Raw genomic sequence first — 56,805 nt, 5'->3', positions numbered from 1 at the left:
CTCATCTCCTTGCCGTCCACCTCGACCGGCACCGGTTCCACCCGGTCGCCGACCAGCCGTACGCCGTGCTCACGGGCGAGCGGGTCGGCGCCCGCGAGGGCGTCGCCGACGAGGTCGTACAGCGACATCCGGCTCGGGCTCAGCGACAGCGCCCCGGCGTGGATGCGGGAGAGTTCGAAGAGGTCGCCGACCATGTCGTTGAGGCGTTCGACCTCGGTGCGGATCTGCTTGAGATAGCGGTCCGGGTCGGCGGCGACACCGTCCTCCAGTGCTTCGGACATGGCGCGCAGTCCGGCGAGCGGGGTGCGCAGGTCGTGCGAGATCCAGGCGACCAGCTCCCGGCGCGAGGTCTCCAACGCGCGTTCGCGCTCCCGGGACTCGGCGAGCTTCGCGCTGGTGGCCGCCAGTTCGCGGCTCACCGCGGCGAGTTCCGCGGTGGCCGGGACCTCGGGTTCGGCGAAGTCGCCGTGTTCGCCGAACGACCGGGCCGCGAGCGCGAGTTCACGGCTGCGTGCGACGACCCAGCGGCCCAGGACCAGCGCCGTCGCGAGCGACACGGCGGCCGCCATCGCGACGACCGTGGTCACCACCGACAGGTCGTGCGAGGAGAGGAACATCGCCCAGGCCACGGCCAGGGTCCCGGCGAGCATCGCGACCACGCCGACGGCGGCGACCACCGCGAGGGACGCGGTGAGCGAGCGGCGGCGCAGCAGGCGCAACGCCGCCGCGCCGAGCAGCCCGGTGGCGGCGGCGCCCGCGAAGGCGTACAGGGCGATGAGGAGGGTGTCGCGCATCTCAGGCCCCTTCCTGCGTTCCGCCCGGTTCGAAGCGGTAGCCGACGCCCCACACCGTCCGGATCAGGCGCGGCCGGGCCGGATCGTCCTCCACCTTGGCGCGCAGCCGCCGGACATGGACGGTGACCGTGGACAGGTCGCCGAAGTCCCAGCCCCACACCGCCTGCATCAGGTCCTCCCTGCCGTACGCCCGGCCCGGGTGCCGCAGGAAGAACGCGAGGAGGTCGAACTCGCGCAGGGTGAGGGCGAGTTCGGTGCCGTTCTTGGTGGCGCGGCGGGCGCCGGTGTCGAGGGTGAGCCCGGCGGCCGTCAGGGGGTGCGCGGTGGACGCGGGGTGGCTGCGGCGCAGCACCGACTCGACCCGCAGCACGAGTTCGCGGGGGCTGAAGGGCTTGGTGACGTAGTCGTCGGCGCCGACCTCCAGGCCCATGATGCGGTCGTCCTCGTCGCCGCGCGCGGTGAGCATGATGACCGGGACGGGGGCCCGGTCGCGCAGCCGCCGGCAGACCTCCAGGCCGTCCATGCCGGGCAGCATCAGGTCGAGCACCACCAGGTCGGGCCAGTGGGCCGCGGCCCGGGTCAGGGCGGTGGGGCCGTCGCCCGCGCGGTCCACGAGGTGGCCGGCGCGGTCGAGGTACCCGGCGACGACCTCGGCGACGGTGGGATCGTCGTCGACCACCAGGATCCGGGCGGCCCCGGTGGTGGTACCGGCCTCGGTGAGCTCGTACGGCTGTTGCATGCCTCCACCCTCGCACCGGGCCCGCGCGGGTGTCGCGCCCGACGACGGCGACGGGCACGACGTCCGCGTTTCGTAAGGGTCCTGGGTCCGGTATGTCCGGTTCGCGTTCGTAGGGTGACACCGTGACCACCTCACCCACCTCATCGTCGACGGACGTGGACGTCGTCCTCCCCTGTCTGAACGAAGCCCAGGCGCTGCCCTGGGTGCTCGGCCGGATCCCCGCGGGCTGGCGGGCCCTCGTGGTGGACAACGGTTCCACCGACGGCTCGGCGGACATCGCGCGGGCGCTCGGGGCGACCGTCGTGCGCGAGGCGCGGCGCGGCTTCGGCGCGGCCTGCCACGCGGGGCTGACCGCGGCGAGCGCCGACATCGTCTGCTTCTGCGACTGCGACGCGTCCCTCGACCCGGGCCTCCTCGTGCCGTTCGTGCGGGAAGTCGCCGACGGGCGGGCCGACCTGGTGCTCGGCCGACGGCGTCCGCAGGAGCGCGGCGCCTGGCCGGCGCACGCCCGCGCGGGCAACCTGGCGCTGGCGCGGATGCTGCGGCGCCGGACCGGGCTGCGCCTGCACGACCTGGGGCCGCTGCGGGCGGCGCGCCGGGAACCGCTGCTGTCCCTGTCCCTCGACGACCGGCGCAGCGGTTACCCGTTGCAGATGGTGGTGCGGGCTGCCGACGCGGGCTGGCGGGTCACCGAGCACGACGTGGCCTACCTGCCGCGCACCGGCCGGTCCAAGGTGACCGGGACCTGGCGCGGCACGTGGCAGGCGGTGCGGGACATGAGCCGGGTGCTGAACGAACCGCCCCGGCCCCGGGGCGCGGAGGGGGACTGATCGCGCCCACCAGGCGAGCCGCACACCGACGCGGTTCGGCGCCCTCGCCGGGCCGCCCCCCTTTCCAGCCCACCGCGCCGTATCCAGGGAACCCCCATGACCACCCTCCTCGTCATCGCCAAGGAACCCCGCCCCGGCAGGGTCAAGACGCGGCTCACCCCGCCCTTCTCGCCCGAGCAGGCCGCCGCGCTCGCCGAGGCCTCCCTCGCCGACACGCTGCACGCCGTCGCCGGGACCCCTGCCACCCGCAGGGTCCTCGCCCTCGACGGCAGCCCGGGACCCTGGCTGCCGCCCGGCTTCGACGTCGTGCCGCAGTGCGCGGGCGGTCTCGACGCGCGTCTCGCCGACGCCTTCGCCCACTGCGCCGGCCCCACCCTGCTCATCGGCATGGACACCCCGCAGGTCACCCCGGACCTGCTCGCGGTGGACTTCACGGGGTGCGACGCGTACTTCGGTCCCGCCGAGGACGGTGGGTTCTGGGCGCTGGGGCTGGCCGACCCGGACCCCGGGCTGCTGCTCGGGGTGCCGATGTCCACCCCGCGGACGGGTGAGGTCCAGCGGCGGCGGCTCGTCGCCGCCGGGCTGCGCGTGCGGGACCTGCCGCGGCTGCGGGACGTGGACACCGCCGCCGACGCCACGGCGGTCGCGGCCCTGGTCCCGCACGGCCGGTTCGCCGCCCGGCTGGCCCGGTGCACGGCGCACAGCGGTACGGGCCGCCGGTGACCACCTCGCCGCCCGTCGCCTGGACCGGCGCCGATCCCTACGCGGCCGCCCTGCGCGCCGGGCGCGGCCCGCTGTACCTGCGCCGTACCGACGGCTGGCTGCTGCCCCTGGAGGTCGAGCGCTGGTGCGCCCGGGCCGACCCGGTGGACCGTGCGGTACTGGACCGCTGCGAGGGTGCCGTCCTGGACGTCGGCTGCGGCCCCGGACGGCTCGTCGCCGAACTCGCCGCCCGGGGACGTACCGTCCTCGGTGTCGACGTCAGCACGGCCGCCGTCGACCACACCGTGCACCTCGGCGGCCAGGCCCTGCGCCGCTCGGTCTTCCAGCCGCTGCCCGGCGAGGGCCGCTGGGGCACCGTGCTGCTCATGGACGGCAACGTCGGGATCGGCGGCGACCCCGCCCTGCTCCTGGACCGTGTCGGTCAACTCCTGGCGCCCGGCGGCCTGTTGATCGCCGAGACCGTGCCCGTGGACGTCGACGAACGCGCCCTTGTCCACCTCACCGACGCCCGGGGAGCCGTCGGGGAGCCCTTCCTCTGGGCACGGCTCGGCACCCCGGCCCTGCTGCGGTACGCCCGGGGCTGGGCGCCGGCCGGTCAGTGGACGGCCGGCGGACGCCGCTTCGTCTGCCTGCGCAGCCGCACCACCAGGAGCAGCGCCGAGCCGCCGAAGAGCACGGCGGTGATCAGCAGCCAGCGGGCCGCGAAGCCGTCCGTGGACAGGCCGGTGGCCGACCGGTAGGAACCGGCCACCGTCCCGCTGATCAGCGGGAACCACACCAGCAGGAGCAGCCCGGAGAGCGCAGCGGGAACCCGGACGTACATCGTCCGCTCCCGCCGGCCCGCGGCGCCCAGACCCCGTACCACCGCCCGGTCGGCCAGCGCGTAGAGCGGCAGCAGCACCAGGTCGTGCAGCAGGGCGGCGCCCACGATCCACAGCGCCACCCCGAACCAGTCCCCGGCCAGCAGCCGTACGCCGGCATACGCGGCGAGCGCGAACGAGCAGACCAGCAGGAGGAGCTGGAACGGGCTGCCGACGACGAGACGGGGGCGCATCACAGCTCCCCGAAGGTCAGCCGGGCCACCCACTTGGTGTTGAGCACACCGGGAGCGGCCGGCACGATCACTCGGGCCGGGTAGCCGTGGTCCAAGGACAGGTCCTCGCCGTTGACCCGCAGCGCGAGCAGGGAGCGCGGGTCGGCGACCTGGTTGGCGCGCAGCGCCCCGCGGCGGAAGGCGCCGTGCGACTGGAGGGACTCGACGAGGACGTCCGGCGGGTCGCCGTCGTGGCCGACGAGGGCGGCGAGGTCGCGCAGCCGCACCCCGCGCCACCACTGGTCGGCGGTCGACCAGCCCTCCACGCAGGCGATGGGCAGCGCGGCGCTGTGCTGGGGAAGCCGCAGGAGTTCGGCGCGGCTGAGGCGGACCGTCCGTCCGCCCCGCCCCGTGACGACGAGCCGCCAGGTCCCCTCCGCGGTCTGTCTCGGGTCGATGCCGGCGTACCCGGCCGTCTTGTTGATCTGGAAGCCGTTCGGGCCGCCGCCGGGGTCGGCCCAGCCGTGCGGGGCGAGCAGGGCGGTGCGCCGCCACGCGCCCCCGATGCTCTGCCCGGCCGTCGTGACGAGCAGGAGCAGCGACCCGCCCCCGACGAACCACAACGCGCCCCGCCGGTCCACGGTCGGCGGGTCCGGCAGGGGGGACGCCAGTTCGCCCTCGTCCGCCGGCACCGCCGCCGGCTGGGGCAGGTGCTCCTCGGTGCCCCGCCCGCGGACCGCCCGCAGGGCCTTCGGGGTCTTCAGCGCCGCATGGGCCAGGAACGCGGCGAAGAACACCCAGGCGCCGTAGAAGTGCAGGGGGTAGAAGGAACCCGGGAAGACGTAGTCGAGCTGGACGTTGAGGACTCCGGTGACGAACTCGAACAGGCCGCCGCCGACGAGCAGCAGCAGCGAGAGGCGCTCCAGGGCGTGGGTGAGGGAGCGGGCCGGGGGCAGCGCGAACAGCTTCGGCACCACGGACCACAGCTTGGCGAGCAGGACCGGGATCAGCGTGATCCCGAGGGTGACGTGCAGGCCCTGGGTGAGCCGGTACAGCCAGTACGGGTTCGTCGGCCAGGAGAACAGGTAGAAGCCGAGGAGTCCCTTGTCCGGGGTCTGGTCGTTCACCGGGGCCAGGTCCGGGTTGTACGCGGCGTACGACACCAGTCCGGTCACGAACAGCACGGTGACACCGGCGAGCAGCACCAGACCGAGTACCGAGGTGAACCAGGTGCCCCGCAGCGGGCTGCGCCAGAAGCGGGGTGAGGTGGGGAGCCGGGGATCGTCGTCTCGCATGCTCCGACCGTAGGCCGGGACCACGCCCGCAACGGGGAACCGGCCCATGACGAAAGTCTGACGTCGGCCCACTGATCCACGGCGTCACCCGGTCGCTGCCCTAGCGTTCCGGTGTGACCCGCACCCCTCTTCGCGGCCGGTACGCCGATCCGGCCGCCGTCCTCGCCGCCGCCCTGCTCGTGCTCGCCGCCGTCCTGGTCGGCCGGCACCTCCAGGACACCTACCGCGTCCTGTTCGTGCACTGGCCGCCGCTGTTCGCCGACTGGGACCCGCACCTGGGACCGGGCACCCCGGCCGCCGTGCTCGTCGGGGCCGCCGTGGTGGCGTACGGGCCGGCCCTCGCGGTCCGGCTGCCGTGGCGCGGCCTGCTCGGCGCGGCCTGGGGCTGCTCGCTGGCCTGGACGTGGTCCCTGGCGCTGGTCGACGGCTGGCAGCGGGGCGTGGCGGGCCGGCTCACCAGGCCGAACGAGTACCTCACCGCCGTAGGGCGCTTCCACGACATACCGGCGGCCCTGCGGGACTTCAGCCGGCACATCGTCGACGGCACCGCGGCACCCTGGCCCGTGCACGTCGCCGGGCATCCCCCGGCGGCGACCCTCACGTTCGTCCTGCTGGACCGGGCGGGGCTGCACGGCGGCGGCTGGGCGGGCGCCTGGTGCGTCACCGTCGGGTCCACGGCCTGCGTCGCGGTTCTGGTGGCGGTGCGGGCGCTCACGGAGGAGCGGCTCGCCCGGCGGGCCGCACCCTTCCTGGTGGCGACCCCGGCCGCGGTGTGGGTGGGCGTCTCGGCCGACGGCTACTTCGCGGCGGTCGCCGCCTGGGCGGTCGCGCTCCTCGCGCTCGCGGTGACCGGGCGGTCCCCGGGGTGGGCGGTGGGCGCGGGACTGCTCTACGGCCTGACCTGCTACCTGTCGTACGGTCTGGCGCTCTTCGCGCTGCTCCTGGCGGTGGTGCTGCTGCTCGGCCGCAGGGGGGTGCGGGCGCGGCCGGTCCTCGTGGCACTGCTGGTGGCGGGGGCGGCCGTCGTGCCGTGCCTGTTCACGCTCGCCGGGTTCGACTGGTGGCAGGGCTACCGGCTGCTGGTGACCCGCTACTACCAGGGCATCGGCCGGATCCGGCCGTACGGCTACTGGGTGTGGGCGAACCTGGCCTGCACGGTGCTCGTCACCGGTCCGGCGGCGGTGGCGGGGCTGCGCCGGGCCGGTGCGGTCCTGGCCCGGCGGCGCCCCGCGCCCGGCCCCGAGCTGCGCCTCGCCCTTCTCGTGGGCGTGGCCCTGCTCGCGCTGCTGATCGCGGACCTGTCCGGGATGAGCAAGGCGGAGACGGAGCGGATCTGGCTGCCGTTCGCGGTGTGGCTGTCGGCCGCCGCCGCGTTCCTGCCGCGGATGCGGGGCTGGCTCCTGGCCCAGGCGGTGCTCGCGCTGCTGCTGAACCACCTGCTGCTCACCGGCTGGTGAACCCGCGCCGAGCGAGAGGGAGTTGCCGGGCGAAAGGCCCTCAAGGGCCGGTCTTTTAAAGCCGGTGCAACGCCCGGGAAACAGCGCCCCGCGACTCTTCCCTGCAAACGACCGGGGACGAGAGAGGGAAGAGTCGTGACGGAGATCGTCGGCAAGGAGACGCCGCCCGCCGCGGCGGAGGGCCGGACGGACGGCCAACGCACGGACGGCACACGGACCTACGGCGCCTGGGCGAAGAACGACACGCTGGAGGACTACTCGCTGCGCTACGCGCCGAAGTCCTTCCGCCGCTGGAGCCCCTACGTGGTGGCGACGACCGCGCTGGGCGGCATCGCCTATCTCGCGGACTTCGCGATCGGCGGCTCGATCGCCGTCTCCAACGGCTTCTCCAGCGCGATGGTCGCGATCCTGACGGCCGCGGTGGTCATCTTCCTGACCGGTGTGCCGATCTCCTACTACTCGGCCAAGTACTCCATCGACATGGACCTGTTGACCCGGGGCGCGGGCTTCGGCTACCTCGGGTCGACGCTGACCTCGGTCATCTACGCCAGCTTCACCTTCATCTTCTTCGCCCTCGAAGGCTCGATCATGGCGCAGGCCCTGGAACTGGGCCTGCACATCCCGCTCGCGGTGGGCTACCTGATCTGCTCGCTCGTCGTCCTGCCGCTGGTCGTCTACGGCATGACCGCGCTGTCGAGGATGCAGGTGTGGACCCAGCCGGTGTGGCTGGTGCTGATGGTCGCACCGTTCGTGTCCGTCGCGGTCCAGGATCCGGGGAAGTTCTCGCAGTTCACGCACTTCGCGGGCGACTCCCCCACCGGGTCGGGCATCAGCGCGCTCGGCGTGGGCGCGGGCGCCGGGGTGGCGCTGTCGCTGATCGCGCAGATCGGTGAGCAGGTCGACTACCTGCGGTTCATGCCGGACCGGACGCCGGAGAACGGGAAGAAGTGGTGGGCGGCGGTGCTCTCCGCCGGTCCCGGCTGGGTGGTGCTCGGCGCGGCGAAGCAGATCGGCGGGGCGTTCCTCGCCTTCTCCATTGCGGGCAGCGTGGGCCTGGCCAAGGCGAACGAGCCGATCCAGCAGTACGTGCACGGCTTCGGGACGTTCGCGGCGCCGATCGCGCTGGGCCTCGCCACCTTCTTCGTGATCCTCTCCCAGGTGAAGATCAACTCGACGAACGCGTACTCCGGTTCGCTGTCCTGGTCGAACTTCTTCTCCCGGCTGACCCACCGTCACCCGGGCCGCGTGGTCTACATCTTCCTCAACGTGGGCATCGCGCTGGCCCTGATGGAGGCGGGCGTCTTCGGCTTCCTGAACACCGTGCTCGGCTTCTACTCCAACGTGGCGATCGCCTGGATCGGCGCGGTCGTGGCCGACCTGGTCATCAACAAGCCGCTGGGGCTGAGCCCGTCGTACATCGAGTTCAAGCGGGCCCATCTGCACCGCTTCAACCCGGTCGGCTTCGGCTCGATGCTGATCGCGTCGGCGGTCTCGATCGCCGCGTACTTCGACGCCTTCGGCGCGTACGCCAAGGCGTACTCGCCGTTCGTCGCGCTGTTCCTGGCGATGGTGCTCTCGCCGCTGTTCGCGGTGCTGACCCAGGGCAGGTACTACATCGCCCGCGTCGACGACCTCGCCGAGCCGCTGCTCGGCGCCGACGGGCTGCCGTCGGCGGCCGTGCTGACCTGCACGGTGTGCGCCACCGGGTTCGAGCGGCCGGACGTGGCGGGCTGCCCGTTCCACTCGGGGCCGATCTGCTCGCTGTGCTGCAGCCTGGAGAAGGACTGCCACGACTCCTGCAAGACCGGCCCGGTCGCCCTCGGCATCCCCGTGGTGCGCCCCGGGGACTGACCCGCCCCCGCGCGCACCACGGGGACGGCGGTCACGGGCGGTCGGCGTCCCCCGCGGACCCCGGGAGGGACGGCTCCTGCGGTGCGGGGACGGCGTCCTGCCCGTCGGCGCACGCCGCGTCCGCCTGGGCGCGCTGCTCGGCGAGGAGCGGGAAGGAGAGGTGGGCGAGGTCGCCCGGCGGGGGCGCGGTCAGCGACCACAGGGGGGCCGGGGTGCCGTCGGCGACCGCGGCGGGCGCGTCGGTCAGGTTCATGCGCTCGCGCAGCCGGCCGTAGAAGTCCATGGGCGCCAGCCGCACCACCCGCAGCCGCTTCGGGGCGGCGTACACGCCGATCCAGTCACCCGGCTCCACCACGCCCCGCACCTGCCCGTCGACGCTGACCGCGGCCGGTCCCGAGCGTTCCAGGACGCGCAGGCCGACCGCCTCGTCGGGGGCGGTGACGACGGAGCGGTCGAACGCCATGTGCGGGGCGACCGGGGTGAACACGAGCGCCTCCGCGCGGGGCGAGACGACGGGTCCGCCGGCGGCGAAGCTGTACGCGGTCGAACCGGTGGAGGTGGCCACCAGCAGCGCGTCGGCGGAGTACGAGGCGAGCAGGCGCCCGGAGATGTACACGCCCACCGACACCTGGCGGTCCCGGGACAGTTTCTCCAGGACGACGTCGTTGACGGCGGTGATGTGCAGCGGGACGCCCCAGTCGGGGTCCTGTTCGCAGTCGGTGCGCACCTGGGGCGGCGGCAGCAGCGGTCCCCGGCCGTACTGCATCAGGTCCCCCATCCGGGCGGGCACTTCGAGCCTGCGGGAGGAGCGCATGGTGAGCAGCAGCCGGCTGTCGACGTCGAACCGGTCCTCGTGCACCGCGTCCAGCGCCTCGGTGACCGAGCGGACCGGCACGTCGGTCAGGAAGCCGACCCGGCCCAGGTCGACGCCGAGGACCAGCGCGTCGTTGCGGGCGGCGAGCCGGGCGCCGCGCAGGAAGGTGCCGTCGCCGCCGAGGGTGACGATCAGATCGGGGTCGCCGGCGGCCGCGACCTCCTCGCCGGAGCTGTGCCGTCCGCCGTCGTGCCACACGTCGATGTCGGTGCACCGCACGTCGCGCTCCTCGGCCCACGCCCGTACCGCACGGGCCGCGTCCACCGCCTCCGCACGGCCCCCGTGCACCACCAGTCCCAGCCCGTTCACCGTCATCTCCGCCTCCAGGAACGCCATGACCGCCGCTGCTCCCACGCTGTCACGCCGGAGGCGGATCTGTCGGGCGGAGCGGGATCACAGACCGAGGGAGACGGCCAGCCGGGTCAGCTCGGCGGTGGTGCTGATGTCGAGCTTGGCGCGGATCCGGCGGAGGTAGGCGTCGACCGTGTGCCGGGACAGGCCCATCTGGCGGGCCGCCTGGAGGTAGGTGCGGCCCGCGGCGATGTGCCGGAGCGTCTCGCGCTCACGCGGGGCCAGCGCGACGGCGGCGGTCTCGGTGTGCTCGGTGACGGCGACGCTCATGAGGAGTTCCTCCACAAAACCGATAAGTGAGTTTTGTCCGTTTAGAAAACCCTCACAAGGCGACGTCATGACGGTGTCCGCCGACCGTCACAGGCGTGTCACAGGCATCCGGTGTGCGGTGACCGGGACCGCAGCGGATTGGTGCTCCGTGCCGACCGGGATCATCCTGGGGAGGAGAAGCGGCCGTGCAGGTTCCGCGAAGGATGAGCGGCGATGGAACGACCTCCCACCTCTCCCAGCAGCCCGGCGGGGACCCACGCCGTACCCCAGGGGGGCCGCACCGCCGCGGTCACGGTCGACGAGCGGGGTGTCGTGACCGGATGGAGCGACGGTGCCGGGGCGCTGCTGGGCTATCCGGCCGCCGAGATCCTGGGGCACAAGGCGACCGAACTGCTCGCCGAACCGGACGGGGAGACCTGGCGGGAGGCCGCCGCGGGGCCGCGCTGGAGCGGCACCGCGGCCCTGCGCCACCACGACGGGCACCGGCTGGACCACGACGTACTGGTCCACCGCAGGCCCGTCGGCGAACCGCTGGGCGGCACGGAGTGGCTGGTGGTGTCCGCCGTCACCGGGCTGCCGCCGACCGCCGGTCAGGAACTGGGGGAATGGGCCTTCCACCAGTCCCCGTGCGTCGCCGCCGTCTTCGACGCGGGGCTGCGGCTGGTACGGGCCAGCGCGGGGATGCAGCGGGCGCTGTCCCTGGCCGAGGGGACGATGCGCGGGCTGCGGCTGACGGACATCGCACCGTACGAGGGCAGCGCCGAGGCCGAGGCGAGGATGCGGCGGATCCTGGACGGCGGCGCCCCGCAGGACGTCCACCTGCACCTGGACCCGGCCGATCCGGCGCGCGACTGGCACGCCCGGATCGTCCCGCTGACGGACCCGGGCGGACGGGTGCGGGCAGTGGCCCTGACGGCCCACTCCGACCCGTCCGAGCAGCTGGTACGGCAGCGGATGCTGCTGCTGAGCGACGCCGGAACACGCATCGGCACCACCCCCGACGTGCAGCGCACCGCGCGGGAGCTGGCCGACGTCGCCGTGCCCGCCTTCGCCGACGTGTGCGCCGTCGACCTGCTGGACACGCCGCCGCGCTCGACCGGGCTCGCGCACCGGCCCCCCGGCCGGGACGGGGGACCCCCGGCCGGCGGCCCGACGCTGCGCCGGGCGGCCGTCCGCTCGGTGCCCGACGCGCCACCGCCGCCGCACCCCTCGGGCGAGGTGCTGCGCTGCCCGCCCTGGTCACCCTCGGGCCGGTGCCTGGCCGACGGACGGGGCGCGGTGTACGCGGGGCACGACGAGGTGGTGGGCCGCTGGGCGCGGGAGGACCCGGGCGCCGCCGCGTGGATCCGGGAGAGCGGGGCGCACTCGCTGCTCGCGGTGCCGCTCACCGCGGTCGGTGTCACGTTCGGCGTGGCGCTGTTCGGCCGGAACCGGTGGACCGAGCCGTTCGACGCCGACGACCTGTGGATCGCCGAGCAGCTGGCGGCCCGGGCGGCCACCAGCATCCACGGCACCGCCCGCACCGAACGGCAGCACACCACCACGATGACCCTGCAACGCAGTCTGCTGCCGCACACGCTGCCCGCGCAGTCCGCCCTGGACATCGCCACCCGCTATCTGCCCTCGGTCAGCCAGGCCGGGGTGGGCGGCGACTGGTTCGACGTCATCCCGCTGTCCGGCACCAGGGTCGCGCTGGTCGTCGGCGACGTCGTCGGACACGGCATCCGGGCCGCCGCCACCATGGGCCGGGTGCGTACGGCGGTCCGGACGCTGGCCGACGTCGACCTGCCGCCCGACGAACTCCTCAGCCACCTCGACGACCTGGTCGTCCACCTGTCCGCCGAGGAGGCCGACAGCGACGGTGCGGAGGCGGCCGGCGGCGTGGGCACGACCTGCCTGTACGGCGTGTACGACCCGGTCACCCGGCGCCTCGACGTCGCCCGCGCCGGCCATCCGCCGCCCGCCGTGGTCACCGAGGGCGCCGTGACCTTCCTCGACGTCCCCGCCGGTCCCCCGCTGGGCCTCGGTGGGCTGCCCTTCGAGTCGTTCGGGACGGAGCTGCCCGAGGGCAGTGTGATCGCGCTCTACACCAACGGTCTGCTGGAACCCCGCGACCACGACATCGACGACGCCCTGGACAAGATGTTCGCCGCGCTCGCCCGCCCCGCGCAGAGCCTGGACACCGTCTGCGACCGGGTCCTGACGTCCATGCTCACGCACCGCCCCGACGACGACATCGCCCTGCTCGTCGCCCGCACCCGTGCCCTGCACGCGGACCGGGTGGCCACCTGGGAGCTGCCCTTCGAGCTCGCCGCGGTCGCCGAGGCCCGCAAGCGGGCCACCGACCAGCTGGTCACCTGGGGGCTGGAGGACGCCGCGTTCATCACCGAGCTCATCGTCAGCGAACTGGTCACCAACGCGTTCCGGTACGGCCGCCCGCCGGTCCGGCTCCGGCTCATCCACGACGACCACGCCCTCACCTGCGAGGTCTTCGACTCCAGCAGCACCGCACCGCACATGCGGCGCGCCCACACCTACGACGAGGGCGGCCGTGGCCTCCTGCTCGTCGGCCAGCTGTCCCAGCGCTGGGGCACCCGCCACGCCAGCACCGGCAAGACGGTCTGGGCCGAACAGTTCCTGCCGGAGGACTGAGGCGGATTCCCCGCAGGGGTCAGTCGGCGGGGTGGGGGGTGAGGACCGGGCGGGCCCAGGTCGGTGGGGCCGGGGGCGCGGTGGTGGGCCGGCCGATCGTGGGGGACGTGTCGGCGGAGCGGTCCGCCGGGTTCGGCGCGACCGGTCCGTCGCCGTACGCGGCGAGCCGCAGCGCGCCGATGAACTCCAGGCAGGAGCCGTAGCGGTCCTCGGGGGTCTTGGCCAGCGCCTTGGCGAACACGTCGTCGAACGCCGTCGGCAGCCCCGCCCGCACCTCGCTCAGCGCGGGTGGAAGGTCGTACTGGTGCGCCCACAGCAGCGCGATGTCCTCGTCCCGTACGAACGGCGGCCCGCCCGCCAGCATCTCGAAGACCACGCAGGCCAGGCTGTAGAGATCGCACCGCCCGTCCACGGGACGGCCCGAGATCTGTTCCGGCGCCACGTAGTCCAGCGTTCCGACGAACTCGCCGACCGTCGTGAACCCCGTCAGGGACAGCGACTTCTTGGTCAGCCCGAAGTCGGTGAGGTACACGTGCTCGGGGTGGTCGCTGTCGGTGCCCTGCGCCACCAGGACGTTGCCCGGCTTCACGTCCCGGTGCACCAGGTCGTGCTGATGGGCCGCGTCCAGCGCGGAGGCCACCTGTCCGGCGATGCGCAGGGTCGCGGCCACCGGCAGCACCCCCTCCCTGTCCAGCAGCGCGCGCAGATCCGGGCCGGACACGTACCGCATGGCGATGTACAGCACCCCGTCCGTCTCACCGGCCTCGAAGATCGGCACGATGTGCGGGTGGTCCAGGGCCGCCGCGACCCGGGACTCATGGGTGAAACGGCGGCGGAAGGTGTCGTTGCGGGCCATCTCCGGGGCGAGCAGCTTCAGGGCGACGGTGCGGTCCAGACGCAGGTCCCTGGCGCGGTAGACGACGGCCATGCCGCCGCGTCCGATCTCGCCCTGGACCTCGTAGCCCGCGATGTGCGTCGCCATCACACATCACCCCGTGACGTCCCGAACCTTCTCGAACCTGCCCTTACTTACCCGTACCTGCCCATATCGTATCCAGCGCTGTGCCACGGCGCCCGCGCTCAACCGCTCCCGTCAGGCCCCGCGCAAGGCGTCCAGCACGTCGGCGTCCGTCAGCTGCTCGAAGTCGTCGTACCACTGGCCCACCGAGCTGAACACGGCCGGCCGGAACGGGCAGACCACCAGGTCGGCGTCGGCGGCGAGCGCGTCGAGGGAGTCGGGCGCGCCGACGGGGACGGCCAGCACGGTCCGGGCGGGCCCCTGCCCCCGTACGTGGCGCAGGGCGGCGCGGGCGGTGGAACCGGTGGCCAGGCCGTCGTCCACGACGATCACGGTACGGCCGCGCAGTGCGGGCGGCGGGCGGCCCTCCCGGTACCGGCGCTCGCGCCGGCGCAGTTCCTGCCGCTCCCGCTCCACCACGGGGGCCAGCGCCTGCGCGCTCAGGCCCAGCCGGGCCAGCGTCGCCCGGTCGAGGAGCGGCGGCTCGTCCCCGGCGATCGCGCCGACGCCGAACTCCTCGTGGTGCGGGGCACCGATCTTGCGTACGACGAGCACGTCCAGCGGCGCCGACAGCTCCCGCGCGACCTGAACGGCGACGGCGACGCCGCCCCGGGGCAGGGCCAGCACGATCGGCTCCGGCAGGGCGCCCTCGTCCCGCACCTCCCGCAGCGCGGCGGCGAGTTCGCGTCCCGCCTGGGTGCGGTCCCGGTAGCGCATGGGGAGTCCTCCGGGGGGTGAGGTCGGTCCCCCCTCCGTCCATGGTCACACCCCGGAGCCGGGGACGAGTCCCCCGCCCGCCCGGCGGGACGATTCTGCAGCTCATGTGAACACTCGGTGGTCGGCCCCTTCACGGTCGCCCGTTCCCTACGATCGTGCCGTGGTCAATTTCCTCCTCCAGCGGACGGTTCCGCTGCCGATCGACGAGGCGTGGCGCCGGCTCACCGAGTGGCCTCGGCACGCCGGCGCGGTCCCGCTGACCCGGATCACCGTGCTCACCGATCCCCCGACCCACCAGGGCACCGTCTTCGTGGCCCGCTCGGGCCTCGGGCCGCTGTCGTTCGACGATCCGATGGAGGTGACCGTCTGGGAGCCGCCGCAGGAGGGCGGCTCCGGCCGGTGCCGCCTGGTCAAACACGGCCGGGTCGTGCTGGGGTGGGCCGAGTTGGAGGTGCGGCCGGGCCCCGGCGGGCGTACCCGGGTGCTCTGGCACGAGGAGTTGCGCGTCCGGGGCCTGCCGTCGGCCCTCGACCCGCTGGTGCGCCGCACGTCCCGCGCGGTGTTCGGCCGGACACTCAACACGTTGCTGCGCACCCCGTAGCCGAAGCCGACGCCAGGCGATCGCCGCCCCCTTGGCAGATCCCGGCCGCACGATGGACAGTGGCTCTCCGGTGGCGAACGGTCACCGTGGGTCGACGCGGCCGGGAGGCTCGGAGGTGGCGCTCTTCTCGCCCGGGGAGGTCAAGCTGATACGGGAGGCCGGGCACCCGCGCGGCTGGGTGCGCGGCGAGGTGCTGATGCGGGAGGGCGACCCGGCCGACTCCGTCGTCCTGCTCACCGGCGGGCTGGTCAAGGCGACGGTCGACTCGGCGAACGGCTACACCAGTCTGCTCGCCCTGCGCGGCCCCGGTGAACTCCTCGGCGAACTCGCCTGCATCGACGGCCGGCCCCGGGGCGCCACGGTCACCGCGATGCGCCGCTCGGCGGGTGTGGTGGTCGCGGGGGACGCCTTCCTGCGGCTGCTGGAGCGGGACCCGGCGCTGTGCCTCGCGGTGCTGCGCAGTGTGGTGGGCCGGTTGCGGGACTCCGACGGGCTGCGCGCCGAGCAGGGCGCCCGTACCACCCGGGCCCGGGTCGCCGGGCTGCTGGTGAAACTCGCGGTCCAGTACGGCTCGGCCGCCTCCGAGGCGCTGCCGGGTGCCGTCGCCGTCCAGGTCAACCAGCGGGAACTGGCCTCCGCCACGGGGGCGTCCCGGGAGTCCGTGGTGCGCTGTCTGCGGGCGATGCAGCGGGAGGGCCTGGTGGCGACCGGCCGGGGCCGGACGGTCGTACTCGACCTGGCGGGGTTACGACGCTGGGCCGAGGAGTGAACGCCCGCCCGATCCAGGACCCGCTTGCACCGCCGGCGCATCGGAACGGAACTCCCTCTGCCGAATGCGTCATTTGACGCTGTACGACGGCCGCGAAGGCGCTTCCATCGTCCCCTGGCGCCCGGACCGGTTCGGCTGATCGGGGGAAACGGACCGGGCGCCACCGGGGGAGCCCACCCGGTGGCCCAGCAGGGGGAGAGCTAGGCCACCGAACCGATCCGCCGCGCGGGGGGCGGCGTCGAGGTCGTGTCGTGGTGGATCGGGGTGTGGGCGCCGGTCAGGGGGACGCCGGTGCCGCCCCGGCGGGCGGCGACGATCTCGGCGGCGATGGACAGGGCGGTCTCCTCGGGGGTGCGGGCGCCGAGGTCGAGGCCGATGGGGGACCTGAGGCGGGCCAGCTCCAGTTCGGTGACGCCGACCTCGCGCAGCCGGGCCGTGCGGTCCAGGTGGGTGCGGCGGGAGCCCATCGCGCCGACGTAGGCCACCGGGAGGCGGAGCGCGAGCCGGAGCAGCGGGACGTCGAACTTGGCGTCGTGGGTGAGGACGCACAGGACGGTACGGCCGTCGGTCCGGGTCCGCTCCAGGTACCTGTGGGGCCAGTCGACGACGATCTCGTCCGCGTCCGGGAACCGGGCCTTCGTGGCGAACACGGGGCGCGCGTCGCACACCGTCACGTGGTGGCCGAGGAACTTGCCGACGCGCACCAGCGCCGAGGCGAAGTCGATCGCCCCGAAGACGATCATCCGGGGCGGCGGGACGGACGACTCCACCAGTACCGTGAGCGGCGCTCCGCAGCGTGAGCCCTGCTCTCCGATCTCCAGGGTGCCGGTGCGGCCGGCGTCCAGGAAGGCACCGGCCTCGGCGGCCACCGTGCGGTCCAGTTCCGGGTGGGCGCCGAAGCCGCCGTCCCAGGAGCCGTCGGCGGCCACCAGCAGGGCCCGGCCCGCCAGCTCCTGCGGCCCGGTGACGATCCGCGCGACCGCCGCCGCCTCCCCGCGGGCGGCGGCGGCCAGCGCGGCGGCCACCAACGGCCGGACGGGATCGTCCGCCCGGACCGGGGTCACCAGGATGTCGATGACTCCCCCGCAGGTCAGGCCGACGGCGAAGGCGTCCGCGTCGCTGTACCCGAAGCGTTCGAGGACGGTTTCCCCGTCCTCCAGCGCCTGCCGGCACAGCTCGTACACGGCGCCCTCCACGCACCCCCCGGAGACCGAGCCCACGGCGGTGCCGTCGGCGTCCACCGCGAGCGCGGCCCCGGGCCGGCGCGGCGCGCTGCCCCCGACCGCCACCACCGTGGCCACGGCGAAGTCACGGCCGTCGGCCACCCACCGGTTCAGCTCCTCGGCGATGTCCAGCATGTCTCGGTCTCCTTGAACGGCGGTTGCGCGGCGGGCGGGAGCAACGGCTCAGTGGACGCCCAGCCAGCTCTCGATCGGATGGAGGGCGAAGTAGACGAGGAAGACGACGGTCAGGCCCCACATGAACGCCCCGACCTCACGGGCCCTGCCCTGCGCCGCCTTGATGGCGGTGTACGAGATCACGCCCGCGGCCACGCCGGTGGTGATGGTGTAGGTGAAGGGCATCAGGACGACCGTCAGGAACACCGGGACGGCGGTGGCCCGGTCGGCCCAGTCCACGTGCCGGGCGTTCATCAGCATCATGGCGCCGATGACCACCAGGGCGGCGGAGGCGACCTCCTGCGGGACGATCGCGGTGAGCGGCGTGAAGAAGAGACAGGCCGCGAAGAACAGGCCCGTGACGACGGAGGCGAGACCGGTCCTGGCGCCCTCGCCGACGCCGGTGGCCGACTCGATGAAGACGGTCTGGCCGGAGCCCCCGGCCAGCCCGCCGATCGCGCCGCCCGCGCCGTCGATGAACAGCGCCTTGGACAGACCCGGCATCCGGCCCCTGTCGTCGGCCAGTTCCGCCTCCGTGCCGACGCCGATGATGGTGGCCATCGCGTCGAAGAACCCGGCCAGCACCAGTGTGAAGACGATCAGCGCGACCGTCATCGCGCCGACCTTGCCCCAGCCGCCGAACTCGACGTGCCCGAAGAGCGAGAAGTCCGGCAGGGAGACGGCCGAACCGTGCAACGCGGGGGCGGCGCCGCCGGCCCACTGCTGGGGATCGATGACCCCGAGGCCGTTCAGCACGGCGGCCACGACGGTGCCGGTGACGATGCCGATCAGGATGGCTCCGGGCGTGTTCCGGGCCTGGAGGACGAAGATCAGCAGCAGGGTGCCGGCGAAGAGCAGCACCGGCCAGCCGGCGAGTTCGCCCGCCGGGCCCAGGGTGACCGGGGTGGCCCTGCCCTGGTGCACGAAGCCGGACTTGTAGAAGCCGATCAGGGCGATGAACAGGCCGATGCCCATGGTGATGCCGTGCTTGAGCGCGAGCGGGATCGCGTTCATGATCATCTCACGGAGGCCGGTGACGACCAGAAGCATGATGACCACGCCGTACATCACGCACATGCCCATCGCCTGCGGCCAGGTCAGCTGCGGGGCGACCTGCGAGGACAGCACGCCGGACACGGACAGGCCGGCGGCCAGCGCGAGCGGCACCTTGCCGGCGAAGCCCATCAGGAGCGTGGTGAAGGCCGCCGCGAACGCCGTCGCGGTGATCAGCGCCTTCTGTCCGAGGGTGTCCCCGGCGGCGTCCTTGCCGGACAGGATCAGCGGGTTGAGCAGCAGGATGTACGCCATCGCCATGAAGGTGGTGACGCCGCCGCGCACTTCACGCGCGACGGAGGAGCCTCTTGCGGATATGTGAAAGTAACGGTCGAGCCAGGAGCGTCCGGCGGGGACGCGGGTGCCTTCTCCCGCGTCGTCCGCCGTGGTCCTGGGCTCCACTGACTGCTGGGTCACGGTGCCGTCTCCCAAGGTTCACAGGGGGTTGGGATGTGCACGACCCGGGGGACGGCCCGAGACGAACGGTGGTGCTGACGTGCCTAGGCGTTGCCCGTCAGGTGCTCCGGGCGTACCGGCGTGCGGTTGAGCTCCAGGCCGGTCGCGTCGCGAATCGCCGCGAGGACCGCCGGAGTCGACGACAGCGTCGGTGCTTCGCCGATGCCGCGCAGCCCGTACGGGGCGTGGTCGTCGGCGAGTTCGAGGACGTCGACCGGGATGGTCGGCGTGTCGAGGATGGTCGGGATCAGGTAGTCCGTGAAGGACGGGTTCCTGACCTTCGCGGTCTTCGGGTCGACGATGATCTCCTCCATCACCGCGATGCCCAGGCCCTGGGTCGTACCGCCCTGGATCTGGCCGACGACGGAGAGCGGGTTGAGCGCCTTGCCGACGTCCTGGGCGCAGGCCAGCTCGACCACCTTGACCAGGCCCAGCTCGGTGTCGACCTCGACGACCGCGCGGTGCGCGGCGAAGGAGTACTGGACGTGGCCGTTGCCCTGGCCGCTGCGCAGGTCGAAGGGTTCGGTCGGCCGGTGCCGCCACTCGGCCTCGACCTCCACGCTCTCCTCGCCGAGCACGTCCGCCAGGTCGGCGAGCACCTCGCCGCCGTCGGTGACCACCTTGCCGCCCTCCAGGAGCAGTTCGGCGGTGGCCCAGGCCGGGTGGTACGGGCCGAACTTGCGGCGGCCCAGCTCCAGGACCTTCTCCCGGACCAGTTCGCAGGAGTTCTTCACGGCGCCGCCGGTGACGTAGGTCTGCCGGGAGGCCGAGGTCGAACCCGCCGACCCCACCTGGGTGTCGGCCGGGTGGATGGTCACCTGTGCCACGCCCAGCTCGGTGCGCGCGATCTGCGCGTGGACGGTCACGCCGCCCTGCCCGACCTCCGCCATCGCGGTGTGGACGACGGCGACGGGCTCGCCGCCGACGACCTCCAGGCGCACCCGCGCGGTGGAGTAGTCGTCGAAGCCCTCGGAGAAACCGACGTTCTTGATGCCGACGGCGTAGCCGATGCCGCGTACGACGCCTTCGCCGTGGGTGGTGTTGGACAGCCCGCCGGGCAGCTGCCGTACGTCCGCCTCCTCGCCGGCCGAGAGCCACTGCTGCTCGGGCGGCAGCGGCATCGCGACGACCCGGCGCAGGAGTTCGGCGACGGGGGCGGGCGAGTCCACCGGCTGGCCGGTCGGCATGATCGTGCCCTGTTCCATGGCGTTCAGCTTCCTGAACTCCACCGGGTCCATGCCGAGTTGCTTGGCGACCTTGTCCATCTGGGCCTCGTAGGCGAAGCACGCCTGGACCGCACCGAAGCCGCGCATCGCGCCGCACGGCGGGTTGTTGGTGTAGAGGGCGATGGCCTCGATGTCGACGTCGTCGACGACGTACGGTCCGATGCCCAGCGAGGAGGCGTTGCCGACGACGGCCGGGGAGGCGGAGGCGTAGGCGCCGCCGTCGAGCACGATCCGGCACTTGACGTGCGTCAACTTGCCCTCGCGCGTGGCTCCGTGCTCGTAGTAGAGCCGGGCCGGGTGGCGGTGGACGTGACCGAAGAAGGACTCGAAGCGGTTGTAGACGATCTTCACCGGCTTGCCGGTGCGCAGGGCCAGCAGGCAGGCGTGGATCTGCATCGACAGGTCCTCGCGGCCGCCGAACGCGCCGCCGACACCGGCCAGCGTCATCCGTACCTTGTCCTCGGGCAGGCCGAGCACGGGGGCGATCTGGCGCAGGTCGGAGTGGAGCCACTGGGTGGCGATGTAGAGGTGGACGCCGCCGTCCTCCTCGGGCACCGCGAGACCGGACTCGGGGCCGAGGAAGGCCTGGTCCTGCATGCCGAAGTAGTACTCGCCCTTGACGACGACGTCGGCCTTCTTCGCGGCCTCGTCGGCGTCGCCGCGGACGATCGGCTGACGGTGCACGATGTTGGGGTGCGGGACGTGGCCGACGATGGGGGTCCCCCCGGTCGAAGGCTGGGGGAGGTCGGCGCGGTTCTCGTGGACGAGGACCGCGCCGGGCGCGGTGGCCGAGGCCTCGTCGGTGATGACGGGCAGTTCGCGGTACTCGACCTTGATCTTGGCGGCGGCGCGGCGGGCGGTCTCCGGGTGGTCGGCGGCGACGATCGCGACCGGCTCGCCGTGGTGGCGCACCTTGCCGTGGGCGAGGACCGGGGTGTCCTGGATCTCCAGGCCGTAGTTCCGCACGTCGGTGGGCAGGTCGTCGTAGGTCATGACGGCGTACACGCCGGGCTGGGCGAGGGCCTCGGCGGTGTCGATCGAGACGATCTCGGCGTGCGCGACCGTGGAGCGCAGGATCTGGCCCCAGAGCATGTCCTCGTGCCACAGGTCGGAGGAGTACGCGAACTCGCCGGTGACCTTGAGGGTGCCGTCGGGCCGGAGCGTGGACTCGCCGATGCCGCCCTTGGTGTGGGAACCCTGGGTGATCTTCGTGGGGACGCCGTTGGTGGGCATCGGCTCAGACCGCCTCTGACTGCCGGGCGGCCGCGAGGCGGACCGCGTCCATGATCTTCTCGTAGCCGGTGCAGCGGCACAGGTTGCCCGAGAGCGCCTCGCGGATGTCGGCGTCGGTCGGGTTGGGGTTGTGCTCCAGCATCTCGTCGGCGGCGACCAGCAGGCCGGGCGTGCAGAAACCGCACTGGACGGCGCCCGCGTCGATGAACGCCTGCTGGACGGGCGAGAGTTCGGTGCCCTCACCGGTCTGGGAGTCCTGCCCCGTGGCGGCCCAGCGCCGGGCCTGGTCGAGCGAGGTGCCCGAGGTGCCGCACGCGGCGCCGCCGTCCCGCTGCCTGGCGTAGTCCGCGAGGCCCTCGACGGTGACGACGTCGCGGCCCTCGGCCTGTCCGGCGGCGACCAGGCACGAGCACACCGGCACGCCGTCCAGGCGGACCGTGCAGGAACCGCACTCGCCCTGTTCGCAGGCGTTCTTGGAGCCGGGCAGGCCGAGCCGTTCGCGCAGCACGTAGAGCAGGCTCTCGCCCTCCCAGACGTCGTCGGCTTCCTGCGGGCGTCCGTTGACGGTGAAGTGGACGCGCATCAGGCGGCCCTCCCCTTCTGCTGAGTGGTGCCGCGGTACGACTCCCAGGTCCAGGTGAGGGTCCTGCGGGCCATCACGCCGACCGCGTGGCGGCGGTAGCTCGCGGTGCCCCGGACGTCGTCGATGGGGTTGCAGGAGGCGGCGCACAGGTCCGCGAACTGCTTGGCGACCGACGGGGTGATGATCTTTCCGTTGTCCCAGAAGCCGCCCTCGTCGAGCGCGGCGTTCAGGAAGTCCTCGGCTGCCTTCGCCCGTACGGGGGTGGGGGCGGCCGAGCCGATGCCGGTACGGACCGTCCGTGTCACGGGGTGCAGGGCGAGCCCGAACGCGCACACGGCGATGACCATGGCGTTGCGGGTGCCGACCTTGGAGTACTGCTGCGGCCCTTCGGCCTTCTTCACGTGCACCGCGCGGATCAGTTCGTCGGGGGCGAGCGCGTTGCGCTTGACGCCGGTGTAGAAGTCGTCGATCGGGATGAGCCGGGTGCCGCGCACCGACTCCGCCTCGACCTCGGCGCCCGCCGCGAGCAGCGCGGGGTGGGCGTCGCCGGCCGGGGAGGCGGTGCCGAGGTTGCCGCCGACGCCGCCGCGGTTGCGGATCTGCGGGGAGGCGACGGTGTGCGAGGCGAGGGCGAGGCCCGGCAGTTCGGCGCGCAGGTGCTCCATGATCCGGGTGTACGGCACGGAGGCGCCGAGCCGGACGCTCTCCTCACCGACCTCCCATTCGTAGAGATCACCGATGCGGGTGAGGTCGAGGAGGTACTCGGGCCGGCGGTGGTCGAAGTTGATCTCGACCATCACATCGGTGCCACCCGCGATCGGCACTGCGGAGGGGTGCTCGGCCTTGGCGGCGAGCGCCTCCTCCCAGCTGGCGGGGCGAAGGAAGTCCATGACCGGCTCTTTTCTCCGTCTCGTTGAGTCTCGTGAGTCGTGCGGATTGAGCCAATCCGTGTGCGGCGGGCCCGGCTCGTTCATGTCCTGTTCACGCGGGACGAGGCCAGTACACCGCCCCGTACTCCAGCGGGGTCAGTCACCGAAACCATGAAGGAGTTGGCTGGCCAGCAAGGGCATCTTGTAGATTCGTATGAACGGAGGCCATCGGTAACCTCTTGGTTTTACTGCGGAAACGCGGGAAACGCTCAGGTCCCACGCGGTGACGGCCCGTGACCGCGTACGCCCGGCACCCCGACCCGGACCCTCACAGATTCATCGTAGATTTCGAGACACAGAACGGCGGCGACGAGATGCGGCTGCGCGCACTGCTGGACACCGACGCGCTGGGCCTGCGGCTGCTCGGCGGCGAGGACGAGCTGGACCGCACCGTGCGCGGGGTCATGACCACCGACCTGCGCGATCCCAGCCGCTACCTCTCGGGCGGTGAGCTGGTGCTGACGGGCCTGGCCTGGCGCCGGGACGCGGCGGACTCCGAGGCGTTCGTACGACTGCTCGTGCAGGCCGGGGTGGTGGCGCTGGCGGCCGGCGAGGCGGAACTCGGCGACGTCCCCGACGATCTGGTGGTGGCCTGCGCCCGGCACCGGCTGCCGCTCTTCGCGGTCCACGAGTCGGTGGCCTTCGCGACGATCACCGAGCATGTCGTGCGGCAGGTCAGCGGCGAGCGGGCCGGGGACCTCGCGGCGGTCGTCGACCGGCACCGCAGGATGATGACCTCGGGCCCGGCGGGCGGCGGCCCGGACGTGGTCCTGGACCTGCTCGGTTCCGACCTCGACCTGCGCGCCTGGGTGCTCTCCCCGGCCGGCCGGCTGATCGCGGGCTCCAAGGTGGCGGGGCCCGCGCTGCCCGCCGAGGCCCGCGCCGAGCTGGCCGCCGAGCACCTGGCGGCCACCCGCACCGGCCGCCGCGGCCCCCATCGCGTGCTGCTGGGCACCACGACGTACTCGCTCTTCCCGATCGGCTGGGGGCACCTCCCGGCGACGACCGGGGCGGGCGGCTCCCCGCGGGGCGGCCGGGACGTGCGCGAGTCGGTGCTGTCGGACTGGCTGCTCGCGGTCGAGGCGGACGCCGGCGACTGGCCGGCGGAGCGGCTCGACCTGCTCCAGGGCGTCACCCAGCTGATCTCCGTCGAGCGCGACCGCCGGGACGCGGCTCGTACGGTACGGCGCCGGCTCGCCCAGGAGGTCCTCGAACTGGTACAGACGGGCGCGGCACCGGCGGAGATCGCCGCGCGGCTGCGGGTGGCGGCTCCGGTCCTGCTGCCCGGCCTCGGCGCGGCCCCGCACTGGCAGGTGGTGGTCGCCCGCGTCGAGTGGGACGGCGCGGAGGTCGAGGGCGGTCCGGTCGCGCAGTCCCTGCTGGAGGAGATCCTCGTCGACCCGCTGGCGACCGGGCCCGAGCCGTCCGACCGCATAGCGGTGGCCCACACCGGCGACGAGGCGATAGCCCTGGTCCCGCTGCCCGCCGTCACCACGGAGCACGACGGCTCCGAGTCCGGGATCCACGCCGACGTGCTGCTCGCGGCCGTACGGGCGCCGCTGACGGCGGGCCTCGACGGCGACGGCCGGGTCACCCTCGGCGTCAGCGCGGCCGTGCACTCGGCCGAGGGGCTGCGCGGCGCCCTGGAGGAGGCCCGGCACGCCCGCCGGGTGGCCGCGGCCCGTCCGGGCCGGGTCTGCGCGGCCGGCCACCAGGAACTGGCCTCGCACGTCCTGCTGCTGCCCTTCGTCCCCGACGACGTCCGGCGCGCCTTCACCGCCCGCCTGCTGGACCCGCTGCGGGACTACGACCGCAGGCACCGCGCCGAACTGATCCCGACCCTGGAGGCGTTCCTCGACTGCGACGGCTCCTGGACCCGTTGCGCCACCCGTCTCCACCTGCACGTCAACACGTTGCGCTATCGCGTGGGGAGGATCGAGCAGTTGACGGGCCGGGACCTCGCGCGGCTGGAGGACAAGCTCGATTTCTTCCTGGCGTTGCGGATGAGCTGAGGTCACGCGGGCGCGCGACGGGCTCCTGCCAAGTGCCGTCGCCGTCCCACGACTTTGTGAAATTATTCACCCATCCTCTTGGCCCCGCGCGGCGATCGATGCTGGAATGCGGCCACCACTTCACTGCTCGACGGCGCGCTAGGGGAGGGCAACGTGGCGTACTCCGCCATGTCTGGGAACGGAACGACCGCCGGTGACGATCCGCTCCAGACCGCGGTATGGCGGCTGCGCTCGCGGGCCTGCTGGGCCGACGCGGCGGCCCTGCTGCCGTCGGACACCCCGGCGTACTCCCTGCAGCGGGCCGGGCTGATGGTCGAGCGGTGCCTCTATACCGAGCGGGGCTGGGAAGAGGCGGAGGACGCGCTGCGTACGGCGGAGGCGCAGGCCCGTACCGACGAGGAGCGGGGGGCCGCGGCCTGCGAACGCGGTCAACTCGCCTACGCGGCCACCCTGCACGGGGTCCGCGACCGGGCCGACGAGGCGCGGGCCGCGCTCGGCAGGGCGGCGGCGCTGATCCCGCCGGGGGCGCCGGGACGCGCCCTGCTGGACTTCCGCCGGGGGCTGCTGGCGGAGAACCTGACCCTGTCCCCGCAGGCGGCCCGCGCCGCCTACCGCAGGGCGCACGCGGCCGCCACCGCGCACGCCGACCCGCTGCTGCTCTCCTTCACCTGGCGGCACCTGGCCGGCCTGGCCCTGCGCGACGGCGAGTTGACCGAGGCCCGGCACGGCTTCGCGGAGTCCCTGCGCCTCAGGGAGGAGCTGGGCTACCTGGTCGGCACGGCCCCCGCGCTGGCGTCCCTGGCCGAAACGGAGTCCGAACCGGAGGCGTCGCGGCTCCGCGAGGAGGCAAGCCGACTCTTCCGTCTCCTGGGCGGCGTCCCGACCTGGCTGGCACGGCAGTTGACCCCACCGACCCCCGGCGCGGCAACGGCGTGACAGCTGAGGCAAACACCGCTCACCGGCGCCGACAGGGTGCCGCTGCGCCCACCCGTGCCGCCCCAGGCGGCACGCATGCCCGCAGCCGAGACGTGCCCCGCCAGGGACGCGGGGAACTGCGCGGCCAACCACGCCCCACCCGCACCCGACACACCGACTGAACCGCCCCGCCAGGGACGCGGGGAACTGCGCGACCAACCACGCCCCACCCGCACCCGACACACCGACTGAACCGCCCCCTCAGGGGCGCGGGGAACTGCGCGACCAGCCACGACGCACCCGCACCCGACACCCCACACGCACCCCTACGGCGAGACTCCGCGCAACCGCCCCCGCCAGCTCACCACGCGTCGGCGAAATGCCCCGCCACCAACGCCCGCACCGCTTCCAGATCCCTCGCCACCAACACATCGAGCAACGCCGAGTGCTCCGCCGCGTCCGACATCATCTCGGCCCGCGCCCCGCGCAGCGGCACCGCCCGTCGCCGCAGGTCCTCCGCGATCTGCACGAGCTGCTCGTTGCCCGCGAGCCCCAGCACCGCCCGGTGGAACGCCCGGTCGGCCTCCGCGTACGTCGCCCTGCACCCTGTCGCCGCCGCCCGCACCGACTCCTCGGCCAGCGGCCGCAACGCGACCCACCGTTCGGCCGGCACACTGCGCGCCAGCCGCATCATCACCGGCACCTCGATCAGCGCCCGCACCTCGGCCAGTTCGGCCAGTTCCCGCGCGCCCCGCTCCACGACCCGGAAGCCGCGGTTGGGCACGACCTCGACCGCACCCTCCAGAGCGAGCTGCTGCATCGCCTCGCGCACGGGCGTCGCGGACACCCCGAACCGCTCCCCCAGCACCGGCGCCGAGTACACCTCGCCGGGCAGCAGCTCCCCGCCCATCAGCGCGGTGCGCAGCGCGTCGAGGATCTGCCCGCGCACGGACGCCCGCTGCACGGCGGGCCGGGACTGCGGAACGGGCCGTTCGCCGTGCGTGTGCTCACCGCGCGCGGCCGGCGTACCGGCGGGGTGTCCACCCGCCTCCCGCACCACCGCCTCCAGCCGCGTCTCCCCGGACCGCGACTGCGCGGGCACCCGGGCCGTCTCGGCGGGAGCCGCGTGCGTGCGCTGGTCCACGGGCCCTCCTCGGGTCGTCGGCACTCGGGTCATTAACGGCGGGTTGTTACTTGTCCGTCAAGCACCTTAGGCGCACAAGGCGCTGGTTCAAACTCCCGAACGAGAGGTAAGGTAAGCCTTACTTATCCGGACAGTCGGCCCGTACCCGCATCCGATCGGTGGTCACCCATGCCCTCGCCCGTCTCCGCCGCCTACGCCCGCCTCGCCGAGGTCTTTCCCGGCCTGGCGGTGACGGAGCTGGCGCCGGGCGAAGCGGCACCCGAGGGCGGCGGCTGGGTCGGCGCGGCCGAACTCGCGGCGGGCGGCCCCGCCCTGGACGCCTTCCTCGCCTGGGACGCGGACCAGATCCTGCGCGATCACGGGCAGCCCGGCCGCCCCGACGTGGTCGCGAGTTTCGGCCTGCACCGCTACGGCTGGGCCGCCTGCCTGCTGATCACCCTCCCCTGGTTCCTGGACCGCCGGGTCCCCCGCCTCCCCGTCACCGAGGTGTCGTACGACCGCACGGCGGGCCGGATGGCCGTACGGGTCACCTCCTTCGCCTGCCTCCCGGAGGACCCGGCGGCGGCGCTGCCCGGCGCGGTCGTCGTCGGCGGCGAGGAGGCGCTGCGGGCGGAGGTCAGGGCAGCGGTGGCCGAGCACCTGGAACCGGTGCTCGGCGGCTTCGGCCCCCGGACGCGGCGGCGCGGTCGCGCCCTGTGGGGCATGGCGACCGACGGGATCGTGGAGGGGCTCTGGTACGTCGCCGGTCTGCTCGGCGAGGAGGAGCGGGCCGTCCGGGAGCTGGCGGCGCTGCTTCCCGGGACCACCGGGCCGTACGCCGGCTCCGCGGCCTTCCGGGTGCTGACCGGGCCGGCCGGCGAGCCACTGCCGACCCGGGACCGGGTGAGCTGCTGCATGTACTACACCCTGCGCCCCGAGGACACCTGCGCCACCTGCCCGCGGACCCGCGACGACGAGCGGATCGCCAAACTCGCGGCGGCCGCGGCGGCCTGATGCGCCCTCAGGACGCCCTGGGGGGCGAAGCACCGCCCCGGATCCACTAAGATCGCGGAGGACGGGAGCGCCGCTGCGCCGGACAGGGAATTCACAACTTCCTCACTCGCCGCAGGAACTTTCCGAGGAACCACCCGTACGGGTAGTCTTACTCGAACTCAACTCCCGCCCCTCACGCGGCAGTTCGAGCAGAATGCTGCCCTGGAGCATCCCCTTGCACTTCCTTGGCGGCCTCTTGCCCCGAAACCCCCTGAGGGCCGACGGGATTGGGCCACTATGGCGGGCGTTACGCCCTATCCCAATGCAAGGGACCCCTAGATGAGACTGACCGACATATCGCTGAACTGGCTGCTTCCCGGCGCCGTACTGCTCCTGGGCATGCTGGTCGCGGTGGCGGTGCTGACGCGCTCCAAGCGGTCCGGCGGGGAGCACGCGAAGGACGACTCGTGGGAGCGCAGCGAGGAGCGGCGCCGGCGCAAGGAGGCCATCTACGCCACCGCCGCCTACGTCCTGCTGTTCTGCTGCGCGGCGGTGTCCGCCGCCCTCTCCTTCCACGGACTGGTCGGCTTCGGCCAGCAGAACCTCAACCTCTCCGGCGGCTGGGAGTACCTGGTGCCGTTCGGCCTGGACGGCGCCGCGATGTTCTGCTCCGTCCTCGCGGTGCGCGAGGCGAGCCACGGTGACGCCGCGCTCGGCTCCCGGATCCTCGTGTGGACGTTCGCGGGCGCATCCGCCTGGTTCAACTGGGTGCACGCGCCTAGGGGCGGGGGCCACGACGGCGCTCCGCAGTTCTTCGCCGGCATGTCGCTGTCCGCGGCCGTCCTCTTCGACCGCGCCCTGAAGCAGACCCGCAAGGCCGCCCTGCGCGAGCAGGGCCTGGTGCCGCGTCCGCTGCCGCAGATCCGTATCGTGCGCTGGCTGCGTGCCCCCCGTGAGACCTACAGGGCGTGGTCGCTGATGCTCCTGGAGGGCGTGCGCAGCCTGGACGAGGCGGTCGAGGAGGTGCGCGACGACAAGCGGCAGAAGGAGGAGAACCGCATGCGCCGCCGCGAGCAGGACCGTCTGGAGCGGGCCCAGCTCAAGGCCATAAGCCGCGGCCACCGGGGCTTCGTCGGGCGCGCCGGCCGGCAGGACGAGGTGCACCAGGTCGAGCGTGCGCCCGCCCAGGCCTCCGCGGAGCCTGCCATAGCGGCGCCGGAACAGCTGCCCGTGCGCTCTCGGCCGTCCCTTCAGCCCGTCCGCAAAGGGTCTGAGATCACCGTCGACCTGACCGCGGAGGACGACACAATGGCCCTGCCGCGCCTCGACTCCCTGGAGCGCAAGCTCAAGGACCTGGAGCAGCAGTTCGGCTGATCGCCCACTGCCGCGAAGACACCTCGGGACGGGGGCGTGACCACGAAGGTCACGCCCCCGTCCCGTCTGTCGTGGGGCTGCTAAGCGGCTTCGGCGTCCAGTTCGAACCAGACCGACTTGCCGACCTCGTGCGCCTGCACTCCCCACGCGTCCGCGAGGGAGTCCACCAGCACCATGCCGCGGCCGTGGGTGCCGTCCCCGGTGTCCGGGGCGCACACCCGGGGCCTGCGGGCCACGAAGTCCCGGACCTCCACCCGCAGTTGGCCCGGCTCCACGACGGCCGTCAGGACCGCCTCGCGGTCGGTGTGGACGAGCGCGTTGGTGACCAGTTCGCTGGTGAGCAGTTCCGCGATCTCGGAACGGCCGGGCCGCCCCCAGTGCCGCAGCAGCTCCCTCAGCTCCCTGCGCGCCTCGGGCACCGCCCGCAGGTCCGACCGTCCCAACCGCCGTCTGAGCTGCGGCGGGTGCCCCCGTTCCGTCGTGTCGGTCTCTTCCCCCGCCGTCTGCGCCGAGGAGGCCCCGACGGCCACGGGACCGCCCCCTCGTGCCTGACTGTTCATGGCCCCCGCCCGCACGCTGTGTCCGGTTCCCCTCCTGATCGAACAGGTTCACGGGGATCCATGCCCGCTCGGGCACGCGCCAGTCATGTCACGTCGATGACGACCGGGTGTTCGGCCATGTCCCGGATCGGCCCCGGCACGTACGCCGCCGTCAGGACCGTCCCGTACGCGCCACCGGTGCCGTGGACCCGGCGTGAATCAGCCTCTCGGACAACCCCCCGAGCTGATTCACGCGGTCCACGGCACCGGCGAACCTGGCCGAAACCTGACCTTCCGCCTACTTGTTCCCGAGGCCCTTGGTGCCGATGTTGACGATCTTGTGGGTGTCGCGGGTCATGTCGACGACCAGCTTCGTGGTGGTGTCGCGGCTCCAGGTGAGCGTGATGACGGCCTCCGTGTACTTCCTGGTGCCGTTGTCCGTGACCTTCCACTTGAGCGGGGTGTTCTGGGCGCGCAGCACCCCGTCCGCGTGCTCGCGGTCCTCCCAGGCCCGCAGCTTCTTCAGGTAGGTCGGCGCGATGTAGTAGGCACGCAGCGCGGTGGGCAGCTTGCCGCTGCCGTCCAGGTCGCTCTCGGCGTCGATGTAGGCGCCGTAGAAGTCGGAGATGCGGGTGATGTTGTCGGACGGGTTGCCGCTCACGCTGCGCGGAGCGCCGGCCGAGGCCTGGGCGGTGGCGCCGAGGCCGAGGGCCACGGCGAGGACGCCGGCGGTGAGGACGGCGCGGGTCTTGCTGCTCATGTCTGTTCCCCGTTTTCTTCTCTGGGTCCGGGGCCGCCCTCTCCTCCCCCGAGCGAGAGGACGGCCCCGGTTGGTGTGGTGGTCGTGCGTGGTGGTCGTACGTGGTGACCGTGGGTCAGTGGAGCTTGTTCACAGCCGTGGTGGTGGTCTTCTTGAACGCCTTCACCGGCGCGTCCACGAAGCCGCCGAGCTGTCCCCAGTCCACGACGGTGACGGTGCGACCCTCCCGGCCGAGGGAGATCAGCCGGATGTCGCTGGTGCCCCAGGCGGTGATGGTGCGCAGGGCGTAGACATGGGCGCCGTCCCCGACCGGCAGGGTGCCGTGGTCCTGGAACGTGGCCCGCATCTGCGGGTCCGCCATCTCGATCCGGTCCGCGCAGGACACGATGTCCTCGTCGAGCTTCGCGAACCGGCCCTTCGCCAGGCGGACGCTGGGCAGCACCGCGGTGACCTGACGGGCACTCGTGTCGAGGTCGGTCCGGAACTTCCGGTACCAGGAGTCCTGGCCGCCGCCGAGCCCGACGCCGATGCAGATGTCCTCCTTGACCTCCTCCGGAATGCCGGCGGTGACCTTGCCGGCCGTCCAGGAGGTGCCGGCCCGCGGCGGCAGGTCGGCCGCCCTGAGGAAGCCGGGCGCCTTGGGTGCGGCCGCCGCCGGAGAGGCGAGCGCGGTGCCGGCGACGAGTGCGGCGCCGGCGAGTGCGGTGAGCGCGCCAGCTCGGGTGCGCTTGGGCATGGGTGATCCCCCGTGGGTCGGTGCATGGGTATGGGCTGTCGCCGACGCGGCCGACTGGTCGGTCCGGCCCGCTCGGTGCGACACCAAGAGCATCGGCCGCCACCGGCGGCGACCGCAACGGCGGACGCCCGTTTCCCCGCCCTGGAACCATCCCAGCCCCGTTGACGTGCAGGTATATGAGTGCCTGGGATGGCGACGACCGGGAGAAGGTGCGCGTGCGCGACGATGTGGACGACGTCGGGGAGTTCGCTGCGCTGCTGCGGCAGCTGAAGGACCGCACGGACCGCAGCTACGGCTCGCTGGCCCGCCGGCTGAACATGAACACCTCCACCCTGCACCGCTACTGCGCGGGCGAGGCGGTGCCGCTGGACTTCGCCCCGGTCGAGCGGTTGGCGGCATTCTGCGGAGCGACCCCCCGGGAACGCCTCGACCTCCACGAACGCTGGCTGCGAGCGGTGTCGGCCCGCCGACGCCCGCGCGGCACGGACGACGAACAGCCACCCACGGCACCCACGCGGGAAGCACACCCGGAAACCGACCTCGCGACGGAGGCCGTAGCGACGCGCTCGGCAGCGGACGCCGCCCCGAACTCCGACGCGGTCGCCGGGGTGGTGGCGCCGGTGGCGGCCGGCGGCTCGCGGCGCTGGTACCGGCGGCGGCGCACCGTGGTCGCCGCCGCCGTGGCCACCGTCCTGTTGTCGACGTGGGGCACCCTGGCCGCGCTCCCGGAGGACCGGCCGCCCGCCGACGCCGGCGCCCGGCACCCCGGCTCCGCCACCCCCACGACCTCCGCCGGCGACACCGGGCGCCCCGACCCCACCGCGTCCACCGGTCCGTCCCCCGACCGCACCTCCGCCGCCCCGTCGCCGTCCCGGGCGCCGCGCGGCGCGCGGCCCTCCGCCTCCCCCTCGGGCGGGACCACCCCCTCGGCGCCGAGCGGCGCGACCGGCGTCCCGCTCACCTGGACCGCGAACTCCCAGCTGTGGGAGCTGGGCTGCGACCACCACTACGTCATCGACAAACAACCGGCGCAGGTCCCGCCACCGCCCGCCCCGCAGGACGCGGGCACCTGGGCGGCCACCCAGAACGCGGTGCACGGCGGCGACACCATCGTGGAGGTCTCGGTGCAGGGCCGCTCGTCGACGGCCGTGGTCCTGGAGGACCTGCGGGTACGGGTCGTCGGCCGAACGGCGCCCGCCCCGGGCATCGCCTACTCCATGGCCGACGGCTGCGGCGGCGGACTCACCCCGCGCTACTTCGACGTGGACCTGGACAAGGACCGGCCGATCGCCCGCCCCGTGGCCGGGGAGGGCCCGGACGGGAAGACCGTCTCCACCATGCACCTGCCCTACCGGGTCTCCGCCACCGACCCGGAGGTGCTGCGGGTGCAGGCGAGCACCGTCGGCTGCGACTGCCGCTGGTACCTCGAACTCGACTGGTCCTCACAGGGCCGCTCGGGCACGGTCCGGATCGACGACCACGGGCAGCCGTTCCGCACCAGCTCCGTCAAGGGCCTGCCGCACTACTGGTACGGCTTCGTGGACGGGGTCCGCCAGTGGGTGCCGACCGACGACTGAGTCCCGGTCCTACGGCCGCGGCACGTTACGGAGGTTGGAGCGGGCCATCTGGACCATCCGGCCCACGCCCCCGTCCAGGACCATCTTGGACGCGGAGAGCGCGAAGCCGGTGACCATGTCCGCCTTGATCTTCGGCGGGATGGAGAGCGCGTTGGGGTCGGTGACGACGTCGACCAGGGCCGGGCCCTTGTGCCGGAAGGCGTCCTTGAGCGCACCCGCAAGCTGCTTGGGCTTCTCCACCCGCACCCCGTAGGCGCCGCAGGCCTGGGCGACGGCGGCGAAGTCGGGGTTGGTGTTGTGGGTGCCGTGCGCGGGCAGGCCCGCGACCAGCATCTCCAACTCGACCATGCTGAGTGCGGAGTTGTTGAAGAGGACGACCTTGACCGGCAGGTCGTACTGGACCAGGGTCAGGAAGTCGCCCATCAGCATGCTGAACCCGCCGTCCCCGGACATCGACACCACCTGCCGCCGCCGGTCGGTGAACTGGGCGCCGATCGCCATCGGCAGCGCGTTGGCCATCGAGCCGTGCGAGAACGAACCGATCACGCGGCGGCGGCCGTTGGGCGAGATGTAACGGGCGGCCCAGACGTTGCACATCCCGGTGTCCACGGTGAACACCGCGTCGTCGTCGGCGAGTTCGTCGAGGACCGAGGCCACGTACTCGGGGTGGATCGGGACGTGCTTCTCGACCTTCCTGGTGTACGCCTTCACCACGCCCTCCAGCGCGTCGGCGTGCTTCTTGAGCATCCGGTCGAGGAACCGCCGGTTCTCCTTGGTCCGCACGCGCGGCACGAGACACCGCAGTGTCTCCCGTACGTCGCCCCACACCGCCAGGTCGAGGCGGGAGCGCCGGCCCAGCACCTCGGGGCGCACGTCGACCTGGACGATCCGCACGTCGTCGGGGAGGAAGGCGTTGTAGGGGAAGTCGGTGCCGAGCAGGATCAGCAGGTCGCACTCGTGGGTGGCCTCGTAGGCGGCACCGTAGCCGAGCAGTCCGCTCATGCCGACGTCGTACGGGTTGTCGTACTGGATGTGCTCCTTGCCGCGCAGGGCGTGGCCCACCGGGGACTTGAGCTTCTCCGCGAGTTCCATGACCTCCGCGTGCGCGCCCGCCGTGCCGCTGCCGCAGAACAGGGTGACCTTGTCCGCCGCGTCGATCATCCGGACCAGTTCGTCCAGTTCGTCGTCGCCGGGGCGGACGGTCGGACGGGAGGTGACGAGGGCGGCCGAGGCGGACCGCTCCGGGGCGGGCTCGTCGGCGATGTCCCCGGGCAGGCTCACCACGCTCACCCCGCTGCGGCCGACCGCGTGCTGGATGGCGGTCTGGAGCAGCCGGGGCATCTGCTTCGGGCTGGAGATGAGCTCGCTGTAGTGGCTGCACTCCTGGAAGAGCCGGTCGGGGTGGGTCTCCTGGAAGTAGCCGAGGCCGATCTCGCTGGACGGGATGTGGGAGGCGAGGGCGAGCACCGGGGCCATCGAACGGTGCGCGTCGTACAGCCCGTTGATGAGGTGCAGGTTGCCGGGGCCGCAGGAGCCGGCGCAGGCCGCGAGGGTGCCGGTGATCTGGGCCTCGGCGCCGGCCGCGAAGGCGGCGGTCTCCTCGTGGCGGACGTGGATCCAGTCGATGGCGGAGTTGCGCCGCACGGCGTCGACGACCGGGTTGAGGCTGTCGCCGACGACGCCGTAGAGGCGGCGCACCCCGGCGCGGACGAGGATGTCGACGAACTGCTCGGCGACGTTCTGCTTGGCCATGGCGGTCGGGCACCCTTCGGCTCCGCGGATCTCCGGTACTCCCCGGCGATGCCCTTCCATGTATCCACACCGGCCGCGGTCACGCCTCCCAGACGGCCGCCGCCGTACGGTCGTCGGCGTAGCCCTTGACCCGCACCTGGGCGTCCGCGAGGAACGCGGCGAGACCCGGCGGGGTGCGACCGGACCAGCGTCGGGCCAAGTAGGCGCAGAGAGCCGGCTCCCCGCGCAGCGGCTCCGCGAGGCCGCCGGTGCACATCACGAGGGTGTCACCCGGGCGGGCTACCGAGGCCCGGAAGAGAAACGGGTCGCGGGGCGGCTCGGGGGCCGGTTCGTAGGGGCTCGGCGGGGTGGGGATGCCGAGGTCCATGGTGAGCCGGTCGCCCGAGGGGGTCTCGGAGGGCTGCGAGCCGAAGCCGAGGACGGGCTCGCCGGGGGCGTCGGTGTCGGTCCGCGGTTCGATGTCCTGCCACTCGCCGTCCCGGAGCCGGAACAGCCCGCCCTCGCCGACGCCGAAGAAGACACGGGTACGGCACTGGGGGTGGCCGGGGAGGAGCAGGCACCGCAGGCTGGCCGTGTACTCCTCGGGGGCGACGCCCTGTTCGGCCGCGCTGGCGCGGAGTTTGCCGAGGCTGCGGTCGGTGAGCCGGTGCAGCCCGGACTTGAGGTCGCCGCGGCGGGCGGCCTGGATGTCCTCGGTGAGCCGCTGGTGGCTGCGGCCCACCGCCCGGGCGATCAGCTCGCACACCTCGGCGGCGGCCCGGTGCGCGCCGGGGGTGGCCCGGGCGCCGGTGGCCATCGCGACGAGGATCAGGGCCTGGTCGCCGGACCCGAACCGGGCGGTGAGCAGCGCGTCGCGGCGCGGCTCGCCCCGGTACCGGGCGGAGTCGCCGCGCTGGGAGACGGCCCGCAGGGTGCAGGCGCCGTACCGGGCACCGTCCAGCACGGTGTCGGCCACCAGATCGCCGAGCCCGTCCGGGTCGGCGACGGGCATCGCGGTGGGCTCCGCGTCGTAGGTGGGCGGCCCGGACCCGACGTACTCGACGGAGGAGGCGGGGGCGGCGACAGCGGCGGGCGGCGACGGGGCGGGGACAGCGGTGGGCACTGCGGGAGAGGGCGGGGCGGGAGACGGCGCCGCGGGAGTCGGTGTCGCGGGAGACGGCGCCGCGGGAGAGGGCGGGGCAGAGGGCGCTGCGGGGGCGGCGGGCGGCGGAGCGGCTGCGCCGTGAGGCGGCGAGACCGGAGCCGAGTGTGGCGGCTCCCCCGGAAGAGGCGACGGTGGAGCCGAGCAGGGCGGCTCCGCCGGGAGGGCGGGCGGCTGAAGTCGTGTCGTGGGTGGCGGATCGGGCGGGGCGGTCCGTGGCGGGTAGGGGATGGAGGGCGGGGTGTCGTCGTCCGCGTCCAGCGGATCCTGGTCCTCCTCGTCCCACGGCCACGGTGCCGGGGCGGCCGGGACGCCCTCGTCGGCGCCGCGCCGTCCGGTGTCGGCCACGCGTCGCTCGGGCACGTCGGTAACCGGCGGACGTCGCTCGGGCACGTCGGGAACCTGCGGACGTCGCTCGGGCACGTCGGTAACCGGCGGACGTCGCCTCGGCGTCTCGGGTGCGGCCCTCCGCTGGGGCGGCACGGCCGGCGGAGACGGGTCGGGCAAGTCCGGATCCGCGCCGCCGCCCCGCCGTCCCCCCACCGTCTTCTTCGCCGAGGCGAAGCGGTCGTCCAGGGAATCGGGTGCGGCCGTGGGTCCGGTGTCCTCCGTGGAGTCGTCGTACAACTGCCCCCACCAGTCGTCCTCGTGACGGGTGGGCCTACCCCCTGGCTGGCTCATGCCCCCAATTGTCCACCGCACGGGCCGGATGAAAACGGGGCATCCGGAAAATCCCGCGCCCGGCCCGGTCTCGAACGGCGTGTCGAGGGACATCCTGAACACGCGTACGGGAAAGAGCAGTCGCGGACACGCGGAGACTCAGAGCAGGTCGACGAGCGGAACGGCGGCCGCCAGGGCGCGCATCCCGGCGTCGTTGAAGTGCAGGTGGTCGCCGGGGTCGTAGGCGGGCCGGATGCGTGCGGGGCGCTGCGGATCGCGTACGACGGCGTCGAAGTCGACGTACGCGTCGAAGACCTGCCCGGTGCGGATCAGCGCGTTGACCCGCTGCCGTACCGACTCCCCCGCCCCGGTGTACTCGCCGTATCCGGCGTACGGCGTGAGGGTCGCACCCACCACCCGGATCCCCCGCGCGTGGGCGCGGGCGACGATGGTCCGGTAGGCCCGTACGAAGTCGGCGGGATCGGTGGCCGCCGGGGTGCCCTTGATGTCGTTGATGCCTTCGAGGACGACCAGGGTCCTGACCCCGGCGCGGGCCAGCGCGTCGGCGTCCAGGCGGCGCAGGGCCGCTGGGCCGCCGGTGCTGTCGGTGAGCAGGCGGTTGCCGGAGATCCCGGCGTTGAGGACGCCGATCCGGTAGGGCCGCAGCCGCTCGGCCAGCCGGTCGGGCCAGCGGTGGTTGGCGCCGAAGCCGGACCCGTTGCCGTCGGTGAGGGAGTCGCCGAGGGCGACCACACTGCCGAGGGTCACACCGCGGACGTCGACCCCGGTGACGTAGTACCAGTTCCCGGTGGTCCGGGTGTACCCGTCGCCGTCCTCGTCGGCCGCCCGCCCGGCCCCCTGCCCGGCGATGTAGCCGGTCTGGAGGGCGACCCGGTGGTACGTGGCGGGTCCCGAGTTCCCCGGGGTCTCGACGCTGACCAGCAGATCCGCGCCGGCCCGCACCGCGAGCGGCACCGGATCACTGACCAGGTCCTGCCCGGCGGGTACGACCGCGGTACCGGCACCGTCGAAGGTGGCGGCGCGCATCGACCCGGGTACGGCGTCCGGCCCCGTGCCCTGCCGCCGGGCGACGGTGACCGCGCCGAGCCGCAGGGGTGCGCTGCCGAACCGGTTGCTGATCCGGACGCGCACGGCCGCGCCCCCGACGCTCAGGTGCACGACGTTGCGGAACGCGGCGCCCGGCACGGCCGGGACCGTACCGGAGGGCGCCGCCTCCCAGCTCCCGGTCCAGAGCGAGGGTGCGGGGTCGGCACCGGCCCGCGCCGCCGTGCCCAGCACCGCCAGCAGCGCCGCCGCGAGGACATGACCGACCTTGCCCATCCGCACGTCCGCCCTTCCGAAGGTCCACTGGAGGGGAAGGTGGCACACGGAGCGTGGAAGCGGCGGCAACTCGTCCGCGGGGGCACCCGGTTGGCGGAGTGTGAGGCAGCGCCGGCCGTCGGCGGTCGTACCGCCCACGGATCCTTCGACGCCGGTCACCCGCGCGCGGCGGAGCCGCGGGCCGGTACCGCCCCCCGCCCGCCTGCTACCCGGCCGCCACCGCCCCCTCCAGCGTCAGCAGCCGTACCTTGCGGTCAAGTCCCCCCGCGTACCCGGTCATCGAGCCGTTGGCCCCGATCACCCGGTGGCAGGGCCGCACGATCAGCAGCGGGTTGGCCCCGATCGCGCCGCCGACCGCCCGGACCGCCATCCTGGCCGCGCCGAGCCGCGCCGCGATCTCCCCGTACGTCGTCGTCGCCCCGTACGGGACGTCGTCGAGCGCCGCCCACACCCGTTCCCGGAACTCGGTGCCACGCGCCCGCAACTCCAACCGGAATTCCTTGAGTTCACCGGCGAAGTAGGCGGCGAGCTGTTCCCCGGCCGCCGTGAAGGGGCCGGGATCCGCCAGCCATCCCGTCTCGACGCTCCGGCCGCCCTTCTGTCCGGGCACGGACAGGGACGTCAACGCCCCGTCCGCGTCGGCGGTCAGCAGCAGCTCGCCGACGGGCGAAGCGATCCGGGTCCAGTAGGTGGGCCCATCAGTTCCTCGACTGTCCTCGTCCATCACGTCTCCCAGTGTGAGGGACGCGGCCCCGTACGGCTGGCGGAAAACGGACACGGCCCTACTCCCACCGCCCCCGCTTCGCCTCCATCGCCGCCTTCCCTTCCGCCCCCTTCCGCTTCCAGTCCTTCCTCAGCTCGGACCGGAGCCGCGCGTCCGTCTTGGCGACGATCCACTGGTTCTCCCGCACGAGCTTGCGGTAGCTCTCCAACCGGCGCACGGGCAGTTCCCCGGCCTCCACCGCGGAGCGCACCGCGCAGCCCGGCTCGCTCTCGTGCGCGCAGTCGCCGAACCGGCACCGCCGGGCCAGCTCCTCGATCTCGGAGAACACCTGCCCGACCCCGGTCTCGGCGTCGAAGAGGCCGACGCCACGCAGTCCCGGGGTGTCGATCAGCACTCCCCCGGCCGGGAGCGGCAGCAGATTGCGGGTGGTCGTGGTGTGGCGGCCCTTCCCGTCCACGTCACGGGCCGCCTGCACCTCCATCACGTCCGCCCCGAGCAGCGCGTTGGCCAGGGTGGACTTGCCGGCGCCGGACTGGCCCAGCAGCACCGACGTACCGGAGCCGACCAGGGCGACGAGGACGTCGAGGCCGTCCCCGGCGAGTGCGCTGACCGTCAGGACGGGCACCCCGGGTGCCGTCGTCTCGACGTCCTGCACGAGGTGGGCGAGCGTCACCGGGTCCGGGACCAGGTCCGCCTTGGTGAGGACGACGACCGGCTGCGCCCCGGACTCCCAGGCCAGCGCCAGGAACCGTTCGATGCGGCCGAGGTCGAGTTCGACGGCGAGGGACACGGCGACGACGGCGTGGTCGACGTTGGCCGCGAGGATCTGCCCCTCGGACCGCTTGGAGGAGGTGGAGCGCACGAAGGCGGTACGGCGCGGAAGCAGGGTCCGCACATACCGCGGATCGCCGCCCTCGGGGTCGACCGCGACCCAGTCCCCCGTGCACACGACCTTCATCGGGTCACGGGGAACGACGAACTCGGTGTCGGCGCGGACGGTGCCGGCCTGGGTGACGACATCGCACTGGCCGCGGTCGACCCGTACGACACGGCCGGGCAGCAGACCCTGCTCGGCATGAGGGGCGAACTCGGCTTCCCAGTCCGCGTCCCAGCCGTACGGGGCCAGGGAAGGAGCCGAGGACGAACCCGGGAGAGAGGAGAGAGACAAGGGGAGACCCTTCACAAGGGTGGCCCCGGCACCGCGCTCATGGGCGCGGGAGAAGAGAGGTCAGCCGGAGGCCACGGAGGTGGACTGAATGAACTTCCGGATGCGGGCAGCGCCCATCTCAATGACAGCCATCGGTCACACCTCCGAACCAATCCAAGTCATCTGCGGCAAACCCCGGTCGCCGCTCGAACAGCACTGACACTAGGGACAGTCAGGCCGCTCCGCCACCGAATTACGGCAACCTGTGTGTCCGGGTCAGTCTGCGCGGCCGTGTACGCCTTGTCGCTGAAGCCTCTACCGGCGCTCCTTCAGCTACAGGAGCAGATCGATCGGGCAAGGGGGTTCTGAGAGTACCTGTATCACCCGGGTCTCCCAGACGCCCAAAACGCCTGTCAACCTGGTCGAGCCGACAGTGTCGACGACATTCTTTTGACACCACCGCGGCTTTACCCAATGAGGAGATCAATGGCGGACGCCCAATTCACCACTCGCACAGGACTTTTCGATCTGAGTGGGAAGTACGCCCTTGTCACTGGCGGCACCAGAGGCATCGGGATGATGATGGCGCGCGGCCTTCTCCAGGCGGGTGCCCGCGTCGTCATCAGCTCACGCACGGCGGACGCGTGCGCGGAGGCACAGCGTCTGCTGTCCGAATTCGGCGACGTTCAGGCAATTCCCGCCGACCTGTCCAGGCACGACGAGTGTCAGCGCCTCGCTGATCTTGTCACGGTCGACTCGGAACGCCTGGACATCCTTGTCAACAACGCGGGAGCGATGTGGCGCGAGCCGCTGGCGACGTTCCCGGACGAGGCCTGGGACGCAGTGATCGACCTGAACCTCAAGTCGCCGTTCTGGCTGGTGCAGGCGCTGCTTCCGGCACTTCGCAGGGCAGGCACCGCAGATGATCCCGCGCGGATCATCAACATCGGCAGCATCGCCGCCATCCACGTCGCCCAGTCGCCCAACTACTCGTACGCCAGCAGCAAAGCAGCACTCCATCAACTCACCCGAGTGCTTGCCAGAGAGCTGGGCCCACAGCACGTCACGGTGAACGCGGTGGCACCGGGGGTGTTCCCGTCACAGATGACGGCGTCCACGCTCGATGCCATCGGCGACACGATCGCGGCGGCGGCCCCTCTGCGCCGGCTCGGCCGCGACGACGACATGGCGGGGATCGCCGTGTTCCTCGCGGGCCGGGCCGGGGCCTACCTCACGGGCACCGTCATCCCGGTGGACGGCGGCATCGCGACGACCGCAACAGGTACCCCTTGAACTGCGGAGCGGGCATACGGTGAGGAGATGGCCACCATGGAACCACGCGCCGAGATCCGGGAGTTTCTCAGCTCGCGTCGCGCCCGCATCGCACCCGAACAGGCAGGACTGCCCGCTTACGGCGGCAACCGCCGGGTCAAGGGGCTGCGCCGCGAGGAGGTTGCGCTTCTGGCGGGGGTGTCGGTCGACTACTACGTGCGCATGGAGCGCGGGAGCCTCGCCGGCGCCTCCGACGGCGTGCTCGACGCGTTGGCCTCTGCCCTGCAACTCGACGAGGCCGAGCGCGATCACCTGTTCCACCTCGCGCGGCGCTCCCGGACACCCGGCGGCCCACGTCGGCGCGGGTCTGCCCTGACGGTGCGCTCGACACTGCACCAGGTGCTCGACGCGATCTCTGGTGCGCCGGCCTGGATCTGTAACGGCCGTTATGACGTGCTCGCCACGAATCAACTCGCCCGCGCGCTGTTTTCACCGGTGCTGGCCGACCCGCGACGGCCGGCGAACACAGCACGGTTCGTCTATCTGGAATCCGCGGCGGCCAGAGAATTCTTTGTCGACTACGACCAGATTGCCACTGACGCGGCCGCGAAGCTCCGCATGGAAGCCGGCCGGGATCCGCACGACGAGGAGCTGATCGCCCTGGTCGGCGAACTGTCGACGCGCAGTGAGCTGTTCCGGCAGCGGTGGGCGTCTCAGGACGTGCGGCTGCACCGGTCCGGACGCAAGCGGGTGCACCATCCGATCGTGGGCCGGCTCGACTTGGACGTCGAGTCCCTGGAACTGCCCGCCGAACCCGGCCTGCACCTCACCGTCTACACCGCACCGGCGGGCACGCCGACCGCTGACAACGTGGCGCTCCTGGCGTCGTGGGCGGCCACCCGACAGACACCGGCGACCGAGCTCGAAGCGGACCACGGATAGTCCGACGCGATCAGGTCCGGAGGGTGTCGTGCCGGGCACGGAATGGTTGCGGCACGGGCGTCCGGGCGCGGTGGCGCGCGGACTGCGGCAGCATGACGGCCCATGAGCAGAGACCGGTACGTGGACTTCCTGCGCGCGTGGGCGATCGTTCTGGTGGTCCTCGGCCACTGGCTGATCACGGCCCTGGTCCGGGAGCCCGGCGGCCGGATCCTCGCACCCGAACTGCTGGCGACCGTTCCGTGGACCCAGTGGCTGACCCTCGCGTTCCAGATCATGCCGCTGTTCTTCCTGGCCGGCGGCCATGCCGCGGGCGGCTCCTGGGCACGGGCCCGGGAGTGCGGGGCCACCGCCGCCGGGTGGCTGGGCCGGCGGGCGCTGCGGCTGCTCCTTCCGGTGGGCGTCTACAGCGGCCTGGTGCTGGTCGCCGTCGGAGTCTGCGCGGCCGCCGGTGTGGACGCGGACACGCTTGCGCTCGTGGGCTGGGCGATGGCGATGCAGTTCTGGTTCCTGCCGGTGTATCTGCTGCTCAGTGCCCTGACTCCGGCGATGTACGCGGCCCACCGGCGCTGGGGGACGCGCGTCCCGCCGGCGATGGGTGCGGTGGCGCTGGCGGTCGACGTGCTCGTGGTGCGGGAGCACACGCCGTACGTCGGGCTGCTCGACTACCTGCTCGTCTGGGGCGTGGCCTACCAGCTGGGCTTCTGCTGGCGCGACGGGCTGCTGACCGGGCGGCGGTACGTGCCGCTCGCGATGGCGGCGGGCGGCCTGGCCGCCTTCGCCGCGCTCGTGGCCCTCGGGCCGTTCCCGGTCAGCCTGATCCTGGTGACCGGACAGCACCCCGGCAACACGGACCCGCCGTCCGCCGCGATGCTGGCGTGGGTGGTGGCCCAGGCCGGGCTGTGCCTCCTCGCCGCACCGGCGGTACGGCGACTGCTGGCGCGCGAGCGGCTGTGGCGGGTGGTCCGGCCCCTGAGCGCGGGCAGCATGACGCTGTACCTGTGGCACATGCTGCCGGTGCTGGTCGCCGCCGCCGCGTTCTACCTGACCGGCCTCGCACCCGAGCCGGGCCTGGGCTCGGGCGCCTGGTGGGCGCTGCGGGTGCCGTGGCTGCTGGTGCTCGGCCTGGTCCTGGCAGGCGTCGTGGCCGCGCTCGGCCCGCTGGAACGCGCGCTGGCCGTGCTGTACGAGCGGACCAGTCCGGACGCCGGGCTGCGCCGGGCCTGGCCGCTGTGGCCCGGTCTGGCCCTGGACGTCGTCGCGCTGAGCCGGCTGGCCGTGCGGGGCTTCGCACCGGACGGCAGGGTGCCCGTGCTGCCCGCGCTGGGGCTGGCCCTGGGCACGGCCCTGGTGCTGGTCACCCGGTGGGCTTCGACACGTCGAGCCGCCACGGTCCCGGGAGCTGTGCTACGGTGAGTGAGTTGCAGTTGTGGTACCCATGAACTTGGTGCGCCTGACGGGAATGTTCATCCATCAGGCGCATTGTTTGTTTTCCGGCATCTCCGGATGGGGCCTCTGCCTACAGAAGGAGAATGTCATGGCACAGGGAACCGTGAAGTGGTTCAACTCTGAAAAGGGCTTCGGCTTCATCGAGCAGGACGGCGGCGGCCCCGACGTCTTCGCCCACTACTCGAACATCGCGACCCAGGGCTTCCGTGAGCTCCTCGAGGGCCAGCGGGTCACCTTCGACGTCACGCAGGGCCAGAAGGGCCCGCAGGCGGAGAACATCGTCCCCGCCTGATCACCGGACGCGTATCCGCTCACCGGGGTCCGCACCGTCATGGTGCGGACCCCGGTTTGTGCTGTTTCCAGGAAGGCAGACCACCGCATGTCCCGCAGGCCCCAGAAGTCGAACCGGCGCGCCCCGTCACCCCGACCGTCCGTGTCGTCGTCGACGGAGTTCCGGCTGCCGCAGAACACCACACCCCCGCTTCCCGCCGTGGAGGACTTCGCGGCTCTGGACATGCCCGCAGGGCTGCTGAAGACCCTCACCGCGCAGGGCGTCACCGCTCCCTTCCCCATCCAGGCCGCCACCCTGCCCAACTCGCTGGCGGGCCGCGACCTGCTCGGGCGGGGGCGCACCGGCTCCGGCAAGACCCTCGCGTTCGGCCTGGCGGTCCTGGCCCGTACGGCCGGTCTGCGCGCGGAGCCCAGGGCGCCCCTCGCGCTGGTGCTGGTGCCCACCCGGGAACTCGCCCAGCAGGTGACGGACGCGCTGACCCCCTACGCGACAGCGGTGAACCTGCGACTGGCCACGGTGGTCGGCGGCCTCTCCCTCACCAAGCAGGCCGGTACGCTCCGCCGCGGCGCGGAGGTGCTCGTCGCGACCCCCGGCCGGCTCAACGACCTCGTGGAGCGCGGTGACTGCGTACTCGACCAGGTGCGCGTCACGGTGCTGGACGAGGCCGACCAGATGACCGACATGGGCTTCCTGCCGCAGATCACCAAGCTGATCGAGCTGGTACGGCCCGACGGCCAGCGCATGCTCTTCTCCGCCACCCTGGACCGCAACATCGACCGTCTGGTGCAGCGGTTCCTGACCGACCCCGTGGTGCACTCCGTGGATCCGTCGGCGGGAGCCGTGACCACCATGGAGCATCATGTGCTCCACCTCCAGGACGAGACCGACAAGAAGGCGGTCACCACGCGGATCGCGGCCCGTGACGGCCGGGTCATCCTCTTCCTCGACACCAAGCGGTCCGCCGACCGGCTCGCCAAGCGGCTGCTGGCCGTCGGCGTCCGGGCGGCGGCGCTGCACGGGGGGCGCTCCCAGCCGCAGCGCACCCGCACCCTGGAGCAGTTCAAGAACGGCCAGGTCACCGCGCTGGTGGCGACGAACGTCGCGGCTCGGGGCATACACGTCGACGACCTCGACCTCGTGGTGAACGTGGATCCGCCCACCGACCACAAGGACTACCTCCACCGGGGCGGCCGCACGGCCCGCGCCGGTGACTCCGGCAGCGTGGTCACCCTGGTCCTGCCCGAGCAGCGACGGGACGTCACCCGGCTGATGTCGGACGCGGGCATCCGCCCCCGGACGGCCCACGTCACGTCGAGCGACGCGGAGCTGGCCGGTATCACCGGCGCCCGCGAGCCCTCCGGCGTGCCCGTCACCATCGAGGTGCCCCAGGCGACGGAACCGGCACCGTCCCGCCCGGCCGGGAAGGCCGCCGACGGCCGCGGCAGACGCGCCGGCCGCCGCCGAGGCGGCCGCGGATCCGCGGCGCCGGACGCCGCCACCCGCGCCACGGGCACGAGCACCCGGCGGGTGAGCACTGGCGACCAGGGGAGGGGCGCCTCCGAACAGACGGCGGGCGGCACCGGCAGGAAAAGGTCCACCGCCACGCGGACAACCGGCTCCAGCGGTCAGTCCCGAGGCACGTCCACCCGGGCGACCGGCTCCGCCTCCCAGCCGCGAGGAGGCACGAAGGGGACCGCCACCCGTACGACGGGCACCACCGCCCAGGCGAGGACCGCAGCCACCGGCAGCACGACGGGCTCCACGGCCGGCGGCACGACGCGCTCCCCCTCCCGCGGCACGACGGGCTCCGCCTCCCGCACGGCAGACGCCGCGGCCCGCACGAGGGGCGCCGCCTCCCGCACCCGAGGCACCTCCACCCGCGGCGACTGACCGGGGCCCGGTTCCACCGGGCCTCCGGGTCCGGCCGCCGAACCACCAGCCCCCACAGCCACCGGGCCCCGGTCCGACCGCCGAACCACCAGCTCTCCCCCACGCCAGGCTCGTGAGATCTCCACCCCGCCGAACAATCGGACCTCACAGCCACCGGGCTTCCGGGTCCCGGCGCCGGGCTCCGGGCTCCGGGCTCCGGGCTCCGGCCGACCCCCTACCCCGCGAACGGGCCCGGGATCTCCCCCGAGCCCCGGCGGATCAGCCGGGTCGGCATCACCACCGTGCGTGAGGGGGAGACGTCGCCGTGGATGCGGGCGAACAGGAGGTGTGCCGCGCTGGTGGCGAGGGCGACGGGGTCCTGGGCGATCACCGTGACCGGAGGGGTCAGCCGGGCGGCGAGCGCGAAGTCGTCGAAGGAGACGAAGGCCAGTCCGGGCGGGAGCACGGTGAGGGCGCCGAAGGCGAGGAGTTCGTTGCCGGCCAGCAGAGCCGTCGGCGGGTCGGGCAGCGCCAGCATCCCGGTGACCGCCCGCGCCGCCTCGGGACCCGACCGCACCCCCTCCCTGACCAGCGCCGGGTCCGCCGCGATCCCCGCCGCCGCCAACGCCGCGACGTAGCCCCGCCGGCGTTCGCCGAACGTCCAGATCTCCGGTGTGTCGCCGACGTACCCGATCCTGCGGTGGCCGTGTGCCACCAGGGACCCCACGGCCTCCCGGACCGCACCGAAGTTGTCGACCACCACGGCGTCCACGTCCAGGCCGGGTGCCGCCCGGTCCACGCAGACGATCTTCGTGCCCTGGATCTGGGCGGGGCGCAGGAAGCGGTGGCTGCCCGCCGCCGGGGTGAGGATCAGCCCGTCGACCCGCCGGGCGGTGAACGCGGCGATCACCTCGCGTTCGCGGCGCAGGTCGGCCCTGCTGGAGCCGATGAGCATGACGCTGCCGCGCTGCCGGGCGACGTCCTCGGCGGCGGAGGCGACCGCCGCCATGAAGGGATCGGCGACGTCGTCGACCAACAGTCCTATGGTCTGGCTCAGTTCGCGGGTGCGACGCAACTGGCGTGCCACGTCGTCGCGTTGGTAGCCGAGCTTGCGGACCGCGGCTTCCACCCGGGCGGCGGTCCGCGGGGCGACGGCCGCATCGCCGTTGACGACCCGGGAGACCGTCATCGCGCTGACGCCCGCTTCCGCGGCGACGTCCTTCATGGTCGGCCGGGTCGCTGCCACGCCACGTCCTCCCGCTGCGTCACGTTTGAGCGTCGACTCGTTAACGTTACCAACCCGACGGCGTATCAACAGCCGTACAAATAAAGGCATTTGCGGGATCAATGGCGTGAACGTCCGCCGTGTGCACCACCCTTGACACCCCGCTGCGGGCGCCCCAAGAATCAGCCAAGCTGTTAACGATACCAACCAGAAGGCACAACATGGCCTCTGCAAGGGAACCACTGCTCACAGCACATGGCGTGGTCAAGCGTTTCGGCCACGTCCAGGCGCTCTCGGGCGCCGATTTCACGGCATACCCCGGCGAGGTCGTCGCCCTGATCGGTGACAACGGCGCCGGCAAGTCCACACTGGTGAACGTCCTGTCGGGCGTGCTCGCCCCCGACGCGGGCGAGGTCCGCCTGGACGGCGCGCCCGTGCGGTTCTCCGGGCCGATGGACGCCCAGCGGCACGGTGTCGAGACGGTGTACCAGGACCTGTCGCTCGCCCCCGATCTCGACGCGGCGGCCAACCTCTACCTCGGCCGGGAGATCGTGCGCGGCGGGCTGCTGGGCCGCATCGGCGTGCTCGACCGGCCCGCGATGCGCCGGGAGGCGGTACGCGCCTTCGCCGAACTCGGCGTCGAACTGAAGGATGTGACCGCTCCGGTGACAACGTTGTCCGGCGGCCAGCGGCAGTCCGTCGCGGTGGCCCGCGCGGTCGCCTTCGCCCACAAGGTCATCTTCATGGACGAGCCGACCGCCGCCCTGGGCGTCGTCCAGCGCGGCCGGGTCCTTCAGACCGTGCGCAGAGTCGCCGACCGGGGCATCTGTGTCGTGCTGATCAGCCACAACATGCCCGAGGTGCTGTCGGTGGCGGACCGGGTGGAGGTGCTGCGGCTGGGTCGGCGCGTCGCGTCGTACACCGCCGCCGACACCACGATCGAGGAGCTCGTCGGGGCGATGACCGGGTCGCTGGACGGCCCGAACGGGGGCAACGAAGCGGAGGGCGTGCGATGAGCGCGGAGACTCGGAAGGCGGCGGCCGGCAACGGCCGTCCGGGCGTGCCGGACTGGCTCCGGCGGGCCGCGACCCTCAACGAACTGTGGACCTTCGTGATCCTGGTGGCCCTGGTGGCGTTCTTCACCGTCGCCGCGCCGGGCAAGTTCTTCACCACGTACGACATCACCCAGATCGCCGTGAACGCGGCCATCTACCTGGTGCTCGGGGTCGGCATGACGTTCGTGATCATCACGGCGGGCATCGACCTGTCGATCGGCTCGGTACTGGTGCTGGCCGCGGTGGCCGCGGGTGAGTACAACCTCCACCACGGCGGTCCGAACTCCGGCTGGGGCACGGTCGCGGTCTGTGCCGTCATCGCGCTCGCGGTGGGCACGGCGTGGGGCGCGCTGCAGGGCGCGGTGGTGGCGAGCGGCAAGGTGCCGCCGCTGATCGTGACGCTGGGCGGGCTGGGCGCGGCGCTGGGGATCGCCGAACTCGCCACCGGCGGCCAGGATCCCGCCGGGGCGGCCTCCACGCACCTGCAGAACAGCCTCGGTTTCGGGAAGGTGCTCGGCATCCCCTGGATGGTGGTCCTGGCCGCGGTGGTGACGGCGCTGTTCGGCGCGGTGCTGGCCGGCACGCGGTTCGGCGAGCACACCCTCGCGATCGGCTCGAACCCGACCGCCGTGCGGCGGGCGGGCATACCCGTGGGCCGGCACCTGGTCAAGGTGTACGGCCTCATGGGGCTGCTGGCCGGGCTCGGCGCGGTGATGTGGCTCGCCTCGTACGGCACGACGTCGATCGCCGGGCACTCCACCGACAACCTGAAGGTGATCACCGCGGTGGTGCTCGGCGGTACCAGCCTGTTCGGCGGCCGGGGTTCGGTGCTGGGCACGGTGATCGGCGTGTTCATCCCGGCGGTGCTGACCACCGGGCTGATCGTGATCGGCGTCCAGCAGTACTGGCAGGACGTCGCGGTGGGCGTGGTGCTGGTCGTGGCCGTCTACGTCGACCAGTTGCGCAGGAAGACCCGGGAACGCGCATGACGAGTGACAAGGAGAGGTCTGTGATGGAGAGCATTCGCAGCAGGCGCGGGTTGCTGGTCGCGGTGGGCACGGTGCTGGCCCTGGGCGCGGCCTCGGCGTGCGGTTCGTCGAACGACGGGGGCGGCTCGGGGAGTTCGGGCGGCGCCAAGGGGAAGAAGGTGCGGCTGATCACCGGGGTGAAGAGCGACCCGTTCTACATCACCATGACCTGTGCCGCGCAGCAGGAGGCCAAGGCGGAGGGGATGGACTTCACAGCCGACGGTTCCGCGCAGTGGGACGTGTCGGTGCAGCGCCCGCTGCTCGACTCGGTGGCGGCGGCGCGCCCGGACGGGCTGTTGATCTCGCCGGTCGACACCAGCGCGCTGACGCCTTCGCTCAAGCAGATCCAGTCGGCCGGTACCAAGGTGGCGCTGGTGGACACGACGGTGACCGACGGTTCCGTGGGCCTCACCCGGATATCGTCGGACAACGAGAAGGGCGGCCGGGTGGCCGCCGACGCGCTGGCGAAGCTGATGAACGAGAAGGGCTCGGTCATCGTCATCAGCGTCAAGCCCGGTGTGTCGACGACCGACGCGCGGATCAAGGGCTTCACCGAGGAGATGGGCAAGTACCCGGACATCAAGGTGCTGCCCACGCTCTACGACAACGACCTGCCGGCCACCGCCGCCTCCCAGATCCAGTCGACGCTGGCCGCCCATCCGGACCTGGGCGGCGCGTTCGCGGGCAACACCAACACCGGTACCGGCATCGCCACCGGGCTGAAGCAGGCCGGCAAGCAGGGCGCGGTGAAGGTGGCCGCGTTCGACGCGGAACCGGACGAGGTCGCCGCGTTGAAGGCGGGCACCCTCCAGGTGCTGGTGGCGCAGGACCCGGCGGCGATCGGGAGGCAGGCGGTGGACCAGCTCGCCGACGCCTTCGAGGGCAAGTCGGTGAGCAAGTCGGTCGGCACCGACATGGTGGCGATCACGAAGGCCAACATGAACGACCCGTCGGTCAGCAAGTACTTCTACAAGTCGCAGTGCTGAAAGGAGCTCCCGTCAAGCTCTGACGCGCAGTCAGCGACGCCCGTCGGCGAGGCCCCGTCGGCGACCGGGCGGGCCCTGAGGGTCCGCCCGGTCCGGCTCAGCTCAGCGAGCAGGACTCGCCGTTCAGCGTGAATGCGTACGGTGCGGAGTTCTTGCCGCTCCAGGTGCCGAGGAAGCCGAAGGAGAGGCTGCCGTTCGCGGAGACGGACTGGTTGTAGTCGGCGGCGTCGGCGGCGACCCGGGCGCCGCTCTGGCTGACCGTGGCGTCCCACATCTGGGTGACCTTCTGGCCGTCCCGGAAGGACCATTCGACCCGCCAGCCGGCCAGGGCCTGGGTGGTGGTGACGGTCACGGTGGACTGGAAGCCGTCGTTCCACTGGTTGACCAGGTCGTAGGAGGCCCGGCAGGTGGCCGACGCGGAGGCGCTGGGGTCCGCGGATCCGGTGGCCCGGTGACTGGGCGCGGTGCTCGCGGTGGCCGAGGCCGTGCCCTGCGGCTCCGGATCGGGGTTCTCGTGGTCCTGCTTGCCGGCGGAGACGGAGGCGGAGGGGGCGCCCGAGGCGGTGTGCGTGGGGGACGGGTCCGCGGTGGAGGGCAGTACTGAGCCGGGGTCGGCGACGGGCTGCCGGTCGTCGTGCGAGGCGGCCGTCGTGTCGTCACCGGAGCCGCCACCCATCGGCATCATCGACACGCCGAGCGCGACCAGCGAGATCAGCACCGCGGCGCCGAGCAGTCCGTGGCGCAGCACCTTGCTCCGGCCGGTGCCCTCCTTGGGGTCGCCGCCGTCGTTGTCCGCGGGGACCGGGCGGCCCACGCCGAGCCGCACCTCGGAGGCGCGGCGGCGGCGCTCCAGGTAGGCGAGGCCGCCCCAGCCTATGACCCCGCCGGCGAGCGCCGCGGGCAGTCCGCCACCGTGCAGCCGCAGACAGGCGGCGGCCTCGGCGCACTGCACGCAGGTGGCGAGGTGCCGGGAGAGGTCGTCGGGCGTGTCGGCCTCGGAGGACCGGGTGACCGCGTCGAGGAGCCGGGCGTAGCTGCGGCACTCGGCGTCCATCGGCGAGTCGAGGTGGGCGCGGTGGCAGCGGTCCCGGAACAGTGCGCGCACCTGCTCCAGTTCCTGGGCGGCGGCGGCCGGGTCGAGACCGAGCCGGCGGGCCACGGAGGACAGCGGCAGCGCCTCCACCTCGGCCAGCCACAGCAGCGACGCGTCCGCGTCCTGCATGTCCCGGAGGCCGCGCAGCGCGATGGGCCGCTGCAACGGCGGCCCCGTGTAGCGCGTGGCCTTCTCCGAGTTCAGCCAGAGCCGGAGGTCCGGGTCGAGCTTGTGGCCGAGCCCCTGCGCCTCCCAGCCGGCGGCCGTGTTGCGCACGGCGGTGAGCAGCAGCGGGATCATCGGCAGCCGGGCGGCGCGCCGTCCGCTGCCGCGCTGGGGCGCGAAGTCCGCCTCGCGGACCTCGCGCATACCGAGCGTGAAGGCCTCGGTGGCCAGTTGATTGGCCGTCAGAGAGCCGGACGTGCACAGGTCGGCGTAGGAGAGCACCGCGTCCCAGCATTCGGAGAACAGCGCTGCCTCGGCGGCGTCCTGAGGGGTCGGCAGGTCAGGCATGGGTCTCCTGCATCCAATGCGAGGTCAACTCACCATAGGGGCGATGGAGTTGGGGGGAACCTCGCGGCAGGACCCGAGCTTTTCACGTCTCCTGCACAACTGACAAGCGGCATATTCAAACCCGGCTACCGGTGGTCGCGCGACGATTTCCCGCCGTCACCCATACCACCGGTCACCGGTGTTGCGTCAACCCGCCCTGCTCAGTGCCGTCCTCTGTGCGGTACTCGGTGCCGTGGCCCACAACTCCGTCCTCTTGTACGGACGGCGACCGCCGTTCGACTCACCGTTCTCGCGAATCTTCTGCCGTCGGCCCCGGATCAGACCTCCGCCGCTTCCTGTGTCGGTTCCTGCGCCGGTTCCTGCGCGGGCAGGCTGTCCATGAAGGAGCTGACCGAGAAGACGGCGCGGCCGGGGCCGGGCGGGCCGTAGCCGGGGGGCGAGGAGAGGCCGAAGTCCTCCATGGTCTGGCGGTAGGCCTGGAGCAGCCGGATGTGGTATTCCAGCGGGGCGCCCTGCGGGTTGGCCTTGCCGAGCGGGGTGGTGGGCTCCGGGCACCAGGTGGTGAAGCGGGGCGTGATGCCCTGCGACATGAAGAAGCGCAGGCCCTCGGTGGTGGAGGCGATCGCCTCGTCGACCGTCTTGAAGCCGAACGGTTCGGCCATCTCCACGCCCGCGACGAAGTTGGGGATCACGTTGCGCGCGCCGAAGATCTCCGCCGAGTCCAGGATCCGCCGGTGCCACTCGTCCCGGCCGACGTACCGCTCCTTGCCGGGGCAGTACATCTTGAACAGGTACTCGTCCCACACCTCGTAGTTGGGGTGGTAGATCTGCACCCCGTAGTCCTTGAACCGTTGCACGTCGTCCCGCGGCAGCGCCTGCGCGACGACCTTGCCGATCCAGCGGCCCGGGAAGCGCTCCTCGATGGCCTTGGCGTAGTGACCGTAGAAGTCGGCCTCGTCCCGCCCGGAGACCGTCTTGGTGATCGCGCCGCCGGTCAGCGTGTAGGCGGTGGACGCCTTCGCGGTGTCGTACCGGTCGATGATCTCCAGGGCCTCCAGGACCTCCTCGACGTCCTTGACCCCGGTGTACGGCCGTCCGGCGGCCTTGTGCTGGCGCCAGTTGTGGTTGATGTCGCAGTACTGGCACTCCTCCTTGGCGCCGAAGTACTGGCAGACCCGGAAGACGGTCAGGTAGATCAGGTAGCCCCACTGGATGGTCGGGGCGACCTCCATCACGGACTTCCCGTTGGAGAGCTTGTGCCGGTAGTACTCGGGCATCGGCGGCACCCCGACGTCCGCGATCCGCTTCCCGTCCAGGTAGAGGCCGAGCATCCCCTCGTCGTCGGCCGCGACCCGGTACGGCGAGGTGGGGTTCACGCGCACCGAGACCACGGTCCGCCGCAGGTCGTAGGGGCCGCCGGTGAGGATGATCTCCTCCGGGGGGCGGCGCAGCGCGGCCTCGCCCAGTTCGGGCAGGGTGCCGTGGTCGAAGGAGAAGATGAAGTACGACTTCGGCTTGACCTCGCCGCTCTCGTTGTCGCTCAGCGCGGACGGGTCGAAGGCGACTCCGCCCCGGAGCAGGTCCTCCTTGAAGACGGCTTCCCGTGGTACGTGCGGGAACCTCTCCATCAGATCCTCGACCAGCGCGGTACGGCTGCCCATCCCGTGTCTCCTCCCGGCTCAGGCGTTCGACTCCTCACGGTATGCCCCCGCCCGGCCGCCGGCCGTGCCGGGTCCCCCACGGCGGGCGATGTGTCCCGGTATCGGGCTTTTCGGGAGTGGTGAGGCGTCTGTCACGGGGAGGAGCAACCGGGCCCGGGCCCGGTCCTCCGGTCCGTCGCGGTGCAGGGCGAGCCGGACCGTGGCACGGCCCAGTTCCTCCCGGGGCACGTGGACCGGCGCCCGGGCGTGTGCGTTGACCACGTGGTCCGGCTCGCCCACCGCCTCCAGGACCTTGGCGCGGGTGGCGGTGACCGCCGGACAGGTGCCGCCGAGGACCCGGGACACGGTCGACGCGCAGACACCGGCCTGCGCGGCCACGTCCCGGACCGTCGAGGCGTCCCCGCTCGGTGCCGGCCGCGTCCTCTTTCCCCCCGCACGGCTCCCCTCCGTCACGTCGTCCGCGTCACCCTACGAGACGGTCGTCACGCGGCCCGCTCCAGGTCCGAGTGGTCGATCGCGTACCGCAGCGCGGCACCGGTGAACAGGCGCCTCGCCTCGTCCACGACGGTGCTGCCGAGCCGCGCCAGCTCGTTGCCCTGGGAACCCGCGAGGTGCGGGGTGAGGAAGGCGTTGGGCAGGTCGAAGAGCGGGGAGTCGGCGGGCAGCGGCTCGGGGTCGGTCACGTCGAGGACGGCGCGCAGCCGGCCGGTGCGCAGTTCCCCCAGCAGGGCGTCGTGGTCGACCAGCGAGCCGCGCGCGGTGTTGATCAGCACCGCCCCGTCCGGCATCAGGGCGAGTTCGCGGGCGCCGAACAGGTGCCGGGTCTCGGGGGTCTCCGGGGCGTGCACGGTGACGATGTCCGAGGTGCGCAGCAACTCGTCCAGCGGCAGCAGGGGGACACCGAGCCGGGCCGCCTCGGCCTGGTCGACGTAGGGGTCGGCGAGGCTGACGAGCAGGTCGTGGGGGCGCAGGAGTTCGATGAGGCGGCGGCCGATGCGGGAGGCGCCGACGACGCCCACCCGGCGGTGGAAGTTGCCGATGCCGGGGACGATGTCGCCGTAGGGGTGGGAGCGGCGGTCGCGCAGCAGGTCGCGGAAGGCGAACACGTCCTTTCCGGAGAGCAGGATCATCGCGAGGGTGTACTCGGCGACGGGCAGTGCGTTGGCGGCGGCGGCCGAGGAGACGAGGATGCCGCGCCGCCAGACCTCGGGCGTGGTGAAGCCCTTGACCGAGCCGGCCGCGTGCAGCACGGCGCGCAGCTCGGGTGCCGCGTCCAGGACCGCCGTGTCCAGGACCGGGCAGCCCCAGCCGGTGACGAGCACCTCGGTGCGGGCGAGCGCCTCCCGGACCCGGGAGTCGGTGAAGTCCTGCACCACCAGAGTGGGATCGATTTCTACGTACTCACGCAGCCGCGCGAGCACCTCCGGCGGGAAGACGTGCGGCACGTTCTGGGCCGTCATGGCGAACAACGCCTGGGGACGCTCGGGCAAGGAAGTGACCTTCCGGCTCGCTGACGCACGGATAGCAACCGGTCTCTACCGTAGGTACCGGCGAATGAGAGGGTCAACGGACAGGTATTCCCCCGCAGGGGGACAGGGATGGGACGGCAGAGATGACGGATCCGGCGCAGACGGTCACCAACTGGGCACGCAACATCACGTACACGGCGAAGGAGTTCCACCGCCCGAACTCGGCGGACGCGCTGCGGTCCCTGGTGGCGGGCAGTGCGCGGGTGCGGGTGCTGGGCAGCGGGCACTCCTTCAACCGCATCGCCGATCCGGGGCCGGAGGGCGTGCTGGTGTCGATCGCCGGGCTGCCGCCGCGGGTCGAGGTGGACACGGCGGCCCGTACGGTGCGGGTGGCGGGCGGCGTACGGTACGCCGAACTGGCCCGCGCGGTGCACGCGCAGGGCCTCGCGCTGCCCAACATGGCTTCGCTGCCGCACATCTCGGTGGCCGGTTCGGTCGCCACCGGCACCCACGGCTCGGGCGTGGCCAACGGGCCGCTCGCGGCGCCGGTACGCGAGGTGGAGCTGATCCTCGCCGACGGTTCGACGGTGACGATCGCGCGCGGGGACGCCCGTTTCGACGGCGCGGTGACCTCGCTGGGCGCGCTCGGGGTCGTCACCGCGCTCACCCTGGACCTGGAGCCGGCGTACGAGGTCGAGCAGTCCGTCTACGTCGAACTGCCGATGGAGGGAATGGACTTCGCGGCCGTGACCGGGGCCGCGTACAGCGTGAGCCTGTTCACCGACTGGCGGGACCGGGGGTTCCGGCAGGCGTGGGTGAAGCGGCGCACCGACGAGGCGGCCGTGGAGTTCGGCTGGGGCGTGCCCGCGAAGGTGGCGATGCACCCCGTGCCGGGCATGCCGGGCGGCAACTGCACCGAGCAGTTCGGGGTGCCGGGACCCTGGCACGAGCGGCTTCCGCACTTCCGGGCCGAGTTCACGCCGAGCAGCGGGGACGAGCTCCAGTCGGAGTACCTGCTGCCGAGGCCGGCGGCGGTGGCCGCGCTGCAGGCGGTCGACGGCGTCCGCCGGCCGGTCTCCGCCGTGCTGCAGACCTGCGAGGTGCGGACGGTCGCCGCCGATCCGCAGTGGCTCAGCCCCGCCCACGGCCGGGACTCGGTCGCCCTGCACTTCACCTGGGTGGACGACCCGGCGGCCGTGCTGCCGGTGGTGCGACGGCTGGAGGAGGCGCTGGAACCGTTCGATCCGCGCCCGCACTGGGGCAAGGTGTACGCGATGTCCGGCGAGGCGCTGCGCGGCCGCTACCCGCGGCTCGCGGACTTCCGCGCCCTGGCCCGGGACCTGGACCCCGACGGGAAGTTCACGAACCCGTTCGTGGCGGAGGTGCTGCGGGACTGACCGCCGAGACCAACCGCCCGACTTAATCCAACCCTTAACGTAATGGCTTGTCGAAAGCGCTTCCCACGTCATAGCGTTGCGTCGCGTGAAGCACACATCACGGGACATCCGCACCGCCAACCGCTATGAGGTGCTCCGGCACATCATCGCCGAATCTCCCACCTCACGGCAGGAGCTGGCGTCCGTCACCGGGCTGAGCCTGGCCACGGTCGCCACGCTCGTCGGGGAGCTGCTCGACCTGCGGATGATCACGGAGGTCGGCTTCGAGGACTCCGCGGGCGGCCGCCCCCGCGGACTCGTGGCGGTCAACGCCTCGGGGGGCGCGCTGATCGGCGTCGACATCGCCGAGACCTACGTCCACGTCGAGCTGTTCGACCTCGCGTTGACCGTGCTGGCCCGCGCGGACGAGGACATGCGGCCCGGCGAGAACCAGCCCGAGCAGGTGGTGGCCCAGGTCGCCGCCGCCGTCGGCTCGGTGGTGGCCCAGGCCGGGGTCGAGGGCGCGCGGGTGCTCGGTGTCGGGGTGAGCGTCCCCGGCCAGGTGGACCGGGACACCGGCATCGCCGAGTACGCGCCCAACTGGGACTGGCACGACGTCCCGTTGCTCGACCTGCTCGCCGAACACATCGCCTACCCCCTCCACCTGGACAACCCGCTGCGCGCCTGCGCGGTGGCCGAGCAGTGGTTCGGGGCGGCCCGCGGACGCGGGGACACCGTGGTGGTGAACCTCGGCACCGGGGTCGGCGCCGGGCTCGCCCTCGGCGGCGGCCTGCACCGGGGGGTGAGCAACAGCGCCGGCGAGTGGGGTCACACGACGCTCGTGCTCGACGGACGGCCCTGCCACTGCGGCAACCAGGGATGCGTGGAGACCTACGTCGGCGCCCCCGGGATCATGCTGAACCTGCGCGAGGC

The 56,805-nt window shown here is 72.8% G+C and carries 49 protein-coding genes (2 of these 49 only partly in view); 23 read left to right on the top strand and 26 right to left on the bottom strand.

Going from position 1 to position 56,805, the window contains the following annotated elements; genetic code table 11:
• Both ACZ3KP_RS12505 and ACZ3KP_RS12500 read right to left on the bottom strand, forming a co-directional pair.
• Positions 1-794, bottom strand: partial view of a sensor histidine kinase gene (locus tag ACZ3KP_RS12505; protein ID WP_132889991.1) — the 5' portion only. It extends 319 nt beyond the left edge of the window; 794 of the gene's 1,113 nt are visible here — the first part of the coding sequence; it begins with the start codon at positions 792-794; its stop codon lies off the left edge, out of view.
• 1 nt (position 795) lies between these two features.
• Positions 796-1,533 (bottom strand): response regulator transcription factor, encoded by a 738-nt coding sequence (locus ACZ3KP_RS12500; RefSeq protein ID WP_467498789.1) that lies wholly within the window; start codon positions 1,531-1,533, stop codon positions 796-798.
• A 122-nt stretch (positions 1,534-1,655) separates the two neighbouring features.
• On the opposite strand from ACZ3KP_RS12500, the gene ACZ3KP_RS12495 reads away from it, so the two are divergent.
• The 3 genes from ACZ3KP_RS12495 to ACZ3KP_RS12485 all read left to right on the top strand — a co-directional run bounded on the left by ACZ3KP_RS12495 (position 1,656) and on the right by ACZ3KP_RS12485 (position 3,826).
• The gene (locus ACZ3KP_RS12495; protein WP_358976448.1) at positions 1,656-2,363 is read left to right on the top strand and encodes a glycosyltransferase family 2 protein; all 708 of its coding nucleotides are present in this window, start codon (positions 1,656-1,658) and stop codon (positions 2,361-2,363) included.
• Between the two features lie 96 nt (positions 2,364-2,459).
• Positions 2,460-3,086, top strand: a complete 627-nt coding sequence (locus tag ACZ3KP_RS12490) for a TIGR04282 family arsenosugar biosynthesis glycosyltransferase (RefSeq protein WP_467498787.1) — start codon at positions 2,460-2,462, stop codon at positions 3,084-3,086.
• A complete protein-coding gene (locus tag ACZ3KP_RS12485; RefSeq protein ID WP_467498785.1) occupies positions 3,083-3,826 on the top strand; it encodes a class I SAM-dependent methyltransferase in 744 nt (247 codons plus the stop codon). Before ACZ3KP_RS12490 ends, ACZ3KP_RS12485 begins: the two co-directional genes overlap by 4 nt.
• A gap of 313 nt (positions 3,827-4,139) precedes the next feature.
• On the opposite strand, the gene ACZ3KP_RS12480 is transcribed toward ACZ3KP_RS12485, so the two are convergent.
• Complete coding sequence (locus ACZ3KP_RS12480) at positions 4,140-5,414, bottom strand: molybdopterin-dependent oxidoreductase (RefSeq protein WP_467498783.1); 1,275 nt, start codon at positions 5,412-5,414, stop codon at positions 4,140-4,142.
• A gap of 113 nt (positions 5,415-5,527) precedes the next feature.
• Here ACZ3KP_RS12480 and ACZ3KP_RS12475 point away from each other — a divergent pair, with 113 nt between their 5' ends.
• The gene (locus tag ACZ3KP_RS12475) at positions 5,528-6,871 is read left to right on the top strand and encodes a hypothetical protein (RefSeq protein ID WP_467498781.1); all 1,344 of its coding nucleotides are present in this window, start codon (positions 5,528-5,530) and stop codon (positions 6,869-6,871) included.
• 135 nt (positions 6,872-7,006) lie between these two features.
• Positions 7,007-8,722, top strand: coding sequence for a purine-cytosine permease family protein (locus tag ACZ3KP_RS12470; protein ID WP_467498779.1), 1,716 nt, complete (start codon positions 7,007-7,009; stop codon positions 8,720-8,722).
• Positions 8,723-8,753: 31 nt separating this feature from the next.
• Here the strand turns inward: ACZ3KP_RS12470 and ACZ3KP_RS12465 are convergent, their stop codons facing one another.
• Positions 8,754-9,911 (bottom strand): NAD(+)/NADH kinase, encoded by a 1,158-nt coding sequence (locus tag ACZ3KP_RS12465; RefSeq protein ID WP_467499250.1) that lies wholly within the window; start codon positions 9,909-9,911, stop codon positions 8,754-8,756.
• A 78-nt stretch (positions 9,912-9,989) separates the two neighbouring features.
• Positions 9,990-10,217, bottom strand: coding sequence for a response regulator transcription factor (locus ACZ3KP_RS12460; protein ID WP_132889999.1), 228 nt, complete (start codon positions 10,215-10,217; stop codon positions 9,990-9,992).
• 213 nt (positions 10,218-10,430) lie between these two features.
• On the opposite strand from ACZ3KP_RS12460, the gene ACZ3KP_RS12455 reads away from it, so the two are divergent.
• A complete protein-coding gene (locus ACZ3KP_RS12455; RefSeq protein ID WP_467498777.1) occupies positions 10,431-12,869 on the top strand; it encodes a SpoIIE family protein phosphatase in 2,439 nt (812 codons plus the stop codon).
• 19 nt (positions 12,870-12,888) lie between these two features.
• On the opposite strand, the gene ACZ3KP_RS12450 is transcribed toward ACZ3KP_RS12455, so the two are convergent.
• Positions 12,889-13,851, bottom strand: a complete 963-nt coding sequence (locus ACZ3KP_RS12450) for a serine/threonine-protein kinase (RefSeq protein WP_467498775.1) — start codon at positions 13,849-13,851, stop codon at positions 12,889-12,891.
• A gap of 111 nt (positions 13,852-13,962) precedes the next feature.
• Positions 13,963-14,604 carry a phosphoribosyltransferase gene (locus tag ACZ3KP_RS12445; protein ID WP_467498773.1) on the bottom strand — a complete coding sequence of 214 codons (642 nt, stop codon included), beginning with the start codon at positions 14,602-14,604 and terminating at the stop codon, positions 13,963-13,965.
• A 160-nt stretch (positions 14,605-14,764) separates the two neighbouring features.
• On the opposite strand from ACZ3KP_RS12445, the gene ACZ3KP_RS12440 reads away from it, so the two are divergent.
• Positions 14,765-15,205, top strand: coding sequence for an SRPBCC family protein (locus tag ACZ3KP_RS12440; protein ID WP_467498771.1), 441 nt, complete (start codon positions 14,765-14,767; stop codon positions 15,203-15,205).
• A 115-nt stretch (positions 15,206-15,320) separates the two neighbouring features.
• Positions 15,321-15,974 (top strand): Crp/Fnr family transcriptional regulator, encoded by a 654-nt coding sequence (locus ACZ3KP_RS12435; protein ID WP_358976422.1) that lies wholly within the window; start codon positions 15,321-15,323, stop codon positions 15,972-15,974.
• A 200-nt stretch (positions 15,975-16,174) separates the two neighbouring features.
• Here ACZ3KP_RS12435 and ACZ3KP_RS12430 read toward each other — a convergent pair whose 3' ends face one another.
• The 5 genes from ACZ3KP_RS12430 to ACZ3KP_RS12410 all read right to left on the bottom strand — a co-directional run bounded on the left by ACZ3KP_RS12430 (position 16,175) and on the right by ACZ3KP_RS12410 (position 22,812).
• The gene (locus tag ACZ3KP_RS12430) at positions 16,175-17,332 is read right to left on the bottom strand and encodes an XdhC family protein (protein WP_467498769.1); all 1,158 of its coding nucleotides are present in this window, start codon (positions 17,330-17,332) and stop codon (positions 16,175-16,177) included.
• A gap of 48 nt (positions 17,333-17,380) precedes the next feature.
• A complete protein-coding gene (locus tag ACZ3KP_RS12425; protein WP_467498767.1) occupies positions 17,381-18,841 on the bottom strand; it encodes an NCS2 family permease in 1,461 nt (486 codons plus the stop codon).
• An 83-nt stretch (positions 18,842-18,924) separates the two neighbouring features.
• On the bottom strand, positions 18,925-21,339 hold the full coding sequence (locus ACZ3KP_RS12420) for a xanthine dehydrogenase family protein molybdopterin-binding subunit (protein WP_467498765.1): 2,415 nt from the start codon (positions 21,337-21,339) through the stop codon (positions 18,925-18,927).
• A 4-nt stretch (positions 21,340-21,343) separates the two neighbouring features.
• Complete coding sequence (locus ACZ3KP_RS12415; RefSeq protein ID WP_467498763.1) at positions 21,344-21,922, bottom strand: (2Fe-2S)-binding protein; 579 nt, start codon at positions 21,920-21,922, stop codon at positions 21,344-21,346.
• A complete protein-coding gene (locus ACZ3KP_RS12410; RefSeq protein WP_467498761.1) occupies positions 21,922-22,812 on the bottom strand; it encodes an FAD binding domain-containing protein in 891 nt (296 codons plus the stop codon). The genes ACZ3KP_RS12415 and ACZ3KP_RS12410 overlap by 1 nt, the downstream gene beginning before the upstream one ends.
• Positions 22,813-23,165: 353 nt before the next feature.
• Here ACZ3KP_RS12410 and ACZ3KP_RS12405 point away from each other — a divergent pair, with 353 nt between their 5' ends.
• Both ACZ3KP_RS12405 and ACZ3KP_RS12400 read left to right on the top strand, forming a co-directional pair.
• A complete protein-coding gene (locus tag ACZ3KP_RS12405; RefSeq protein WP_467499248.1) occupies positions 23,166-24,863 on the top strand; it encodes a PucR family transcriptional regulator in 1,698 nt (565 codons plus the stop codon).
• A gap of 168 nt (positions 24,864-25,031) precedes the next feature.
• Positions 25,032-25,799, top strand: coding sequence for a hypothetical protein (locus ACZ3KP_RS12400; protein ID WP_467498759.1), 768 nt, complete (start codon positions 25,032-25,034; stop codon positions 25,797-25,799).
• A 340-nt stretch (positions 25,800-26,139) separates the two neighbouring features.
• Here ACZ3KP_RS12400 and ACZ3KP_RS12395 read toward each other — a convergent pair whose 3' ends face one another.
• Positions 26,140-26,955, bottom strand: coding sequence for a GntR family transcriptional regulator (locus ACZ3KP_RS12395; RefSeq protein ID WP_467498757.1), 816 nt, complete (start codon positions 26,953-26,955; stop codon positions 26,140-26,142).
• Positions 26,956-27,090: 135 nt separating this feature from the next.
• Between ACZ3KP_RS12395 and ACZ3KP_RS12390 the strand changes: the two genes are divergently transcribed.
• The gene (locus ACZ3KP_RS12390) at positions 27,091-27,915 is read left to right on the top strand and encodes a (2Fe-2S)-binding protein (RefSeq protein ID WP_467498755.1); all 825 of its coding nucleotides are present in this window, start codon (positions 27,091-27,093) and stop codon (positions 27,913-27,915) included.
• 318 nt (positions 27,916-28,233) lie between these two features.
• Positions 28,234-29,268 (top strand): DUF2637 domain-containing protein, encoded by a 1,035-nt coding sequence (locus tag ACZ3KP_RS12385; protein WP_467498753.1) that lies wholly within the window; start codon positions 28,234-28,236, stop codon positions 29,266-29,268.
• Between the two features lie 80 nt (positions 29,269-29,348).
• Here the strand turns inward: ACZ3KP_RS12385 and ACZ3KP_RS12380 are convergent, their stop codons facing one another.
• The 3 genes from ACZ3KP_RS12380 to ACZ3KP_RS12370 all read right to left on the bottom strand — a co-directional run bounded on the left by ACZ3KP_RS12380 (position 29,349) and on the right by ACZ3KP_RS12370 (position 31,303).
• On the bottom strand, positions 29,349-29,798 hold the full coding sequence (locus ACZ3KP_RS12380) for an ATP-binding protein (protein WP_467498751.1): 450 nt from the start codon (positions 29,796-29,798) through the stop codon (positions 29,349-29,351).
• A gap of 307 nt (positions 29,799-30,105) precedes the next feature.
• Entirely contained in the window at positions 30,106-30,567 is a 462-nt protein-coding gene (locus ACZ3KP_RS12375; protein ID WP_467498749.1) for a hypothetical protein, read from the bottom strand.
• 115 nt (positions 30,568-30,682) lie between these two features.
• Positions 30,683-31,303 carry a hypothetical protein gene (locus ACZ3KP_RS12370; protein WP_358976390.1) on the bottom strand — a complete coding sequence of 207 codons (621 nt, stop codon included), beginning with the start codon at positions 31,301-31,303 and terminating at the stop codon, positions 30,683-30,685.
• Between the two features lie 176 nt (positions 31,304-31,479).
• Between ACZ3KP_RS12370 and ACZ3KP_RS12365 the strand changes: the two genes are divergently transcribed.
• On the top strand, positions 31,480-32,880 hold the full coding sequence (locus tag ACZ3KP_RS12365; RefSeq protein WP_467498747.1) for a helix-turn-helix domain-containing protein: 1,401 nt from the start codon (positions 31,480-31,482) through the stop codon (positions 32,878-32,880).
• 9 nt (positions 32,881-32,889) lie between these two features.
• On the opposite strand, the gene ACZ3KP_RS12360 is transcribed toward ACZ3KP_RS12365, so the two are convergent.
• The 5 genes from ACZ3KP_RS12360 to rsgA form a co-directional block, all read right to left on the bottom strand.
• Positions 32,890-34,632, bottom strand: coding sequence for a pyruvate dehydrogenase (locus ACZ3KP_RS12360; protein WP_467498745.1), 1,743 nt, complete (start codon positions 34,630-34,632; stop codon positions 32,890-32,892).
• A gap of 79 nt (positions 34,633-34,711) precedes the next feature.
• The gene (locus ACZ3KP_RS12355) at positions 34,712-35,734 is read right to left on the bottom strand and encodes a protein phosphatase 2C domain-containing protein (RefSeq protein ID WP_467498743.1); all 1,023 of its coding nucleotides are present in this window, start codon (positions 35,732-35,734) and stop codon (positions 34,712-34,714) included.
• Between the two features lie 858 nt (positions 35,735-36,592).
• Positions 36,593-37,774, bottom strand: coding sequence for an SGNH/GDSL hydrolase family protein (locus ACZ3KP_RS12350; protein ID WP_467498741.1), 1,182 nt, complete (start codon positions 37,772-37,774; stop codon positions 36,593-36,595).
• Between the two features lie 205 nt (positions 37,775-37,979).
• On the bottom strand, positions 37,980-38,498 hold the full coding sequence (locus ACZ3KP_RS12345) for a methylated-DNA--[protein]-cysteine S-methyltransferase (protein ID WP_467499246.1): 519 nt from the start codon (positions 38,496-38,498) through the stop codon (positions 37,980-37,982).
• 58 nt (positions 38,499-38,556) lie between these two features.
• On the bottom strand, positions 38,557-39,666 hold the full coding sequence (rsgA, locus tag ACZ3KP_RS12340; RefSeq protein WP_467498739.1) for a ribosome small subunit-dependent GTPase A: 1,110 nt from the start codon (positions 39,664-39,666) through the stop codon (positions 38,557-38,559).
• A gap of 465 nt (positions 39,667-40,131) precedes the next feature.
• On the opposite strand from rsgA, the gene ACZ3KP_RS12335 reads away from it, so the two are divergent.
• The 5 genes from ACZ3KP_RS12335 to ACZ3KP_RS12315 all read left to right on the top strand — a co-directional run bounded on the left by ACZ3KP_RS12335 (position 40,132) and on the right by ACZ3KP_RS12315 (position 45,487).
• Complete coding sequence (locus ACZ3KP_RS12335; RefSeq protein WP_467498737.1) at positions 40,132-40,938, top strand: SDR family oxidoreductase; 807 nt, start codon at positions 40,132-40,134, stop codon at positions 40,936-40,938.
• A 36-nt stretch (positions 40,939-40,974) separates the two neighbouring features.
• Positions 40,975-41,859, top strand: a complete 885-nt coding sequence (locus ACZ3KP_RS12330; RefSeq protein WP_467499244.1) for a helix-turn-helix transcriptional regulator — start codon at positions 40,975-40,977, stop codon at positions 41,857-41,859.
• 102 nt (positions 41,860-41,961) lie between these two features.
• On the top strand, positions 41,962-43,272 hold the full coding sequence (locus ACZ3KP_RS12325) for an acyltransferase family protein (RefSeq protein WP_467498735.1): 1,311 nt from the start codon (positions 41,962-41,964) through the stop codon (positions 43,270-43,272).
• 121 nt (positions 43,273-43,393) lie between these two features.
• The gene (locus ACZ3KP_RS12320) at positions 43,394-43,597 is read left to right on the top strand and encodes a cold-shock protein (RefSeq protein WP_132890026.1); all 204 of its coding nucleotides are present in this window, start codon (positions 43,394-43,396) and stop codon (positions 43,595-43,597) included.
• Positions 43,598-43,684: 87 nt separating this feature from the next.
• Positions 43,685-45,487, top strand: a complete 1,803-nt coding sequence (locus ACZ3KP_RS12315) for a DEAD/DEAH box helicase (RefSeq protein WP_467498733.1) — start codon at positions 43,685-43,687, stop codon at positions 45,485-45,487.
• Positions 45,488-45,701: 214 nt separating this feature from the next.
• Here ACZ3KP_RS12315 and ACZ3KP_RS12310 read toward each other — a convergent pair whose 3' ends face one another.
• Complete coding sequence (locus ACZ3KP_RS12310) at positions 45,702-46,712, bottom strand: LacI family DNA-binding transcriptional regulator (protein WP_467498731.1); 1,011 nt, start codon at positions 46,710-46,712, stop codon at positions 45,702-45,704.
• A 200-nt stretch (positions 46,713-46,912) separates the two neighbouring features.
• Here ACZ3KP_RS12310 and ACZ3KP_RS12305 point away from each other — a divergent pair, with 200 nt between their 5' ends.
• From ACZ3KP_RS12305 to ACZ3KP_RS12295, 3 genes are read left to right on the top strand one after another with little or no spacing between them, the layout of a single operon-like run.
• Positions 46,913-47,707 (top strand): ATP-binding cassette domain-containing protein, encoded by a 795-nt coding sequence (locus tag ACZ3KP_RS12305; RefSeq protein ID WP_358976350.1) that lies wholly within the window; start codon positions 46,913-46,915, stop codon positions 47,705-47,707.
• Complete coding sequence (locus tag ACZ3KP_RS12300; protein ID WP_467498729.1) at positions 47,704-48,735, top strand: ABC transporter permease; 1,032 nt, start codon at positions 47,704-47,706, stop codon at positions 48,733-48,735. Before ACZ3KP_RS12305 ends, ACZ3KP_RS12300 begins: the two co-directional genes overlap by 4 nt.
• A gap of 23 nt (positions 48,736-48,758) precedes the next feature.
• Positions 48,759-49,760, top strand: coding sequence for an ABC transporter substrate-binding protein (locus tag ACZ3KP_RS12295; protein WP_467498727.1), 1,002 nt, complete (start codon positions 48,759-48,761; stop codon positions 49,758-49,760).
• Positions 49,761-49,857: 97 nt separating this feature from the next.
• Here ACZ3KP_RS12295 and ACZ3KP_RS12290 read toward each other — a convergent pair whose 3' ends face one another.
• The 4 genes from ACZ3KP_RS12290 to ACZ3KP_RS12275 form a co-directional block, all read right to left on the bottom strand.
• Entirely contained in the window at positions 49,858-51,366 is a 1,509-nt protein-coding gene (locus ACZ3KP_RS12290) for a cellulose-binding domain-containing protein (RefSeq protein ID WP_467498725.1), read from the bottom strand.
• A 317-nt stretch (positions 51,367-51,683) separates the two neighbouring features.
• Positions 51,684-53,027 (bottom strand): radical SAM protein, encoded by a 1,344-nt coding sequence (locus ACZ3KP_RS12285; RefSeq protein WP_467498722.1) that lies wholly within the window; start codon positions 53,025-53,027, stop codon positions 51,684-51,686.
• Positions 53,028-53,045: 18 nt separating this feature from the next.
• Entirely contained in the window at positions 53,046-53,405 is a 360-nt protein-coding gene (locus ACZ3KP_RS12280; protein WP_467498720.1) for a LacI family DNA-binding transcriptional regulator, read from the bottom strand.
• 104 nt (positions 53,406-53,509) lie between these two features.
• A complete protein-coding gene (locus tag ACZ3KP_RS12275; RefSeq protein WP_467498718.1) occupies positions 53,510-54,517 on the bottom strand; it encodes a hydroxyacid dehydrogenase in 1,008 nt (335 codons plus the stop codon).
• Between the two features lie 122 nt (positions 54,518-54,639).
• Between ACZ3KP_RS12275 and ACZ3KP_RS12270 the strand changes: the two genes are divergently transcribed.
• Together ACZ3KP_RS12270 and ACZ3KP_RS12265 are read left to right on the top strand one after the other, a co-directional pair.
• A complete protein-coding gene (locus ACZ3KP_RS12270; RefSeq protein WP_467498716.1) occupies positions 54,640-55,893 on the top strand; it encodes an FAD-binding protein in 1,254 nt (417 codons plus the stop codon).
• 85 nt (positions 55,894-55,978) lie between these two features.
• A protein-coding gene (locus ACZ3KP_RS12265; protein ID WP_467498714.1) for an ROK family transcriptional regulator crosses the window boundary here: on the top strand, positions 55,979-56,805 show its 5' portion. Its footprint extends 409 nt past the window's final position; 827 of the gene's 1,236 nt are visible here — the first part of the coding sequence; it begins with the start codon at positions 55,979-55,981; its stop codon lies beyond the right edge, outside the window.

This window comes from Streptomyces sp. NPDC020958, from assembly GCF_055562175.1.
This window is presented reverse-complemented; position numbering and strand designations above follow the sequence as displayed.

Coding starts and splice junctions, on each gene's coding strand:
- ACZ3KP_RS12330 (WP_467499244.1), top strand. CDS start 40,975: ATGGAACCACGCGCCGAGATCCGGGAGTTTCTCAGCTCGCGTCGCGCC.
- ACZ3KP_RS12300 (WP_467498729.1), top strand. CDS start 47,704: ATGAGCGCGGAGACTCGGAAGGCGGCGGCCGGCAACGGCCGTCCGGGC.
- ACZ3KP_RS12320 (WP_132890026.1), top strand. CDS start 43,394: ATGGCACAGGGAACCGTGAAGTGGTTCAACTCTGAAAAGGGCTTCGGC.
- ACZ3KP_RS12430 (WP_467498769.1), bottom strand. CDS start 17,332: ATGCTGGACATCGCCGAGGAGCTGAACCGGTGGGTGGCCGACGGCCGT.
- ACZ3KP_RS12445 (WP_467498773.1), bottom strand. CDS start 14,604: ATGCGCTACCGGGACCGCACCCAGGCGGGACGCGAACTCGCCGCCGCG.
- ACZ3KP_RS12325 (WP_467498735.1), top strand. CDS start 41,962: ATGAGCAGAGACCGGTACGTGGACTTCCTGCGCGCGTGGGCGATCGTT.
- ACZ3KP_RS12315 (WP_467498733.1), top strand. CDS start 43,685: ATGTCCCGCAGGCCCCAGAAGTCGAACCGGCGCGCCCCGTCACCCCGA.
- ACZ3KP_RS12365 (WP_467498747.1), top strand. CDS start 31,480: ATGAGTGCCTGGGATGGCGACGACCGGGAGAAGGTGCGCGTGCGCGAC.
- ACZ3KP_RS12405 (WP_467499248.1), top strand. CDS start 23,166: ATGCGGCTGCGCGCACTGCTGGACACCGACGCGCTGGGCCTGCGGCTG.
- ACZ3KP_RS12500 (WP_467498789.1), bottom strand. CDS start 1,533: ATGCAACAGCCGTACGAGCTCACCGAGGCCGGTACCACCACCGGGGCC.
- ACZ3KP_RS12375 (WP_467498749.1), bottom strand. CDS start 30,567: ATGAGCAGCAAGACCCGCGCCGTCCTCACCGCCGGCGTCCTCGCCGTG.
- ACZ3KP_RS12400 (WP_467498759.1), top strand. CDS start 25,032: ATGTCTGGGAACGGAACGACCGCCGGTGACGATCCGCTCCAGACCGCG.
- ACZ3KP_RS12295 (WP_467498727.1), top strand. CDS start 48,759: ATGGAGAGCATTCGCAGCAGGCGCGGGTTGCTGGTCGCGGTGGGCACG.
- ACZ3KP_RS12335 (WP_467498737.1), top strand. CDS start 40,132: ATGGCGGACGCCCAATTCACCACTCGCACAGGACTTTTCGATCTGAGT.
- ACZ3KP_RS12390 (WP_467498755.1), top strand. CDS start 27,091: ATGCCCTCGCCCGTCTCCGCCGCCTACGCCCGCCTCGCCGAGGTCTTT.
- ACZ3KP_RS12480 (WP_467498783.1), bottom strand. CDS start 5,414: ATGCGAGACGACGATCCCCGGCTCCCCACCTCACCCCGCTTCTGGCGC.
- ACZ3KP_RS12450 (WP_467498775.1), bottom strand. CDS start 13,851: ATGGCGACGCACATCGCGGGCTACGAGGTCCAGGGCGAGATCGGACGC.
- ACZ3KP_RS12460 (WP_132889999.1), bottom strand. CDS start 10,217: ATGAGCGTCGCCGTCACCGAGCACACCGAGACCGCCGCCGTCGCGCTG.
- ACZ3KP_RS12490 (WP_467498787.1), top strand. CDS start 2,460: ATGACCACCCTCCTCGTCATCGCCAAGGAACCCCGCCCCGGCAGGGTC.
- ACZ3KP_RS12270 (WP_467498716.1), top strand. CDS start 54,640: ATGACGGATCCGGCGCAGACGGTCACCAACTGGGCACGCAACATCACG.
- ACZ3KP_RS12420 (WP_467498765.1), bottom strand. CDS start 21,339: ATGCCCACCAACGGCGTCCCCACGAAGATCACCCAGGGTTCCCACACC.
- ACZ3KP_RS12345 (WP_467499246.1), bottom strand. CDS start 38,498: ATGGACGAGGACAGTCGAGGAACTGATGGGCCCACCTACTGGACCCGG.
- ACZ3KP_RS12360 (WP_467498745.1), bottom strand. CDS start 34,632: ATGGCCAAGCAGAACGTCGCCGAGCAGTTCGTCGACATCCTCGTCCGC.
- ACZ3KP_RS12455 (WP_467498777.1), top strand. CDS start 10,431: ATGGAACGACCTCCCACCTCTCCCAGCAGCCCGGCGGGGACCCACGCC.
- ACZ3KP_RS12465 (WP_467499250.1), bottom strand. CDS start 9,911: ATGACGGTGAACGGGCTGGGACTGGTGGTGCACGGGGGCCGTGCGGAG.
- ACZ3KP_RS12350 (WP_467498741.1), bottom strand. CDS start 37,774: ATGGGCAAGGTCGGTCATGTCCTCGCGGCGGCGCTGCTGGCGGTGCTG.
- ACZ3KP_RS12415 (WP_467498763.1), bottom strand. CDS start 21,922: ATGCGCGTCCACTTCACCGTCAACGGACGCCCGCAGGAAGCCGACGAC.
- ACZ3KP_RS12285 (WP_467498722.1), bottom strand. CDS start 53,027: ATGGGCAGCCGTACCGCGCTGGTCGAGGATCTGATGGAGAGGTTCCCG.
- ACZ3KP_RS12385 (WP_467498753.1), top strand. CDS start 28,234: ATGAGACTGACCGACATATCGCTGAACTGGCTGCTTCCCGGCGCCGTA.
- ACZ3KP_RS12410 (WP_467498761.1), bottom strand. CDS start 22,812: ATGGACTTCCTTCGCCCCGCCAGCTGGGAGGAGGCGCTCGCCGCCAAG.
- ACZ3KP_RS12370 (WP_358976390.1), bottom strand. CDS start 31,303: ATGCCCAAGCGCACCCGAGCTGGCGCGCTCACCGCACTCGCCGGCGCC.
- ACZ3KP_RS12305 (WP_358976350.1), top strand. CDS start 46,913: ATGGCCTCTGCAAGGGAACCACTGCTCACAGCACATGGCGTGGTCAAG.
- ACZ3KP_RS12290 (WP_467498725.1), bottom strand. CDS start 51,366: ATGCCTGACCTGCCGACCCCTCAGGACGCCGCCGAGGCAGCGCTGTTC.
- ACZ3KP_RS12395 (WP_467498757.1), bottom strand. CDS start 26,955: ATGACCCGAGTGCCGACGACCCGAGGAGGGCCCGTGGACCAGCGCACG.